The sequence below is a fragment of the Novosphingobium sp. GW835-FHT14H07 genome (assembly GCF_058793515.1).
Genome location: NZ_JBXAFX010000018.1, coordinates 1 through 57671, shown reverse-complemented (window position 1 = coordinate 57671; position 57671 = coordinate 1). Strand labels below are relative to the sequence as shown.

Here is a 57671-nt window from a genome sequence, read left to right as displayed (position 1 = left end):
TTACACGTTGCAGGGCGGCATCGACCGGCGATGGCTCGGCAAGGATCATGAAGGTTCCGTTCATGGCAAAGACGCAATGTCCATGGACAGTCGCCAGCAGCGAGCGCGTGAGGTGTTCCGCCAGATCCTTCCTGTCGGGAGTTAATGCGGCGCGCACTTCCTGAACGACGACGTCGAAAATAGCGCGCACTTCGGCTTGGTATTCTGGAGGAGGCGTGCAGTCTTCCGGCAGCCGGAAATCATAGATTGCCGCCCAAGCGTGTCGGTGGTCTTTTGCAAATTCGAAGTAGGCCGTAATAGCTGCCGCGAGCCTTTCGTGAGGGGGGCTCGGTTCTCCCACGGCTGCCAGACGCCGCCGAAGGTGGTCGCGCCACAGCGCCAAGGTTCGCCCGTTGATGGCAAGGATCAGCGCGTCATAGCTGCCGAAGACGTTGTAGAGCGTGCCGATCGAATAGCCGATGCGTTTGGCTACTTCGCGCGCCGAGAAGTGTGCAAATCCCACTTCCTCCATGTGCCTATGCCCAGCGGCAACGATGATTTCGCGCAACTCCTCGCGGCTATGATCCGATCTGCGTCCCATGGCCTATAGCTATGGCATAAATTGAACACTGTCTATTATTTTAATTGAACAATGTATAATTTGCGACTAGTCCTGCGAGTCGTGAAGGGGAGAGGGTCTGGATTGGCCTGGTTTTCTGCCCTTAACCCGTCCGGAACACTTGTTCCGGTAATGGCAGCTTTGAATTGCAAAGGGTTCCAGATGTCCGCACCCGATTTCAGCCTGCTTGCCAAGCGCCGTTTCGGCCCGATCTTCTCGGTCCAGTTCCTCGGCGCCTTCAACGACAACCTCCTGAAGTTCGCGCTGCTGTTCCTCGCCAATTTCGGCATCCTTTCGACCGATCCCGAAAAGGCAAAGTTGCTGGCAGCAGTGGCTACGGGCCTGTTCATCCTGCCCTACTTCCTGTTCTCCTCGCTTGCCGGACAGCTTGCCGATGCGATGGACAAGGCGCGCCTCATCCGTTGGATCAAGGCTGCCGAAGTGGCAATCATGGCCATAGCGCTGGCCGGTTTCTGGTACCTGTCCCTTCCGCTGCTTCTTGCCAGCCTGTTCCTCATGGGAGTGCACTCGACGCTGTTCGGGCCGGTCAAGTATTCGATCCTGCCCCAGCACCTTCATGCTGGCGAAGTGATGGGCGGCACCGGATTGATCGAAGGAGGCACTTTCCTTGCAATTCTTGGCGGACAGTTGCTGGCGGGCGTCATCCCTCCTTGGGAAGCGGGGCTTGCCGCCTTTGGATTTGCGCTGCTTGGCTTTGTGATGAGCCTTGCCGTGCCCGCTGCCCCGCCAAGCGGCAACGGCCACGCGATCGATCGCAACCTGTGGCGTGGAACCCGGGCCATTCTCGCCACAGCCCGTGAAGGTCGCGGTGTGTGGCTTTCGATTCTCGGGATCAGTTGGTTCTTCGCTGCGGGCGCGGTCCTGGTGAGCGAGTTCGCGCCGCTCGTCTCGGGTACGCTGGCGGCACGGCAGGAAGTGGCGACGCTGTTTCTGGTAATTTTCTCGGTTGCCATTGCGGTCGGCTCCCTGATCGTGAATCGTTTGCTGAAGGGTGAGGTCTCGGCCCGCTACGTGCCGATCTCGGCCCTTGTCCTTGCCGCGGGTCTGATCGATCTGTGGATCGCCACAAGCGGGTTCGAGGTGCGGACCGCCGGAGCATCGGTGCCGCAATTCCTCGGCACGCCGGGCGCCTGGCATATTCTTTTTGATCTTGCAGTGATCGCAGTCTCCGGCGGCATGTTCATCGTTCCGCTCTATGCCATCCTTCAGGTAGCCAGCCCCGAGGACAAGCGCTCGCAGATCATCGCTGCCAACAATGTCGTGAATGCCGGACTCACGGTACTCGCGGTGCTTGCCATCACGGGCTTGCTGGCCGCCGGTGTGGACATACCTGGTCTGATCGGCGCTCTCGGCTTTGCCACGTTGTTCGTCGCGCTTGCCTCTGTCTGGCTGCTGCCAGAGACGCTGTTCAAGGACGTGATCCGTCTCACCTTGCGCATACTCTATCGCGTGGAGGTTTCTGGCATGGAACACATGCCCCGGGCGGGCGAACGTGCTGTAGTGGTCGTAAACCACGTGAGCTTCCTTGATGGGGTGCTGCTGGGGGCATTTCTGCCCGGGAAGCCCACTTTCGCGGTTAATACCCAAATAGCGCGATCGGTCTGGATCAAGCCTTTCCTGAAGCTGTTCCGGGCCTTTCCGGTCGATCCCACCAACCCGATGGCGGCCAAGGCGATGGTCAAGGCAGTGAAGGAGGGACGAACCCTGGTGATCTTTCCGGAGGGCCGGATCACCCGCACCGGCGCGCTGATGAAAGTTTTCGATGGCCCTGGCATGGTTGCCGACAAGGCCGAAGCGCCTATCATTCCGGTGCGCCTCGACGGACCACAATATACGCGGTTCTCGAGGATGCAGGGCAAGGTGCGCCTGCGTTGGTTTCCGAAGATCACGCTTACGGTCCTGCCGCCGCGCCACTTCGCCATCGAAGGAGAAATGACCGCGCGCCAGCGTCGCGCGATTGCCGGACGACGGCTTTACGACGAGATGAGCGCGATGATGTTCGCGACCTCGGACACCGATCGCACCTTGTTCAGCGCTCTGGCCGAGGCCCGCGCCATCCATGGCGGCAAGGCACTTGTCGTGGAGGACGTGAAGCGCGAACCGATGAGCTACGACAAGCTGTTCGCCGCAGCTACCCTTCTCGGCAAACGACTGGCCCGCGATACGGCGCTGGGCGAGGCGGTTGGCCTGCTGATGCCCAATGTGAATGGCGCGATAGCAGCCTTCTTCGCATTGCAAGCTATCGGTCGCGTTCCGGCCATGCTCAATTTCACCGTCGGCGCGGCCAACATGCGTTCGGCATGCGCCACTGCGGCCATCCGTACTGTTGTCACCGCCCGTGCCTTTGTCGATCAGGCCAAATTGCATGACGTGGTTGCAGCGCTCGAGGCTGACGGGCTGCGCATCGTGTGGCTCGAAGACATCGGCGCAACCATCGGGACATTCGAAAAGCTGCGCGCCCTGCTGGGTGCGAGCAGTGCCGAACACCGGCATCTCAAGTTGGGAATCTCGCCCGATGCACCTGCGGTCATTCTCTTCACAAGCGGCTCGGAGGGCGTACCGAAAGGCGTCGTGCTGACGCACCGCAACCTCCTGTCGAACTGCGGACAGCTTGCTGCCCGCATCGATTTCAACGCCTCGGACATCGTGCTGAATGCGCTGCCGGTGTTCCACTCCTTCGGCCTGACCGGGGGAACGTTGCTGCCTCTGTTGAGCGGGATCCGGGTGGTCCTCTATCCGAGCCCGCTGCACTATCGCATTGTGCCGGCACTGGCCTATGACGCCAATGCCACCATCATGTTCGGCACCGATACCTTCCTTTCCGGCTATGCCCGCATGGCCCACAGCTACGATTTCTATTCACTGCGCTACATCTTTGCCGGGGCCGAGAAAGTGCGTGACGAGACGCGAAGGACCTATGCCGACAAGTTCGGCCTGCGCATCTTCGAGGGCTATGGCGCGACTGAGGCGGCGCCGGTCATCGCGGTCAACACGCCGATGCATTTCATGGCGGGCAGTGTCGGCCGCCCCTTGCCCGCAATCGAAACCCGCCTGGAAACCGTGCCCGGGATCGAGGAAGGCGGACGCCTTTACATTCGCGGCCCCAACGTCATGGCAGGTTACTATCTCGCCTCCGATCCGGGCAAGCTCCAGCCGCCACTGGAAGGCTGGCACGATACCGGCGATATCGTCACCATTGACGAGGCAGGCTTCATAACCATTCGTGGCCGGGCCAAGCGTTTCGCCAAGATCGGCGGCGAGATGGTCTCGCTCCCTGCCGTCGAGGGCTACGCTGCCAGATGCTGGCCCGGTTTCGACCATGCCGTTGTGACCCGGCCAGATCCGAAGAAGGGTGAACAACTCGTGCTCTTCACCACTGCAACTGCGGCAGAGCACAAGGCGCTGCAAGGCTGGGCCAAGGCCAATGGCGTGACCGAACTGATGGTGCCGCGTGACATCCGTGTGGTGGAAGCACTGCCCGTGCTGGGAACCGGCAAGCTCGACTACGTTACCATGAGCGACATGGCCCTGCTTGTGCCTGGTAACCCTGTGGCGAACGAGCCGGACGATATGACAGAAGGATTCGCGACCGCGGACGACGCCTGATCGCAAGGCGTATGTCGGCCGAATTTCATGTGCTTGAGGCCGGTGCAGGGAGTGCTGCGCTGTTGCGGGGCACTCCGGCCAGCTCAGCGCAACTGTATCAGTGCTGCGACTGCACATCCGCGGGTTGCATCGCCGCCCTTTATTCTGGTGCGATCCGGCGGACGCCTAGGGCAGGGCCTATCCAGCAGGGAAACTTGGAAGCGCAAAACTGCCTAACCCTATTGGGTTATGCGCGATGGTGTCAGGTGCGATAGTTTTCGATCCGGAACGTCAACACGCCCAGGAACAGGCCAAAGAGCCGCGGGCTGCCCGGAGAGATGCCCCATGAAATTCTCGATCATCTATGAAGCGCAGATGGTGGATGCCAGTCGCGAAAACGAGCGCGCGGTGTTCCTCCAGATCGTCGAGCAGGCCAAGTTCGCCGAGGAGATGGGCTTCGACTGCATCTGGTGCGTCGAGCATACCGCGCTGACGCAGTACGCACACATGTCTGCTCCCGAGACGGTGCTGGCGTTCATCGCCGGGGCGACGAGCCGCATACACATCGGGCACGGCGTTGTCTGCCTACCGCCGGCGATGAACCATCCGATCAAGGTGGCCGAGCGCATCGCCACGCTCGACATTCTTTCGAAAGGGCGCCTGCACTTCGGCGTGGGCAAGGGCGGCACGCAGCAGGAGGCCGGGACCTTCGGTTATGACCTGGACGAACTGCAGCCGATGATCGATGAATCGATGTACCTGATCCCCAAGATCATGGTGCAGGACGAGATCGAGCACGACGGCACCTACATCAAGATCCCCAAGCGTCCGATCCACCCGAGCCCGTGGCAGGACCCTCATCCGCCGATGTACATGGCCTGCACGCGCGAGAACACGCTGGTGGCGGCCGGCAGCCGCGGCATCGGCGCGCTGGTGCTGGGCTTTTCCGGGCCGGACGAGATTGCCAAGAAGAACGCGATCTATCGCGAGGCTTTCCGCACCCGCAAGGCCGAGGATCAGGTGGGCTTCCGCCCGACCGAACACCTTGCCGCGCTCTGCGCCGCGACCGTGCTGGATGACCGCGAGAAGGCGCGCAAGATCGGCCTGCGCGGCCAGCGCTTCTTCGCCGAGTCCATCGCCTACTGGTATCAAGGCGGAGCCAAGCCCACGGTCGACGAGGACCTCGACGCCGAGGATCACGCGAAGGTGCTGGAGCAGGGCAAGCAGGCGACCATCGCCTACCTGTCTGAGGAGGCGATCCCCGTGGGGGACGAGCACCTATCCAACTACACCGTGGCGCAGGACGCCTATGGCACGCCCGACGATTGCATCCGCTATGTCCAGCGGCTGAAGGACGCCGGCGCCGACGAGATCCTCTTCATCTTCCAGATGGGCGGCATCCCGCACGAGGTGATCATGGAAACCATCCGCAACATCGGCGAAAAGGTGATCCCGCACTTCAGGGCGCTCGAAGTGGCCGAAGCGGGAGAGATGGAAGCGGCGGAATAAGCCCTGTCAGTCCGCGCGCGCGCCGCCTATGCTGTTTGGATGGGCGGCGCTGTCGATGAAGGGTTTTCGGATCTGCTGGCCCGGCTTTATGCCGGGGTCGGCCCGGTGGGGGACGGGGAGGCGGAGCCGTGGCGCGGGTTTCTGGAAGCGCTGGCGCGGTGGATGGAGGCGAGCTTTGCCACGCTGATCATCACCGCGCCCGGCAAGCGTCAGCCCGCGACGTTCCTGACACCGGGATCGGATGCGGCGTTCGATGCCGCCTATACCGAGACGCTGTTTGCCGAGGACCCGTTCCAGGGACTGAGCGACGGGGTGGTGACATCCTATGCGGAGTTCATGGCGCAGCTTCCGGACAGCGCATTTGCCACCTATCGCCAGGCGATGGCGAGCAGCGGGTTCGACCAGGTGCTGGGGATCGACCTGCACTTTGGCGGCGGCCATTCGGCCGGAAGCAGGGGAGGGCGGCCGGACGAGGGGCGATATGAAGCGCGCTTCCGCGTCAGCCGGCACAATTCGCTGCCCGATTTCACGCGGGAGGAGCGGGCGCGGCTGCAGGCGCTGGCGCAGCATTTGCGTATTGCCGTTTCGCTGTTCGAGAAGCTGCAGTTCGCCGGGGCCGAACACGGCATGTTCCACGCCACCGCGCAAGGACTGGGCCTTGCGCTGCTGGTGCTGGATCGCAACCGGCGCATCGTCAGCAGCAACGCCCTGGCCGAGGCGCTGTTGGCCGAGGACGAAGGCTTGCGCCGGCGGGGCGACGAGCTGGTCCTTGCCGATGCGGCGCAGCACAAGCTGGTGGGCGAGCTGCTGGCGCAAGGGGGCGAGCGCGGACTTACCCGCTTCCGCATCGAGCGGCCAGGGCGGGGCGATCTGGTGGTAACGGCGCGGCCGGTAGAGCTTAACGCGATCCACGGCGGGGCCGGGGCGCTGGCGCTGTTCCTTGCCCGCCCGCACCGGCAGGCGGGGCCGGAAAAGGGCCTGGAGAACGGCAATGATCCTCAGGTGCTGCGCGACCTGCTTGGCCTGACCATGGCCGAGGCGCGTCTCGCCGCAGTGCTGGGCGAGGGGCTGAGCCTGGTCGAGGCGGCGCGGCGACTGGGAATCGCCCACAACACGGCGAAAGTGCAGCTGCGATCGGTCTTTGCCAAGACCGGGGTGCATCGCCAGGCGCAGCTAGTCGCGCTGCTGGCCTCCATCGGCGGATAGGCGACTCGCGCAATTCCGCCAGTTTGCGCGGGGCGGCTCTTATGTGTGGCCTTGAAAGGCATATGCGCAAATAAAAGACGCTTGAAATACGCAAATTGCGCGATACATAGGAGGCAGACAAGGCGATACGAGGTTTGGGAGAGCGATGTCCGACATGTTGCGCGATAGCACTCGCCCGCAGGAGGTCGCCTCTGCCGATGCCGTGGTGGCGCGTGTGACCGGGCCGGGATCGCCGTTCGAGATCGGCGAGCGTGACGGCTTGCGCCAGTTCATTGCCGCGCCGCCCGATCTCAACCTTCTGATCGAATCCGCGCGTCGGTTTGGAGACCGCACTTGCGTGGTCGATTTCGACAGTGCGGGCGCCGAACGGCGCATGTCCTACGATCAGGTATTTTCCTGGCGCGACCAGCTGGTGCCGATCCTGCACATCGCCCGCGGGGACCGCGTGGCCATTGCCATGCGCAACCGCGCCGAATGGCTGGTGGCGTTCCTTGCCGTGATGAAGGCGGGCGGGGTGGCGGTACTAGTCAACAGCCGTGGCTCCGGTCCGGAAGTGCTGGCGATGCTCGAGGATGTCGACCCGGCAGTGGTGCTGGCCGACAGCGAGCGCACTGCCGCGATCCGCGAGGCCGGGTTCAAGGGCCGGGTGCTCGACCTGACCAAGCCATTCAACGCCGACGAGCTGGCGCGCCGCACTGCCGATACCAGTCCTGATGCCAGTGTGGCAAAGGCTACCGACCCCTGCGCGATCCTGTTCACCTCGGGCACCACGGGCCGGGTCAAGGGCGCGGTGCTTTCGCATCGTAATGTCATCACCGGGCTGATGTCGACGCAGATGTCGGGCATGATCGTGCTGGGAAACATGGCGGCGCAGATGGGCACCACGCCCGAGGCGCTGATGGCGCAGATGCCGCAGCAGGCCTCGCTGCTGGTCTATCCGCTGTTCCACGTTTCGGGGCTCGGCTCGGGCTTCCTTTCGCCCTTCCTGGGTGGGGGCAAGGTGGTGATCATGCGCCGCTGGGATGCCGACGAAGCGGCGCGGCTGATTGCTGCCGAACAGATCAGCATGTTCAGCGCCGTGCCGACGATGCTGTGGGATATCCTGCACCGCGCGCGGATCGACGGGACCAGCCTTTCATCCTTGCGCAACATCGGCTGTGGCGGACAGGCGCTGCCGGTCAACCTCGTCGAGGAAGTCCACGCACTGTGCCCGCATGCGCAGATCGGCACCGGCTACGGCATGACCGAGTGCTCGGGCGCGATCGCGCAGGCTGTGGGGCCGGAGTTCATGGCGCGACCGGCGGCGGCCGGGCGCAAGCTCGCCATGGTGGAAGTGCGCATCGAAGGGCCGGACGGGCAGGTGCTGGGCGAAGGTGAGACCGGCGAGATCGTGGTGCGCGGCGCGCAGGTCATGCAGGGCTACTGGAACCGCCCGGAGGAGACCGCTGCCGTGCTGACCGAGGATGGCTGGCTGCGCACCGGCGATGTGGGGATGGTCGATAGCGATGGCTATGTCTTCATCGTCGACCGCAAGAAGGACATGGTCATCTCGGGCGGCGAGAACATCTACTGCGCCGAGGTCGAGCGCGTGCTGGGCACGATCCCCGGCCTGACCGAGTGTGCTGCCTTCGGCCTGCCTGACGAGCGGCTGGGCGAGCGGCTGGTCGCCGTGGTCATCGCGCCGAACATAGACGAGGCGGGGGTGATCGAATGGGTCGCCAGCCGCCTTGCCCGCTACAAGGCGCCCACCCGGGTCGCCGTCACCACCACGCCACTGCCGCGCAACGCGCTGGGAAAGGTCGACAAGATCGCCTTGCGCAAGTTGTGGCCTGCCCTTTCCGGAGAACAATGACATGGCCATGCCAGACAACATCGGCATCATCGACTGCATGCTGGGCATTCCCGATGCCGAGGACCGCGCCGAATGGTTCGCGCCGTTCCGCCCGCTGATCAAGGACAAGCAGACGCTGGGCCAGTTCGCCATGCCCGCGCAGTACATGTTCAAGGACATCCCGCAGTCGGGCAAGCAGGACGATTACCTCGCCTGGACCGTGGCGCAGATGGACAAGCACAACGTCGAGAAGGCGCTCGTCGGCTGGAACGAGAACGAAACCTCGTACCGCGCCAAGGAGCTCTACCCCGACCGCTTCTTCTTCGACCTGCCGGTCAACCCGAACAACGGCACCGAGGAAGTCCGCCGGATCAAGCGCATCCACGCCGAAGTCGGCCTCTCCGCCGTCTCGGTGTTCCCCTCGGGCACGCTCCCGCAGGTGGCGATCAACCACAAGTATATGTGGCCGATCTATTCCGCGTGCGAGGAACTGGGCCTGCCGATCCTGTTGAACGTCGGCATTCCCGGCCCGCGCATCCCGATGGAGACGCAGAAGGTCGAGCATCTCGACGAGGTCTGCTGGTTCTTCCCGGAACTGAAGGTGGTCATGCGCCACGGAGCCGAGCCGTGGGAGGCGCTGGCGGTGAAGCTGATGCTGAAATGGCCGAACCTCTATTATTCGACCAGCGCCTTTGCGCCCAAGCACTACCCCAAGGCGATCATCGACTATGCCAACACGCGTGGCGCCGACAAGGTGATCTACGCCGGCTACTTCCCGATGGGCCTCAGCCTCGATCGCATCATGTCCGACATGCAGAACGTGCCATTCAAGGACGAGGTGTGGCCCAAGTTCCTGCGCGAAAACGCGATGAAGGTGTTCGGGCTCTAAGCAATCCCAGGGAGCCGGGAAGTCTGCTCCCCCCAGTGATCGCCGGCATGCGGAGACAACCCCCGCCCCGGCAATTCAGGAGTGAAACCATGGCGGATCCAGTGGCAACAGATGCCCGCACCGCTCCAGTGGCGGTGTGGCAGATCCTCGAGAAGCTGAAAGGCAAGGACCTGACCGACTGGCGCACCGCGCCGGTACCGGGCCGTGCTTCGGTGGCAGAACGCAATCTCGACATCGGCTTCCCGCTCGGCTGGTATCCCATCGACCTTTCGGCAAACCTTGCCGTGGGGGAGGTTAAGCCGCTGCGCTATTTTTCGCAGGACCTGGCGATGTGGCGTGGCGAGGACGGCAAGGTCCGCGTCCTCGATGCCTATTGCAAGCATCTCGGCGCGCACATGGGCCATGGCGGCAAGGTTCATGGCAACCTGCTCGAGTGCCCGTTCCATGCATGGCGCTATGACGGGGAAGAGGGGACCGTGAAGGAAATCCCCTATTCGAAGTCGATCCCGCCGCAGGTGAAGCGCAAGTGTACGCGGACCTGGCATGTCACCGAGGCGAACCGCTGGGTCTGGGTGTGGTATCATCCCGAGGACGCCGCGCCGCTTTTCGACGTGGTCCACCTGCCCGAGGCAACCGATCCTGAGTGGACCGACTACGACATCTACGAATGGAACGTCTACGGTTCGATCCAGAACATGGCCGAGAACGGCGTGGACGTGGCCCACTTCAAGTACATCCACGGCACCGCCAACGTGCCGCTGGGCGATCTGCGCTGGGGCGAATGGGGCCGCGGGGCCGACGTCAAGGCCAAGATGGGTACGCCGTGGGGCGAGGTCGACGGCCAGATCAGCTATGACACGATGGGTCCGGGGCAAAGCTGGACGCGCTTTACCGGCATTTCCGAGACGCTGCTGGTGGCCTGCATCACCCCGGTCGAACTGGACCATGTCCACGTGCGCTTCTGCTTTACCCAGCCCCGGGCTCAAGCCGAGGGTGAGCGGGCCGGCGTTGCCCGCGCCATCATCCGCGACATCTGCAAGCAGTTCGATCAGGACAAGGTGATCTGGGATCGCCAGAAGTTTGAGCCCAATGCCCTGATCTGCGAAGGCGACGGCCCGATCGCGCAATTCCGCAAGTACTATTCGCGGTACTACGTGAAGTGAAGACGACCAGACGGGAAGCCCTTGCCGGCGGAATTGCGCTTGCCGCAACCGCCGGCCTGCCGGGGAATGCGCACGCGATGAACGACGTCCTCGATACCCACGATTCTCTCGGGCTTGCCGAGCTGGTGAGAATGCGCAAGGTTTCGGCCAGCGAGCTGCTCGAAGCGGCGATTGCGCGGGCCGAGGCCCTGAACCCGCAGCTGAACTTCATGGCGCAGAAGCACTACGACTACGCGCGCAAGGCGATTGCGGCAGGCCTGCCGCAAGGGCCGTTCAGCGGCGTGCCGTGGCTGCTGAAAGACCTCAACACTTATATTGCCGGCGAAGTCACCGAGAACGGCAGCCGCCTCTACAAGGGCCAGCGCGCCAGCGTGACCTCCGAACTGGTGCGCCGCATCGAGCGCGCCGGATTCGTGATTTTCGGCAAGACGACCACGCCCGAGTTCGGCCTGACCGGCACGACCGAAAGCGTGCTCATGGGGCCGACGCGCAATCCCTGGAATCGGGAGCGGATCGCGGGCGGATCGTCGGGCGGCGCGGCGGCAGCGGTGGCGGCGGGTGTGATTCCGGCGGCGCACGCCACCGACGGCGGCGGTTCTATCCGCATTCCGGCTTCGGCCTGCGGGCTGTTCGGCCTCAAGCCCTCGCGCGGCCGGGTGCCGATGGGGCCGCTCAGGACCGAAGGCTGGGGCGGCATGTCGGTCCACCACGCAGTCAGCCGCACGGTGCGCGATTCCGCCGCGATCCTTGATGCGACGCACGGGGTGGAGCCGGGCTCGCGCTATAGCGCACCGACGCCGGAACGGCCGTTCCTTAGGGAGGTCGGGCGCGATCCGGGCAAGTTACGCATCGCGCTGATGCTTAGCCCGTATTCTGGCGCGCCGGTCGATCCGCAAGTGGTGGAGGCCACGAAGGCGGCAGCCAGGCTGCTCGAAAGCCTTGGCCACCATGTCGAGGAGGCAGCGCCGAAGATCGACATGGCGGCGATCGGGGCGAGCAGCTTTGCGCTGATGGCGTCGTCGGTCGCGGCCGATTGCGTGGACCGGGCCAAGGCGCTGGGCATCGAACTTGGCCCCGACGTGCTGGAGCGCACGACGCTCGATTTCGTGGCGATGGGCAAGAGCTACACCGGCATGGACTTTGCGCGCGGCAACAACGCCTACCAGGCGGCTGCCGTGACGATCGCGCAGTTCATGGAACGCTGGGACGTGATTCTCTCGCCTACGCTATCGGCGCCGCCGCTGCCGCTGGGCCGGATCGGCCTGGATACCGGCCGTTCGATGATGGACTGGGGCCGCGAGGTCGGCACGTTCACCGCGTTTACCGGCATCTATAACGGCACCGGGCAGCCGAGCATGTCACTGCCACTGGCACTGTCGCAAGATGGGCTGCCGATCGGCATCATGGTAACTGGCCGCTTTGGCGAAGAAGGGTTGCTCTTCCAGCTGGCTGGGCAGGTGGAACGCGCCGCGCCGTGGGCAGGGCGGCGAGCGAAGGTCTGAAGATGTAAGCCATCTTTTCGAGCCCCGGGTCAAGCCCGGGGGACGAAGAATCAAGGCTGGTCTTCGGCACTCGCATCCATCCCGCGCAAGTCCTCCACTGTGGCGATGGGTCCGATGGCGGCATTGTATTTTACCGTCTGGAGAACCAGCTCGGTTTCGGCTTCGCGGATGCCTTCCAGCGCCAGCACCCGGTTGGTGACGGCAGCTGCGTCTTCAAGGCTGGGCAGGACGCAGATGGCGATCAGGCGCAGCGCGGCGTTGGCGTCATAGAGCGCGCGGACCTCGGGCAGGGCGAGCAGGCTTTCGCGCACGGCATCGAGCTTGCCGCTGGCGCATTTCACCGTCACGAACATCATATGTTGGCCGGCGTTGGTAGCGTCCAGTCCGCGCGCGATATCGACGATGGGGACGAGCTTGAGCAGCCCCGCGGTCTGCAGCCGCTTGACCCGCCCGCGCACCGTGCCTTCGGTGACGCCGAGGTCTGCGGCAATCTTGCGGAAAGAAAGACGCGCATCGTCGGCCAAGGCTTCGGCGATCTGTCGGTCTAGCTCGTCGGTCTGCGGGAACTGGTCGATCATGCGGCGATGGGGCCAACGGCGGTGTTGTAGCGGTAGACGGTGTTAAGCAGTTCGACGTCGACGTCCTCGACGCCTGCGATCCCGGCCGAAACGTCACGCGCCGCCTCGATCATCTCGCGCGCGGCGTGGAAGGCATAGAGGCAGCTGACCGGGTAACGGCCCGAGGTAAGGTGTACTGACAGCACATGTTCGCGCTGTGCCAGTTCATGCGCAACCTCGAGCGGGGCGCGGCCGCTCACCTGAAGGCGGATGCGGGCGAGCAGACGATAGCCGTGGACGCGAAAGTCCGCCAGGGCAACGACGCGCATCAGCCCGGCGGCATCCATCGCCCGGATGCGGTTGGCTACCAGATTACCGGTCAGCCCCAGTTCCTCGCCGATCACCGTGGATTGCGCGCGTCCATCTCGCTGCAGCACTTCGATGATGCGCAGGTCGATATCGTCAAGCGTTGCGCCTTTGGCGCGGCGTGTCGGCTTTTCTTCAGACAAGGCGTTCCCCCCGTTTGCGTAAGGTAGCCTAGAGCGCGCTACGCAGCGGGGCAAGGGCAAGCGGGCGGGCCGTGGCGATCAGCCGCGCGGTTCGCGAGGAAGACCAAGGCCGCGTTCGGCAATCAGGTTGCGCTGGATCTGGTTGGTGCCGCCGTAGATCGTGTCGGCGCGGCTGAACAGGAACAGGTTGGGCAGGACGTCCCATTCGTAAGATCCGCCGGCGGCCACTTCGCCCGCCTGGCCCAGTACGTCCATCGCCAGTTCGCCAAGGCGGCGGCGCCATGATGCCCACTGGATCTTATAGGTGAGGGCAGCGCCGTCGATGCTGGAATGATCGCTGTTCGAAAGCATCCGCAGCGCGCCGTAGCGCATCAGCCGCAGGCCGATTTCGGCGCTGGCGATGCGCTGGCGGATTACCGGATCGCGGTCCTTGCCGGTGGCCTTGGCCGCGGCGATGATTTCGTCCAGTTCGTTGCGGAATCCCATCTGCTGGCCAAGCGTGGACACGCCACGCTCGAACGCAAGCAGGCCCATGGCGATCTTCCAGCCATCTCCTGGTGCGCCGATCAGGCTGTCGGCGGGGCAGCGCGCTTCGGTGAAGAAGGTCTCGTTGAACTCGGCATCGCCATTGATCTGGCGGATTGGACGGACCTCGATGCCCGGCTGATCCAGCGGCATCATCAGGAAGGTCAGGCCCTTTGGCCCTTGCGATCCTTCTTGGGTGCGGGTGACGACGAAGATCCAGTCGGAGATATGGGCAAGGCTGGTCCATATCTTCTGGCCATCCACGATCCATTCGCCATCTTCCAGGCGCCCCTTGGTGCGCACGCTGCCAAGGTCCGACCCGGCATTTGGTTCGGAAAAGCCCTGGCAGAAGATGGTCTTGCCGGCGGCGATATCCGGAAGAAAGCGGCGCTTCTGCTCGTCGGTCCCGAATGTGAGGATGGTGGGGCCGGCAAGCTCCACTCCGATGTGGTTGATGCGTCCCGGAACCCCGGCCCGGGCATATTCCTCGGCGAAGATCACCTGCTGCGCCAGCGTAGCATCGCGCCCGCCCCATTGCGTCGGCCAGCCGATGCAGCCCCAGCGGTGTTCGCCGAGCTGCTGCTCCCATTCGCGCCGCCGTTCGGGCATGGCGGTAAGCTGGGTCACGCCCCTGATATCGCGGAATTCGCCTGCCATCTGGCCCTGCAGCCACTCGGCGCATTCGGCGCGGAAGTCTTCGTCGGCGGCGGAAAATCCAAGCTTCATGTCGCTGCGCCTCAACCCGGCATGTAGAGCTGTGCGGCTTTGCCGCCATCGACGGGCAGGGCAGTGCCGGTGATGTAGCTGGCTGCGCTGGAGAGCATGAACACTATCGCCTCGGCCAGTTCGTCGGGTTCGCCGCCGCGCTGCATCGGGATGGCGCGGGTGGTTGCGGCCGCAAAATCAGGCGCGCGGCTTTCATAGTCCTGCGTCGCGGCGGTCTGCACCTGCCCCGGCACGATGGCGTTGATCCGGATGCCGAGCGGGGCACCTTCCATCGCCGCAGCTGCGGTGAAGTGGACCAGTGCGGCCTTCGAGGCCGAATAGCTTGCCATGTTGGCCAACGCCTTGATCCCGCAGGTGGAGGCGATGTTGACGATAGAGCCGCGCTGGCGACCATCAATATCCTGCTTCGCCATCACCGCCATTGCCGCCTTGGTGCCGACGAACACGGCATCGGCATTGACTGCGAAATCCTTGCGCCAGTGTTCCAGCGTCAGCTTTGAAATCGGCGCATAGTGGACCGACATGGCGTTGTTCACCAGCATGTCGAGCCGTCCATGCCGCGCGGCGACGTCTTCGATCACCGCAGTAAAGGCGGCATCATCGGAAACGTCGAGACGGACTGCTTCGACCTTCCCGACTTGCGCGATCTCGGCCCGGGCCGCTTCAAGCTTGTCCTCGCGGCGGGCGCAGATCACGACCGTGGCCCCGCGCGCCGCGAGAAGCTTCGCGGTGGCAAGCCCTATGCCATCGCTTCCGCCGGTGACCACGGCAATCTTGCCGGTCATGTCATGAGCCATTGCTTTGCTTCTCCCGATTCCTTGATCTCAACGCAAATGCACCCATTAGTGCACGAGTGTCAACATAATGCGTAAAATATGAGGTTCGGAAGTTTGTATATGGGCAGAACTAGCCGCTGCTCACCGCTTCTTGCGGCATTTTGGCGGACTTTGATCATGCATTGGAAGCGGCACAAGTCGATGTGCATCCCATACCTTAAAATCTTCCTCGGAAACCAATGGCTTCTTGCGTAAAATGTCGCCTCGAGATGTCTCTAATCGTGTAGGTGGCTCATGGTCCTGAAGCGAAAGACGCGGAGCCCCGAGGCGGTCGGCCCGACTGGCTTTACCGCCGCGGATGAGCGGTTACTGATCGCATTCGAACTGGCCGTCGTGATCAACGTCCTGGCCTGCATCGTCATCCTGCCAACCGTTGTCATGGAAAACGTGGCGCATAGCGCCGAAAGATCCGCGTCTTATCGCTGAATTTCATCAATGGCGCAGCTGCACGTTGACCAGGTTCGAAGGCGTCGTCAGCCCTCGCTTAGCTGAACCAGGCGCCACCGTTGACATTTATCGTGCTGCCGGTGGCAAAGCTGGCATCCTCGCTGGCGAGATAAGCCACTGCGCCTGCGACTTCCTCTGGCCGCGCAAGGCGCTTCATTACGCTATCCGCGGCGACGGCGGCTTTCACCTCTTCGGGCAGGGGCGCGTAGATCGGAGTCTCGGTCGCACCGGGGTTGACCGCGTTTACGCGAATGCCGCGCGGGGCAAGCTCGCGCGCCATGGCGCGTGTCATGCCGAGGACGGCGGCCTTGGCGGTGACATAGGGCACCGGTCCATTGCCGGCGAGCGCAGCGGTTGAGCCGATGTTGATGATCGAACCGCCTGCGCCTTGTGAAGCCATCATCCGCACTGCGGCGCGGCTGCAGCGGAAGGCGCCGTCGAGCGTGATGGACAGGACCTTTGACCAGCCTTCGTCAGCACAGTGGATGGTCTGGTCGGCGAAGGCGGTTTCATCGCCTCCCGCGCGGGCAGCCTGGCCTGCATAGAATTCGGCCATGCCATCGCCCGGCGCGCTTCCGATCCCGGCGTTGTTGACGAGAATGTCGATCCCGCCAAGCTGGTCAGCCACTTGCGCAAAGGCGGCGTCCACCGAGGCGGTGTCCGACACGTCGCAGGCCACGCCGATGTGGGGCGCGGGCAGGACTGCGCCAGCCTTCTGCGCCGAAAGGTCCAGAATGGCGACCAGCGCGCCTTCATCCGCCAGCCGCCGGGCGATGGCTGCGCCGATGCCCTGCGCTCCGCCGGTGACAACGGCGCGTTTGCCTTGAAGTCTGTTCATGGTGTCCTCGCTCAACCCGCGCGCGGGTAGTCAGTGTAGCCGCGCGCATCGTCGCCGTGGCCGGTGTAGAATGTGGCGCGGTCCCCCTTCGCGAGCGGGGCGCCGGAACGGAAGCGCTCCACGAGATCGGGGTTGGCGATATAGGCGTAGCCGAATGAAACGGCCTCGGCCTTGCCTTGCGCAATCACCGCGTTGGCCTTGTCGAGCGTGAGCCCGCAGTTCTCGATCACCGCGCCCCGCCAGTTGGCGCGGACGAGTTCGAGGCTGTCGAACCCGGCGTTGGGAATGTGGATCAGGTGGCAATATGCGAGGCCCATGCCGTCCACAGCCTTCAGCAGGGTCGTATAGGTCTCGGCTGGATCGGCGTCGGCCATGCCGTTGAAGGTAACGCCTGGGCAGATGCGGAAGCCGACGCGGCCCGCGCCAATGGCGGCGGCAATTGCGGAGAGCGTTTCCACCACGAAGCGGACGCGGCTCTCTGCGTTGCCGCCATAGGCGTCGCTGCGCTGGTTTGAATTGGACGAGAGGAACTGCATCGGCAGGTAGCCGGAGGCACAGTGCAGTTCGACCGCGTCGATGCCGGCGGCGCGGGCGTTGCGCGCAGCTGCGACATATTCGGCGATCACGCCGGGAATCTCGTGCGCTGCCAATGCGCGAGGCATTTCGGTGGCGACGGGGACGCCATCGGGGCCGGGGATCGGATCGGGGCAGGGGATCGCGCTGGGGGCGACGGTTTCTGCCTCCGGGTCCTTGTTGGCGCGAACGGCGGCGCGGCCAACGTGCATCAGTTGCATCGCGATGAGGCCACCTTCGGCATGAACCGCATCGGCCACCTTGCGCCAGCCGGCGACCTGTTCCGGCGAATGAATGCCCGGCGTGCGCCAGTAGCCCTTGCCGGTTGGCGACGGCTGAGTGCCTTCGGTGACGATCAGCCCGGCCGAGGCGCGCTGGCGGTAATATTCGACCATGAGTTCGGTAGGTTCGTCGCACGGTCCGGCGCGGTCGCGGGTCATCGGTGCCATGACTACGCGGTTGCGCAAGGCAAGATCGCCGATTTTCACGGGCGAGAATACATCGGCCATGGCGCTCAGCTCCGCACGCGAGGCTTGGGCAGTGGCGCGCCACGCCGCATCGTCTCGATGAACTTCTCGAGCGGAGCGGGCGGCTCTACAGGTCCATCGTGCGGCTGTCCCTGTCGGGCCCAGTAGGTCTTCCAGCTCGGGAACAGATCATGAAAGCTGCCGTGATAGGGTGGCACTCCGGGCCAGCGCATCTTGCGATCACCCACCGGTGCCTTGTTGATGTCGCTGGCGTACCAATAGAGCGGCAGGCGGCGGCGGAAGTACCAGCGGCCGTCGATGCGTTCATACTGGTCGAAGTACATCATCTGCATCAGCACCCACTCGGCGCCGCATTCGTGCTCGTTCTTGGAATAGACCACGCCTTGCGCATGATCGGGATCGTCGAAGTCTATGATGTGACCGCCGATATGGTGGCTGGTACCGTCGAACTGCATAGAGTGCGTTTCGTCGAACCAATCGCGCAGGGCTTTGCGTCCGGTCTTGCCGCCGCCGACACGCACGTCTTCGGGGAATAGGTTTACCCAGGCATCGCCGTCGCGCATGTCCAGAGCGAGCGAATACTTGGCAGGCAACTGGCGGATCGCGTCGAGGGACTCCAGCCGATCGATGCGGGCGAGGAGGGATGCTTCTGTCATGATGGTCGTGCCTTCAGCAAATGGGAGTGGGCCGATAGAGCGAGCCGTTGGCCCAACCGACGATATCGTCACTGCCCGAAGTGATTAGATCGTCGACCTCGCCGACCAGCAGGTCGTGCGTGCCAAATCTAACATTCTCGCGGATTGTGCAGAAGATCGCGGCGGGAGCTTTGTCGATGTACCAGAGGCCCTCATGCGCATGGTGGACGTGTTGGCGCCAATCATCCTGGCGAAACCGCATTTCGCGCGCAGCGGGATCGGCGAAGGGGCGGACGTGGCCGTCCTGCCCAGCCTGCAGCAGGTTGATGCAGAAACGTCCGGCCCGCATCATTGCATCGTGTGCCGAACCCGAGCGGTTTACACAGATCGCCATGGCTGGAGGATCCAGGCATACCGGCATCAATGCCGACATGGCGAGGCCCACCGGCGCGCCATTTTCGGGATCGAAGCTCGTAACAATTCCCAGCGGCGCTGGCATGAAGCGCAGTACGCGCTTGAGGCGGGCATCGAGCGCAGTTTGGTCGTTCGGCATCAGGGCCTTGCCTCCTGACTCCGGCTTTCGATCGGGGCCTCGTCAAACTTGTACTTGATGATGTCGACCACGATGGCCGGTGTCAGGGTACGGATGCCGCGGACCGTGGAGAGCTTGTCCAGCAGGAAATCGGACAGGCTGTCGAAATCGCGCAGGGCGACGAGCATGTCGATGTCGTAGCGCCCGGTGACCATATGCGCGGCGAAGACTTCGGGCAGGGCGCCAAGCTCCGCCGCGACTTCCGACGCTGGACGCCCGTCCACCTCGACTGAGATGCGCAGCAAGACGTTGAAGCCGTGGGCGGAGAAATCGGACACCGCGACGACGCGCAACTGGTTCGCGTCTTCCATCCGGCGGATGCGGGTGGAGACTGTCGTCGCTGTAAGGCCGAGGCGTTCGGCGATCTGCTGGTTGTTGGCGCGGCCGTTGCTGCGCAACTCGCGGATGATCGCCTGATCGGTAGCGTCAAAGCTGAACACGCGGGCGGCGAGGCTGCTGGCGCTTCGCGTTCCGTTTGCCGGACGCGCCATCAGGCCACCTCGCAGATGGCGCGCACCGCTGCTCGCGCGCCGTGCATTGCGCCCTCGATATAGCTAACACCGTTGGCATCGCCGATGGCGTGGACATCGAAACCGGCGATACGGAGGGAATCCGCCAGCGTCAGGTCGCCTCGCGCGCCCTTGGCGACGATGACGTTGCCGGCGGGAACGGTCTGCGGTTGGCCCGCAGCGTCGGTGAAGGTTACGCTGTCCTTGCCGATGGCGATGGTGGTTGCGCCCGCGTGGAGGCCGACGCCATGTTCGGCGAGTTCGGCCATCAGGCGCATGCGGCGCACCAGAGTGAGGCCCTTGCCCATGCGCGGGGCTTCCTCGATCACGTTGACGATGCGGCCACGCTCGCTGAGGAATTCGGCAAGTTCGAGGCCGACGAGTTCGCCGCCGATGATGGTGACGGTATCCGCAAGCGGCATCCAGGCGTGCGTAGCCTTGCGCACCAGCGCGAGATTGGCGGTGGCACCCGTCGCAGCGCCGACCTTGGTGGCGAGACGGGTGAACAGGCCGGTCTTGCGCTTCAGTTCGTCAGAGCTTTCGCCCAGCATCATGCGGCGCATATCATCGCCCGAGTAGACGTGGTCCTGATCGTTGCCGGGGATGGGCGGCATGTCGCGGATCGCGCCAGTGGCCACGATGACGGTCTTTACGCCGAGTTCGCGCAGCAGTTCGGGGGTCGCGACGGTCGAGAGGCGGACGTCGATGCCGGCCTCCTTCACCTCACGGCGCAGCCATTCGAGCAGGCGCTCGTTCGGTTCATAGGCGAGGCTGGCAAAGCGCAGGGTGCCGCCCAGGCGGTCCGACTTCTCGATCAGCGTGACCTTGTGGCCGAGGGCCGAAAGCCTGCGGGCCGATTCCATGCCGCCGGGTCCACCACCGATCACGGCGACGTGACTAGCATTGCCGTTTGCGGCAGGCGCATCGCCTTCGAACTCGTGAGCAAGGTTGGCGTTGACCGCGCAGCGCGTGGGCTGGCCCATGTAGATCGCCGAGACGCAAGTGTAGCAATAGACGCAGGGGCGGACCTTTTCGGTCTCGCCCGTGGTCAGCTTGCGCGGCAGATGCGGATCGGCCAGCAGCTTGCGGCCCATCGCAACGAAATCGGTCTCGCCCTTAGCGATGGCACTTTCGGCGCTGTCCACCTCGATCCGGCCTGAGCCGATCACCGGGATCGACACGACTTTGCGGATTTCGGCCGTGGCGGGGAGGTTCCAGTTTTCCAGATGCGGAATGTTAGACTGCGAGTGCAGCTTTCCGACAGAGGTATCGTGGTACGAAGTAATGGTGATCGCATCGACGCCGGCGGCTTCGACAAGGCGGGCGTGCTCCTTGGCCATTTCCAGCGTGATGCCGCCGGGCTTGCCCACTTCCTGTGAATCGAGCTTGATCCACAGCGGATAATCGCGGCCGACTTCGGCGCGGATCGCGGCGATGACCTCAAGCGTCAGGCGCAGGCGGTTCTCCACGCTGCCGCCGTACTGGTCGGTGCGGGTGTTGGTATAGGGCGAGGTGAACGAGGACAGGAGGTAGCCGTGGCCGCCGTGGATCTCGATCCCGTCGAATCCGGCTTCCTTGGCGCGCCGCGCGCCTTGTGCGAACTGCTGCACGGCAAGGTCGATGTCGGCCTGTTCGAGCACCTTGAGCTCGGGCATCTTCATGCCGGCCAGCGCCTGCAGTTCCTCCATGAGGAAGTAGTCGATGAAGCTGCCCTTGGGCGCGGGCGGAACGGCCGGTCCCCACAGCTTATGGCCCCAGCGGTTGAAGCTGTATCCGGCAACGAAGCCGCCGTGGTGCAATTGCGTGGCGATCTTCGCGCCGTGAGCATGGACACGGTCCGTCAGTGCCCTAAGGCCGGGGATGAAACGATCGTCCGAGATCGCGGTCTGCTGCATTGCCACTGCGCCGACCGGCCAGGCAACGCCGGCCACGCCACAGATGATCAGGCCAGCCCCACCGCGCGCCTGCTCTTCATGGTAGGCGATCAGTTGTTCGCCTACCGTGCCGTCATCTTCCGACAAGCTTACACCCATCGCGGTGACGGCAATGCGGTTCTTGGTCTCCATAGTGCCGATGCGGCCGAGCGAGAGCAGGTGGGGGTAGAGGTTGGAAGACAACTTTGCGGTTCCTCGTCCGAGCGGCTACGACGCGCAGGATTCTGCCTTGCAGCGTCATATTGTCCATTATTGCGTAATCCATGGCTCATTGCCCTACGATAATCAAGGCGGAAAGCGGAGGCTTTTGGCATCTTGCGGAATATCTGGGCCAAATTTCCCCATGGAGACGCGCATTTCGCGCGTTTCTCTCGAATATTCGTAAAAACATGTCTTCACGGCTACGCATGGTGTTGACATTGGGAGATCTGTGGCGGCATCTGCGTTACCTGATAGCAAGGGCTTCCGCCAAGGAATCCGGGACAGGATCGAGATGGGCATGGAGTGGCAGAGCGAGGTCGACGTTGTCGTCGTCGGATCGGGCGCAGGCGGGATGCTCGCCGCGCTGGTGGCGGCAAAGAACCGTGCGGAAGTCGTGGTGGTTGAGAAGGACAAGCTGTGGGGTGGAACAAGCGCCACCTCTGGCGGCGGCATCTGGATTCCGGGCAGCGACCAGGCCAAGGCAATGGGCTTTGAGGACAATCTGGACGATGCTTTCAAATATGTCCGCGCGCTTTCGGCTGACAACGTGCCCGACGAGAACATCCGCGCTTATGTCGAGAACGCCGCGCCGATGCTGCGCTGGGTGACCGCAAACACCGGCGTCGTCTACACCTCGCAGCCCTATCCCGATTATCATGCCGAGAACCCCGGGGGATCGGTCACCGGATACCGCACCCACCTGCCCGAGATGTTCGACGGCACGCTGCTGGGCGAGGACCTCAAGACGCAGCGGTTGCCATCGCCTGCGGCGAGCCTCTTCGGCTATCTCAACTGGACGTTCGCCGAGACCTACCAGTTGCTCTATCGCGGTCCCGGCTGGCTGACGGGGCTGGCGAAGAACATGGCGAAGTACTGGTTGGACTGGCCGCTGCGCTTCACTTCGCGCAAAGATCGGCGGCTGACGCTGGGCAATGCGCTGACCGGCGCCTTGCGGGTCGCGCTGAACGAGGCAGGCGTGCCGGTGTGGCTCAAGACACCGATGAAGGAGCTGGTGACCGAGAACGGGCGTGTCGCCGGGCTGGTGGTGGAAAAGGACGGCAAGCCCTTTGCCATCCGCGCGCGCAAGGGCGTTGTGCTGGCGGCGGGCGGGTTCGACAAGAACCAGCAGATGCGTGATGCGAACGCGCCGCTCTACAACAAGGCCTGGGCATCGGGCGGGGTGACGAGCAACACCGGCGATGCGATCCGGGCAGGGCAGGCCGTGGGCGCGGGCACGATGAACATGCATTCGGCCTGGGCCGCGCCGGTGTTTCATGTTCCCGGCGAGGACCGCGGGCGGCTGTGCACGATCGAGCGCGCGTTGCCGGGGTGCATCATGGTCAACCAGAAGGCCCAGCGTTACCTCAACGAGGCGGCTTCGTACCACATCGTCGGCCAGCAGATGGCCCGGCGGCAGCGCGATTTCGGCGATGCCAGCCCGAGCTGGATGGTGTTCGACCGCAAGTATCGCCACCAGTTCCCGATGGGGCCGCTGCTGCCACTGGTGCCGGACTGGCTCCAATCGGGTGCAGTCAAGTCGATCCTCAAGAAGGGGCGTACGATTGCAGAACTGGCGCGGGACATGGGCGTCGATCCGGCAGCGCTGGAGCTGCAGATCGCACGGTTCAATGCAGGCGCGGCCAAGGGCGAGGACCCCGAATTTCATCGCGGCGAGGCGGCCTATGACAAGATGTATGGCGACTATCGCCACCAGCCCAATCCCTGCCTGAGACCGCTGACCGAGGGGCCGTTCTACGCCATGCCGATCTATCCCGGCGACATCGGCACAAACGGAGGCCTGCGCACCAATGCCAAGGCTCAGGTGGTTGACGATGCAGGGCAGCCGATTGCCGGGCTCTATGCCGTTGGCAACAACGCGGCATCGGCGATGGGCGAAAGCTATCCGGGTGCGGGCGTGACCATCGGGCCGGCAATGACCTTTGGCTATGTCGCGGCGCGGGACCTGACCGGGGCCAATGACTGAAGCGGGCAAGGTCGTCCGCATCGGCGGGGCGAGCGGGGCGCTGAATGACAGCGCGATTGCCGTGCCGGGGCTGCTCAAGGTCGAGGGGCTGAACTACCTTGCCTTCGACTACCTGGGCGAAGGGGCGATGGGCATCTTCCGGCGGATGAAGCAGGCCGATCCGCGCTCAGGCTTCCTGCCGGATTTCGTCGACATCCACATCGGGCCATATCTCACGGAACTGAAGGCGCGCTGCATCCGCGTTACTGCCAACGCCGGGGGGATGAACCCGGAAGGCCTGGCCGAGATGATCCGCCAACGCGGTCGCGAGCAGGGGCTGACCTTGCGCGTGGCGACAGTGACTGGCGACGACGTCGAACATCTAGTGCCGCAGCTGCGCGCCGAGGGTTTGCGGGATATGTACAGCGGCGCGCCCCTGCCCGAGGGCGAGATCGGGATGCACGCCTATATCGGCGCGTTCGGGATCGCGCGTGCGTTGGATGCCGGGGCAGACGTGGTGATTACCGGGCGCGTGGTCGATTCCGCGCTGATCCTCGGGCCCTTGATCCATGAGTTTGGCTGGGGACCGGACGATCTGGATCTGCTCGCAGCGGGCACGGTGGCGGGGCACCTGCTGGAATGCGGCGCGCAGGCGACGGGCGGGACGTTCACCGACTGGCAGGATGTGCCGGACTGGGCGAACATCGGCTTTCCGGTTGGCGAATGCCATGCCGATGGCAGCGTTGTGATGACCAAGACCGATGGCACGGGCGGCCTCGTTTCAGTGGGCACGATTGCCGAGCAGCTGCTTTATGAAGTGGGCGATCCGCGCGCCTACATCGTGCCCGATGTGGTGTGCGACTTTACCGGGATCATGCTGGAGCAAGTTGGGCCGGACCGGGTGCTGGTGCGCGGTGCCAAGGGCTATCCAGCGCCCGAAACGCTCAAGCTGTGCGGGACTCATGAAGATGGCTGGCGCTCGGTTGCGCTCATTCCAGTCAGCGGGATTGATGCTGTGGCCAAGGCGCGGCGGACGGCAGAGGCCTTGCTCGAGAGGGTTTCCGCCATGCTGGAGGAGCGCGGCTGGGGGCCGTGGCGGCACAGCCATGTCGAGGTGATCGGCACGGAGACGGCGTGGGGACCGAGGGCGCAGGCGCTGGAGCCCCGCGAGGTGCTGCTCAAGATCGTGGTCGATCATGCCAATCCGGCAGCCTGCATGCTGTTCGGGCGCGAACAGACCACAGCGATCATGAACATGGCGGTCGGCACCTCGATCGCGCCGATCATCGCCGCGCCGCGCGCCTTTCCGCTGACGGGCATGTTCTTCGGCCTGATCGACCGGCGCCGCGTGACGCAAGCGGTGGCGCTTGATGGAGTGGCGCTGGACTTTGCCGACCCGGTGGTGCCGGGGTTCGATCCGGCGGCATTGCCGCAGATCGAGGGCGAAGCGGCGGTGATGGATGGCGAACTCGTCGAAGTGCCGCTGATCCGGCTGGCGTGGGCACGCAGTGGCGACAAGGGGCGGCTGTTCAACGTCGCGGTCATTGCCCGCGATCCGGCATTTCTGCCGTGGATCCGGGCGAGCCTGACCGTGGCAGCGGTGACGGACTGGTATCGCCACCTGTTCGACGCTCCCGCGCATGCGCGGGTCGAGCGGTTCGAAGTGCCGGGCGTCCATGCGATCAACTTCCTGGCGCATGACGCACAAGGCGGCGGGATCAACCTATCGCCGCGCTTCGATGCCGCGGCCAAGAGCATGGCGCAGCACCTGCTGGAGATGCCGGTGCGCGTGCCGGCGTCGCTGATCTGAAAGAGGACAAGCTGATGGCCGACGACCTGCCCTACCTTGCGCGCGGTGCGAAGCCTGTGGCGACCGACAGCACCGTGCTGGTCAGCAATTCCGATTACCTCAACGAGCCGCGCCTGCGCGACTGGCTGGCCACGGCCTATTTGCGCAAGAGCGGCAAGGATTCGCCCACAACGCTTGATGCGCACAAGCTCTATGGCATCCTTGCTGACATTTTCGACGTGCCGCGCATCGAGGAACTGTTCACCGCCGAGCGCAAACGCTGGCCTGAGCTTGATGCGTGGTTCGCGGCGGGCTTTTCGTCGAACTTCACCGTGGAGGAGCTGCTGGCCAATCCGGATGGCTCGCTTGGCCACACCTTCGGGCGCTACTTGCGCGACAACGGTTTCGAGATCGACATCGTGCCGCGCTTCACTCCCCGCAACCAGTTCGAGTATTTCTCGCTCCGCAGCGGCCAGACGCATGACCTGGAGCATATCGTCTGCGGCGGCGGGTTCGATATCATCGGCGAGCTGGTGCCCTACTTCGCTCGGCTGTCGAACCTGCCGCGTTTCCTCGATCCTGAACTGGTCGGCCTTATCAATGCCGGGCAGTTGCTGGGCGCATTGAGGCTCGTTTCGCGCACCGGGCTGCATTACCAGGCCGCGTTCCCGACCGCGCTCAAGGCCATGCGCCGCGGCATGGACGTGGGCGAGCAGTCCGGCCCCTACTGGATGGCGAAGTACGAGGACGTATTCCACTTGCCGATCGAAGAGGCGCGAGCAGCGTTGGGCATTGTCGGCGCGGTCGATCTGGACAGCCGTGAGGCCTCGCTGCTGTGGCCTGAATACAGCTGAGCCCCGAGACAACCGAGGGGCTGGCGCTTTCGCGCCGGCCCCTCTCCCCTGTTGTAATGCGATCAGACTTTGGCAGATCAGAAGTTGACGCCCAGCTCCACGCCATACGTGCGTCCGCGTTCGTAGCTGCCGGTGAACAGCAGTACCGGGGCGCCGAAGCTGATGTAGCGCTTGTTGAAGATGTTGTCCCCGAACACCGAGAGCGAGACCTTGGCGCCGCCGAGGCCCACGTCGGCAACGCCCAAGCGACCGTTGACCAGCCAGTAGGCGGGTTGGCGGTTGCGGTCCTCCAGTACTGGCTGGTTGGTGAGAAGATCACGCAGCGGAGTGGAGGTGAGGTAGTATGTGCTGCGGTAACGGCCCTCGATCAGCGCAGTGACATGACCGCCGCTGCTGGAAAAATCGGGTGAGTTGTAGCTGGCGGCGGCGCGGCCGGTCCACTTCGAGAAGTATGTCGGGCGTGCGAAGGCAGCGACGTCCTGCCCGTTCAGGATGAACTGCTTGTAGTCGAAGTCGGTGTAGGACACGCTGCCTGAAAGGTTCAGGCCCGCGACCGGCACGACATCCAGTTCGGCTTCGAAGCCCTTGATCTTCGCCTTGCCTGCGTTGTCGAAGAACTGTCGCCCGTTGATGAAATTCTGGGTCTGCAGGTCCTTGTAGTCGTTGTAGTAGGCCGCCACGTTCAGCCGCACCTTGTTGTCGAGGAACTGGGTCTTGGCGCCCAGTTCATAGCTGGTCAGGTTTTCCGGACGATAGGGGATGCCCGAAAGGATGCCGCCGGAAACGTAGCCGGTGGCGACTTTCGCAAAGAGCGTGGTCTGTTCGGTCGGGCGCCAGGTCGCGATGCCGGTCCAGGTCAGCTTCTTGTAGGTTGCCTTGTAGTCACCAACGCCCAGCGAGCCACCTTGCGCGCCCGAGATCACGAAGATCTTTAGTTCGCGGTCGTCGATCGTGCCGCGCAGGCCGCCGGTCAGGTCGAGAGTATCCGAGAGGTGCCAGGTCAGCTGGGCATAGCCGGCCATGGAGTCGTTGATGCCTTCGGTGCGGGTGATGCCGCTGCCGAAGATGTTGTCGAGCGGGCTTGGCACGATGGTGGCAGACGGCGTGGGCGAAAGGATGCCGAGCACTTCGGTGCCGGGCGACTTTTCGTGGAAATAGAACAGGCCGGCGGTCAACTGGTAACTGTCGTTGGAAAGCTGGAACTGCAGCTCCTGGCTGAATTGCTCCTGACGAGTGGCGCGGGCGGAGAGCAGCGGGAAAAAGTAGTCGTTCGGTCCGGGTGCATTGGCCGGGTTGAACAGGATCGCCTGGATCTGCTGCGGGGTCAGTCCGGGGGTAAGGAATGCACCCAACTGCTGGAAAGTGAAGCGCATGCCGCCGGCCGAGCCGAGATCGAAGATCACCGGGTCCTGCCGGAACTTGCGGTAGGCGCTGATCGACTTGACGGTGAAGTTGTCGCTGGCCTCGAGCGTCAACGTCAGGCTGTGGCCCTGGGTGACGACATGCTCCTCGCTGGTGGCAGCTGCGACCGAGGACAAGGGACCATTCAGCCCCTCGTTGGTAGTGCCGCCAAAGAACGGCTGAAGCGCCACGATGGGGCCGAGCAACTGCCCCGAGGCGTCGGGGATCACGCCAAGGCTCTGCATCGCGCGGCCCGAGGCACGGGTGTCGGTATAGTCGAAGCGGTAATCGGCGATAAGCGCGCCGAACTCGCCGCGCACCGCGATTTGCCCGCCATCGACGTTGCGATAGCCGAGCTTGTTGACGAAGCGCTGCGTGCCGAATTCGGGCGCGCGCAGGGCGATATTGAGACCCTTGCCGCCCATCGTGTTGGTCACGTCCCCATCGATCTGGTCATGCAGGTAGGACAGGCGGATCGAAAACGGGCCAATCTGCGGCAGGTCGAGCGAGACCTTGCCGCGGAAGGCATCGTAGTTGCCATAGGAGCCGGTGGCGCGCACGCCCCACTCGCCCTTGGGGGCGGCGGTGACGATGCTGATTGCGCCGGATGTGGCATTCCGGCCGAACAGCGTGCCCTGCGGCCCGCGCAGCACCTCGACCCGCTGGATGTCGGAGAAGTCGAGCAGCGATCCCACGGCACGGCCGATGTACACGCCATCGATATACATGCCGACCTTGGGATCGACCGAGTTCGACGAGGTTCCGGAAGCGACGCCGCGAATGATGATGGTGGGGTTGGATTGCTGGCCCTGCGCGTTGAACTGCAGGCTGGGCGCGAGGCCGGCGAGGTTGCGCACGCTGGTGACGCGCAACGCTTCCAGTTGTTCGGTGCCAATCGCAGTAACTGCCACGGGAACCTTCTGCAGGCTTTCCTCGCGGCGCTGGGCAGTGACGATGATTTCCTGGACCGAGGCTGACTGGCCGGTGGTTTCGGCCTGCTCTTCAGCTGCGTTTTCCTCGGCGTGGGCCAGAGGTGCGAAGGCCAGCGCGCCAGCCGCAAGTATCGTGCCGCGCAGGAGCATGCTGTGGGTATGCCGTGCTTTCATGATGTCTCTCCCTCCGTTGTTTTCTGACGCCAGAGCTTGTTGCCGGGCGCGATGCAAAAGGAGCGGCAAAGCGCGCTGCGCTCGCCGCCCCTGTCATTCAGCAAGGTGGTCCGGTGATGATCGGACTGGCCTTCATTCGGCAGCTTCCATCATCGGGACGCCATAGTTGGGGTCGTCCTCGTTGCAGAGGCGGTTGGTATCGTCCCAGCGGCTGTCGATCACGGGCGTGATGTTCAGTTCGCGACGGATGTCCTCGATCTGGACGTCGGCATATTCGCGCCAGTCGACCAGCATCAGCGGGTACTTCCAGTTGCGGCCCTGCTGCGCGCCGATGAACTCCGCTTCGAGATTCACGACCATCGCTTCGGGATAGAACAGCGCGTCCTTCATCGTCGTCTTGGCCTTGAGGTAATAGGCGATGCGGCTGAAGAAGTTGCTGAGCTCGGGGTGGAAGTAGAGCGCCTTGGCGTGCATGTTGGCTGAAAGCAGCGCTATTTCGCCGCCATGGTTCGGGCCGAAGCCGGTGATCATGTGCTCGATATCGTGCGAAAGCGCGGTCTGGCGCAGGTAATAGGTGAAGTCGTTGACGACCTGAATTTCCTGGAAGAACAGATCGAGCTGGTAGCCCGAATTGACCATGAAATCGTGGATCTTCGCGCCCAGCGTGCCGGGGGCGCAGTCCTTGGTCTCGTCGATCGTGAAGTTGGACAGGCTCTTGCGCTCGAGCCAGCGCTTGAACAGCGGCAGGCGGGCCTTTTCCATCTCGAACAGTTCAATGATGCGGGGCATGTCTTCCAGATCGTGGAGGATCTGCGCCACTTCCGGGATGTATGCCGTGTTGGGAAGGTCAGGCCCGTTGCGGCGCAGCATCTCCTGCGAGATCAGTGCGCGCAGGCCCGCATGGTTGAGGTACTTGGAAGAGCTTACGAGGACCGAGCTTTCAGTCTCGATCTTCTGGATCCGGCCGTTGAAGTAGGCCCGGTCGGCATCGCCGATCTTTGCTTCGCTCATGTCGGCATCCTTTCCTGATATTCTGCAAAGGGTTAGGGGGCGTCCGGGAGGGAGTGGACGCCCCCAGTGCGAGGGTTCATCTTGGGGATTTGGCCCTCGCTAAGACGGTCATTCCGCAGCCTCTGCCAGCGCAGCATCGTCGTTGGCGGGGGACAGGAACTCACCCGGCATCGCGCCGGTGAATGCGCCGTTCTCGAAAGTCGGAACGCCGTTCACAAGGGTGAGGCGGGTGGGCATCGCGGCGCGGGTGAAACGCCAGGTGGTGCCGCCCTTGCCGTCGGGCACGTCGTGCGCCTTGACCATTTCGCGGCGCTGGATCTCGTCCATGTTGAACACGGCGATGTCGGCGCGCTTGCCTACCGCGATCACGCCGCGATCATGCAGGTTGAAGTGGCCGGCGAGCTTGCCGGTCATGATGTGGATGGCCTGCTCCAGCGTCAGCTTCTTCTGTTCGCGGACATACTGGGTGAGCAGGAGCGCGTTCTCGCCCCCACCGCACAGCATCTGCAGGTGCGCGCCAGCGTCGGAGATGTTGCCGACGGTCTTGGGGTCCTTCATCAGCTCCAGCGTCAGGTCCTCGTCCTTGGGGAAGGGGGCCATGTGGACGGTGGAGCGGGTGCCGTTCTTGAGGATCCAGTCGGCCATAGCGTCGGAGCGGTGCAGGCCCAGGCTGTCGGCGTATTCCTTCAGCGTGATGTTCAAGGGCCCGGTACCGTTCTCGCTGTCGAGCAGGAACAGTTCCTGAGGGTTCTTGAGCGGCGAATGATCCCAGGCCTGCGTGTCCCAGCTTTCACGGGCACGGGCACGCCAAGCCGGATCGGCGAGAAGCTGCGCCTTCTTGTGGTGGTCGTCCTCAAGCACGACTTCATGCCAGACATAATCGTTCGACTGCGCGAAGATCAGCGACTTCACCAGGCTGAGGGTCGAGGTGGGAGAGACGTGGGCATAGCCCGGCCAAACGTCGACACCGGCTTCGCGCATCTTGCGCACCGATTCCTGCATGGCGGGCAGGATGCCCTTCTGGAATTCGAGCGTCGGGATGGCCCCTGCAATCTGGCACTTGATGTTGCGGCCGCCGAGAAGCTTCGCGAGACGCTCCAGATTGGCCGGGCCGGTCATGCGCATGAAGGTGTCGACAATGACCTGGTAGCAGCAGCCGGGATAGCGCTCCATCACGTCGAACAGGGCTTCGAACTCGGCGTCGTTCGCCATCAGTGTCGGGACGGGGCGGTTCTGACCATCATGGTCGTGCATGTTGTCTGACATGCCGAGCGCACCCGCGGCGAGCGCGTCGTCGAGGAGTTCGGCCATCTTCGCGATTTCTTCAGGGGTCGCCTCACGCTCCCAGGCCTCGACGCCCATTGCTGCCAGGCGGATGGCGATGTGGCCGACATAGGCGGCGTAGTTCAGCGGTGCCTTGACGTTGCGTTCGACCGATGCGCGGTACTCGCTCCACTTGTTCCAGTCCCACGGCAGGTTCTGCATGAACGGGCCTTCGGGAATGTCCTCGAAGAACGAGAAGATGCCGATCATCTCGCGCTGGGCGGGCATGTATTTATGCAGCGGTGCTGCAGAGAAGCCGCAGTTGCCAAGGATCATCGTCGTCGCGCCATAGCCCGGCAGGGGATCGAGATCGGGCTGCCACCACATCGTCCCATCGTAGTGGGTGTGGCTCTCGATGAAGCCGGGGGTGACGTGGCAACCGCTGGCGTCAAACACGCGTTCTCCAGCCGGTGCGAGCCCTTCGCCCACCTCGGCAATCACGCCGTTCTTCACGCGCACGTCAGCCTTGAAGGCGGGTGCGCCGGTGCCGTCCACGACGGTGCCGTTCTTGATGAGGATATCGGTCATTTCATTCTCCCGTTGGGTTCGCGAGGTCGCTGCATGTTGCGCAGCTTCGTCCGCAGAATCTTGTTCGTTGGGGTGCAGCATATGCATGGGTGCGGTTGTGCGAAGACGGGCTCTTGCCAAACGGATCATCCTGTCATCTAATTCGGATCATGACGCGATACGAACCTACGGCATCGGCGATGATTTCTGCTCTGCGCCGTCATTTGCGCAAAGATGGATGGACAGTTCTACGACTTTCGCGGGAACTGGGCGTCGGTGAGGCCACCGTGAAACGGTGGCTGGCGGGCAAGGGACTCACGATCGACCGGCTTGAGCGCATGGCGCAGTTGTGCGGGCTGGTGCTGGGTGACCTGGCAAGGGAGGCAGAGGAGTGCCCGGGCGATCTCGCGCATGAGCTGACGCTGGCGCAGGAGAAAGCCCTGTCGACCAACATCTTCCTCTCGTTCCTGTTCATGGCCCTGCTGGGCGGAGTGCCGGCAGAGGAAGTGGCGGCTGACTTCAATGTGCCGGCTGCGGCGATGGATGCTGCGCTCGAACGGCTTGAACGTCTGGCGCTGATTGACCGGTTGCGCAGCGGGCGCGTGCGGCCGCTGGTTGACCGCGCTTTGGTCTTTCGGAAGCAACCTTTGCGCTCCTTGTTCGAGGTTCACATGAAGCGCACGTTCTTCGAACTTGATTATTCGCAGCCTGAGACCGTCTACAGTGCAGAGACCGTCAAGCTCTCACCTGCCGGTGCTGCGCAATTGGCCGAACTCATCGAGCGCCATCACGTGGAAGTGCAGGTGCTTGCCGAACGTGACCGCGAGTCTCATGCGGGTGTGGCAGGTAGCGGTTGGTACGGCATGCTGAGCGTGATGCGCCCCCTCGACATGGAACCAATGCGTGTGGAAGGGATCACGGCATGGACGGATGCACTAGGTGCGGGTGGTGCAAAGGGGCCGGTGTGAACGTCTTTGCGCAACCAGCACCTGCTCTTGGCATCAGGCAGAAACCTGAAAAATGTAACGCTAGCGTCCAGACTTGCTCAGGGTCATAAGGCTATGGCTGCTTCGAGGCGAGCGGCTGGCAGGCGGTTTACGACTTGGCGGACGGGCGATGAGCCTCGACATCACTGACTTCGCATGGGGCTGCCGCGACTTCATCAGTCAGGAAGTGGTTGCAGGTGCCTTTACGCAGACACCGTGCGATCTTCCGCAGATCTCGCGGCCCCCTGCACGGCACGAAGAGAATGCGGCCGCTAGCTCGAGGCCTCCACCAGGGCCTTCCGAAGGGATCGCAGAAAGAGATCCACATGCTCCTCTTGGCAAACCAGAGGCGGCCTGATTTTCAGGGTATCCTCGTTTGCGGAGGTCGTGCTGATCAGAACGCCGTCATCCCGCATGAGATTGACCACGTCCAGCGCCCGACCACGCCGCTGGTGGGTCGAATCCGAATCCAGACCGATATCGACGCCGAAGAAGAGCCCCGCATTGCGGATGGCACGGATTCCGGGGGTTTCGCTCGCAATCTGTTCGAGCCCGGCATGCAGTCGTGCGGAAGCGGCCAGTACGCTTTCCATTATGCAGTCCCGCTGCAAAATGGTTAGCACTGCATCGGCAGCAGCGATGCCGACCGTATTGCCGGCAAAGGTGTTCGAATAGCGTGCTGTGTTGCCAAACTTCTCCATCGGAGACCGTCGACCGACCACGCCGCCGATCGGAAAGCCGTTACCCATCGGCTTGCCCAAGGTGACCAGATCAGGAACGATGCCGTGGCGTTCGAAGCCCCACATATGGGCGCCGGTGCGGCCAAAGCCGGGTTGCACTTCGTCCGATATGACCAACCCGCCAACCTCGCGCACTGCCTCGACCGCGCCCGCAATGAAGCCCGGGGGATCGATCCAGACGCCGTCGCTGGAAAAAATGCTGTCGAACAGCAGCGCGGCGACGCCGATGCCACGACGCTGCAAGTCGGCGATCGCCGCACGAACTTCAGCTTCGAAGAAGCCGGAGGCGTCTGCATCGGACACACCCGCAGGGCCAGGAAGGCGCGCGATTCTTGCGTAGGGACTCAGGTTCACAGCAGCGCCCAGGTTCGGAGAGACCGCGGCTACAGCAGCACTGGTGCCGTGATAGGCGTAAGACGTAACGATGATCCCTTCGCCACCGCTCGCGAGACGCGCGATGCGCAGGGCAAGGTCGTTGGATTCGCTGCCGGTGCAGGTGAAAACCACGCGGTCCAGCTCGGGCGGAAATGTTGATGTGAGCCGCTCGGCATATTCCACCAGCCTCGGCTCGAGATATCGCGTGTTGGCGTTGAGCCGCGCGGCCTGCTCGGCCATCGCCGCATTCACTTCGGGGTGGCAGTGGCCGAGCGAAGGCACATTGTTGTAGAAATCAAGGTAGGGCCGATCGTCCGGATCGTAGAGCCACATGCCTTCGCCCCGGACAAAGTGTACAGGCTTGCGGTATTGTAGCCGATAGGATGCGCCGAGCACAGCATCCCGCCGTGCGATCAACTCGGCCTCGCGCTCCGACAGTTCCGCATCGCCGGGGCGGTAACGATTGGGCATGAGATCTACAGACATCGATTCTCGCCTCATGTTCGGGTATCAGGTTGTCGTCAGGAACGTGACTTTTGCGCCTCAGGCTGCTGCAGTTTCGCTTCGGCTCAGGAGCGCCAACCCTCTCTCGGCCCTGTGGACGTTCTTCATGATGTAGCAAGCCGCATCGGGGAAAAGATGCGCTCGCCAATGATTGATAAGGATGAGCGCACCTTGGCGCGCACGCATCAGGCCAGGCAGCAACTCGAGCTCGAGCGCCGAGAGGGGCAGGATGGAGGCATAGCCTGCGATCAGATGCTCGGCTCCCCCCAATGGCAATGCAGGATCGCTAACGAAGTGTCCCGCAGCAATGGCGAGGTCCTGCAAGCGCGGGTTCCAGCCGCCGTCGCCGAAGTCGATGAAGGCCACGCCTTGCGGCGTTGCGATCATGTTGAAAGGGCTCGGATCGTTGTGAGTGGCCTGCCAGTCCAGTTCGCCAAGTCGGGGCGCGATTGCTTCGGAATAGTCCGCCATGGCCTGCCGCACATGGCAGGCGGTGGGTCCTTCGGGGACGTAACGCTGCAGGCGGGCCAAGCCATTCCAGCATTGGAGGTTCCACAGGACCGGCCGCCGGGCGCCGGGCAGTTCAAGGGTGGCCATGGCACGGTTTAGCCGCGCCAACCCCGCGCCTACATCGTGCAGCAAGGCGGGTGAATGCACGAGCGTGTGCAGGGCTGGCCCATCGACACAGGTCTGGAGGTATCCGCCCGTATCCTCATGCTCGAATAGCAAGCCGCCTTGATCTGTGCGGATCACACGCGGGACAATGACGTCGGCGGCATTCTCGAGTTCGGCGAGAACGGCGCTTTGGAAGCGAAAGCTATCACACGCGGACACCCTGTTTGAGGTCTTGAGGATCAGGCGCTGGCCATCGGCAAGCGTCGCCACACAAGTGCGCTCGACCTCGGACGACAGCGTTGTGAGGGCAGCCTTGATCCCGTAGTATGCATGCAGCAGGAACTCGCCGGTTTCTGGCTCGGCTGTGTCCGGAAGCTGCGCGAGGCTTTCGGCGGCAGCGCGCAGGAATGCGGGGCCATCACCAAAATGTGCTGCAATGGGTGCGGTGGGCGCCATGGCATTCACCTCGGCGAACCGAGACTCACAGCCCGAATACTGCGGGCAGGCGTGTGATGTCTGGAATTTCGCTATATTCGTAGAATGGATTGGCTGGCTCGTGGCCACGGTTGACCCAGACCTTGCTTTTGATGCCGATGTCATAGGCCGACATCAGATCGTGTCGGAACGAGGAGGAGACGTGAGTGATGTCCTCCGGTCCGCATCCAAGTGTGTCGAACATGTACTCGAACGCCTGCAGATGCGGTTTGTAGGCTCCGGCATCCTCAGCGGTCAGAACGGCGTGAAAGGGTGCGCCCAGCTTCGCCACATTCTTCGGTATCTGTGCGTTCATCGAATTGGTCAGGATTACCAGGGGGATATGCCGTGCCAGTTTTGCGAGACCCTCTGGTACATCTGCATGGGGCCCCCAAGTGGGCACCCGGTTGTAGATTTCCTCGGCCTGTTCCGGCCTGAACGAGACGTTGTTGCGCTTGCAGGTGCGTTCCAGGGCCTTGTACACCACTTCGCTATACGGCTTCCAATCGCGCAGCACTTCATCGAGACGATATGCCTGGAAGTTGCGGATGAACTCGACCATGCGCGGCTCGTCTAGCAAATGACCAAAATGATCGCGTGCGGCATCTGCCATCTGGAAATTGATCAGCGTACCGTGACAATCGAAAGTCACATACTTGGGGCGAAAGTGGCTCATGGCGGCTTCCTCATCCTTGCGGTGCCGCCGTTAGTAATCGCCGCGATGAAATGGGTTTTGCCGAATGTGTGAGGCTTTCGGCAGAATTTGCCGAGATTTTCGGTTCCCGGCCGCTCAAGACCAACGATTGCGCGCGTATATGAGTATTTCCTCAAATAAGCTTGTAGATTTACATAATGTATATTATCAGTTTTGCGTATAAGGAGTTGCGCAAGTTATGATATGCTTCTTCTGCCATGCAGAAGCGCTGGCAATGGGGCCTTGCTTCGGTTGCCTTCCTAAGCGAGGGGCGACGTCGCGCTCGTGGCGCCAGAGTCTGGACATTGCTGGACTATCGGCCCTGACCGAGGAAATCGAATTAGCTCGATTTCAATTCCGTCCGCCACCGGCCGAGCCGGTCCACCGCTTCGTCGAGCATCGCGGCGTTCTTGCAATGGCACAGCCTGACGATGTGATCGGGACGTCCTTCCCCTTCCCACAGCGCCGAGATGGGGATCGAGGCAACGCCCGCTTCGCGCACGGCCCTCTCGCTGAACGTCCGGTCGTCCAGCGCAATGCCGGAAGCAGGCAGGTCGATGCAGGTGAACCACGTTGCCACGTTGTCCAACACGCAAAAGCCCTGCTGCTTCAGCCCGGCAATCAGCCGCTCGCGCGTGACAGACCATTGCGCATGGCAGCCTGGTGCAATCGCCGGATCGTCAAGCGCTTCGGCCACGGCCCATTGTAGCATCGGCGGGGTGGTGAAGGTGAGGAACTGATGCGCTCGGCCAACCACCGCGGCCACTTCTGGGGCGCCTACGATCCAGCCAACCTTCCACCCGGTTGCGCCAAAGATCTTGCCCGCTGAGCCGATCTTGACCGCCCGCTGCGCCATCCCCGGCTGCGCCAGCAGCGATGCATGCGCCCGGCCGTCGAAGCGCACGTTTTCCCAAACTTCATCACAGATCGCGAAAAGATCATGCGCAACGCACAGTCCCGCCAGCATGGCGAGGTCGGCTGGCGACGCTACCGTCCCTGTGGGATTGAGCGGATCGTTGAGGACAAGCGCCCGCGTCCGGGGCGTGATCGCCCCGGCGATGGTGGCAGCGTCGAACGCCCAGCCTGGCGGCTTGAGCGCGACGAACACCGGCTTGCCGCCTGCCCGGCGGACCAGCGGCGCATAGGCATCATAGGCAGGCGCGAACAGCAGGACTTCGTCACCCGGCGCAACCACCGCCAGGATGGCCGAAGCCACCGCCTCGGTCGCGCCCGATGTCACCACGACGCTTTCCGGCGCAAGATCGAGACCTTGGATGCGAGCGTAGAAGCCTGCGACAGCCCTTCGCAGTTCGGGCAATCCGGCCATCGGCGGATACTGGTGCGATTGCTCCATCGCAGCGCAGGTCAACGCGCGCAGCAATTCGGCAGGAGGAGGGCCATCGGGAAACCCCTGTCCCAGATTGATCGCGCCCAGATCGCGGGCAAGGCCGGACATGTGCTCGAAGATTGTCACCGGCATTTCGGCATAGATCGGGTGCAGGTGCGAGAGCGGCATGGTCATCACTTGCCAACCTAGCCAGCAGCGGGGCCTGCTTGCAATGTTTCCCCACAATCAGATGCGCGTGGCCATTTGGGTGGTTGAAGTGAACTGATTTCAGGTGCAATCACCCGCCGCACAGGGAGCGCATTCGGAGAGCACGCAATGGCAGGCATGGTACCGTTCGATTGGGAAGACGCACTGGGGCTGGACGGCCTGCTTACCGATGATGAACGGATGATCCGTGATGCCGCACGCAGCTTCGCGCAGGATCGCCTTGCCCCCCGCGTGATCGATGCTTTCGCCAACGAGCATACCGACCCTGAAATCTTCCGGGAGATGGGCAGCCAGGGCCTGCTTGGCGTGACGTTGCCCGAGGACTACGGCTGTGCCAACGCCGGTTACGTATCCTACGGCGTTGTCGCGCGCGAGGTGGAGCGGATCGATTCCGGTTACCGCTCGATGATGAGCGTGCAGTCCAGCCTCGTGATGTTCCCGATCTACGAGTACGGCTCGGAAGAGCAACGGCGCAAGTATCTGCCCAGGCTGGCCACCGGCGAATGGATCGGCTGCTTCGGCCTGACCGAGCCTGACGCGGGGTCGGACCCGGGCGGGATGCGCACGGTGGCCCGGAAGGTCGATAGCGGTTATGTGCTCAACGGCGCCAAGACCTGGATTTCCAACGCACCGATTGCCGATGTCTTCGTCGTCTGGGCCAAGAGCGAGGCGCATGGCGGCGGCATTCGCGGCTTCGTGCTGGAAAAGGGCATGAAAGGCCTGTCCGCGCCCAAGATCGAGAACAAGGTTAGCCTGCGCGCCTCGATCACGGGCATGATCGTGATGGACGATGTCTTCGTTCCGGACGATGCGTTGCTGCCGAACGTGCAGGGCCTGAAAGGTCCGTTCGGCTGCCTCAACCGCGCGCGCTACGGCATCTCATGGGGCGCACTGGGAGCGGCGGAGTTCTGCTACCACGCGGCGCGGCAATATGGGCTGGATCGTCATCAGTTCGGCCGCCCGCTGGCGGGCACGCAGCTTTACCAGAAGAAACTGGCCGACATGCTGACCGAAATCACGCTGGGCCTTCACGCCTCACTGCAAGTCGGCCGTCTGATGGACGCCGGCAGGTTCGCGCCCGAAATGATCTCCATCGTCAAGCGCAACAACGTCGGCAAGGCGCTCGACATTGCTCGCATGGCGCGCGACATGCACGGCGGGAATGGCATTTCCGGCGAATATCAGGTGATCCGCCACATGGTGAACCTCGAGACGGTCAATACCTACGAGGGCACGCACGATGTCCACGCGCTGATCCTCGGCCGCGCCATCACCGGCATCGCTGCGTTCTGATCAGGAGTTGACCATGAACGCGGCGCTGCTTGTGGCGGTCACGCCATCGCGCCGCGCCATGGCCTGACCGATCAGCAACAGCGCCGGGCCATCGCCCAGCGCCGTGCGCGCGACAAGCGGCAGCAAGTCGAGGCGCGTATGGAACTGGCGCTCTTCCGGAAGGCTCGCCGCCTCGACCAGGGCAACCGGCGTGTCGGCGGGCAGCCCGGCCTCGATCAGCCCGCGTGACACCGCGCCCGCCGACGACTTGCCCATGTAGACGGCCAGCGTCGCTTCGGGATCGGCCAGCGATGCCCAATCGAGCGAGAGCGTTTCGCCCGCACGGACATGCGCCGTCACGAAGGTCAGCTTGCGAGCGAGGCCGCGCAGGGTGAGCGAGGCGCCGAGGCTGGCTGCGGCGCCACTGGCGGCTGTCACGCCGGGACAGATCCGCACCGCCACGCCTGCCGCGCGGCAGGCGTCCAGCTCTTCGGTGGCGCGGCCGAAGATCGCAGGGTCTCCACCCTTTAGACGCACCACGCGATGCCCCGCTAGCGCAGCTTCAACAATCAGGCTGTCGATCGTCTCCTGCGCCTTGGAATGCCGCCCGGAACGCTTGCCAACATGGACCAGCCTTGCACTCGGCGCGGCCAGCGCCAGAACGCCGGGGGCAACCAGCGCATCGTGGAAGATCACACTGGCCGATGCAATCAGCCGCTCCGCCTTGCGGGTCAGCAATTCCGGATCGCCCGGCCCTGCCCCGACCAGCCAGACCATGCCCTGCGGAAAGTCGTTCATTGCGCAGCCTCTTCGCATGTCTCGTTCCATTCGCGCAGCAGCCGGGCAATCGCCGGGCGGCACGAACCGCAATTGGTCCCCGCGCCACACGCCCTGCCCACTTCCGCCACGGTCCGCGCGCCCTGCTCGGCATGGGCAAGAATCTGGTTGGTGCCGATGCCGTGGCAGACGCAGACCACCGGCCCGCGATGCGGCGCAGGAGCGCTGGGCCGCGCGGCCAGCAGTTCGATAAGGTGCGCGCCACTCGCCCCCAGTTGCGCCGCGATCCACTCACGCGGTGGCAATTGCCCGATGCGGGTGATGAATAGCGCTCCGGCCATCGCGCCGCTGCCATCGACCACGGCGAGACGGCGCATGCCACGCGCCAGATCGACCGCCTCGCTGCGATTGCCTGCGGGCAGCAAGGCATCGGCATCGACAGCGCCGTTGCCAGCGAGCTCATAAAGCCAACCGCCAGCTATCGCGGATCGGCTCCACCAGACAACGCCCTGCGGGCTGACCGGTTCACGGCGGACAAGGAAGCCGCGCCATTCGCTGCCGACCGGCTCGATCCGGCAGGCGTTGTTCTTGAAACCAGGCTGGCCGGACACCGGATCGACCGACTGATCGGGCAGAAGGTTGCCGCGCCCGCCACTCGCCATGGCATCAGTCCAGTGCATCGGCACGAAGACCTGGCCGCGGCCTTGCGCATCGGTCACGCTCGCGCGGAACACCGAACTGCCCGCTGCCGAGACGACGCGGGCAAGCGCGCCATCGGCAATACCTGCCTCAGCGGCATCGGCAGGATGCACCTCGAGCAGCGGTTCGCGCCGGTGCTGGGCAAGCGTGGGCGAAAGGCCGGTGCGGGTCATCGTGTGCCATTGATCGCGGTAACGGCCGGTGTTGAGGCGCAAGGGAAAATCCGGGTCGACCGGGCGGGTGCGGGGCTCGACGGGCACGATCTTCATCTCGCGGCCCTGCAGCGGATGGCGTCCTCCCCAAACGAACGGGTCAAGCGCTTCGTAATCCGCGTCGGAAATCCCGGCATGGGCGGTCAGGTCAAGAACCTTGCCGTGCTTTACCGAAAGCGCGGTCATTGCCGCATATTCGCGGAACACGGCGGCGGCGTTGGTCCAATCGAACCCTGCAAAGCCCATCGTCTTTGCAACGTCGGCGATGATTGCCCAATCCGCCCTTGCCTCTCCCGGCGCAGCAAACAGAGCGCGCTGGCGGCTCACGCGGCGTTCGGAGTTGGTGACGGTGCCGTCCTTCTCGCCCCAGGCCAGCGCGGGCAGGCGGATGTGGGCGAGCCGTGCGGTGTCTGTATCGGCGATCACGTCCGATACGACCAGCGTTTCGCACTTGGCCAGGGCCTCGCGCACGAAACCGACATCGGGCATCGAAACGGCGGGGTTGGTAGCCATCACCCACAGGAATTTGACGCGGCCATCGTGCACGGCGCGGAACAGGTCCACCGCCTTGAGGCCGGGGGCGCTGCACATGCGCGGGGCCTGCCAGAACGCGGCGACATCGGACAGTTCGCTTTCGGAAAAGCCGAGATGGCAGGCCAGCATATTGGCAAGCCCGCCGACTTCGCGCCCGCCCATGGCGTTGGGCTGTCCGGTCATCGAAAACGGCCCCATGCCCGGCGCGTTGATGCGGCCCATGGCAAGGTGCAGGTTGATGATCGCGTTGCCCTTGTCCGTTCCCGCAATCGACTGGTTCGCGCCCATCGAGAACACGGTGACCATGCGCGGGTGCGTGGCGACGAGATCGGCCAGCGCGGCAAAGGTATCGGGCGAAAGGCCGTGTTCGCCCATCGCCGGGACCGTATCGGCAAGCCCCCGCCGGACCATCTCTGCCAGCAGCGTATTGAACAGCGCCACATCTCCATCTGGCTGGACGGGCACGTGAAGGTCAGCCTGTTCCGCCGTTTCGGTGCGGCGCGGATCGATCACCACGATCTTCGTACCCCGCGCCTCGCGCGCCGCCTCGATCCGCTGCCAGATCACCGGGTGGCACCAAGCCGTGTTCGAGCCCACAAACAGGATCAGGTCCGCCTCGTCGAGATCATCGTAGGTGACCGGCACTACGTCCTCGCCGAACGCCCGATTGTGCGCGGCGACGGCGCTGGCCATGCACAGGCGCGAATTGGTGTCGATGTTGGCGCTGCCGACAAAGCCCTTCATCAGCTTGTTGGCGGCATAGTAGTCCTCGGACAGAAGCTGGCCCGAGACATAGAGCGCAACACTGTCCGGACCGTGCTGCTCTATGCAGTCGCGCATCTTGCCGGCAACGAGGTGGAGCGCCTCATCCCACCCGGCGCGGGCGTTGCCGATCATGGGGTGGAGCAGGCGGCCTTCCAGCCCCACCGTTTCGCCCAGATGCGTGCCCTTCGAGCACAGCTTGCCCAGGTTCGCCGGGTGCTGCGCATCGCCCCGGATGACGACCGCGCGCTCTCCCGTCACCTCGGCGCGAATGCCGCAACCGACGCCGCAATAGGCGCACGTGGTGCGAACCGCCCTCAAGCGGCACGCCTCCCGACAACGGCCGAGCGCAAAAGGTACATGCGGCCTGCGTCAACCTTCATCGGGACGGTAGGGACGCACCCATTGTCCTCCCCAAGCGCCTCGCCCGTCTTGAGCGAGATGTTCCAGTTGTGCAGCGGGCATGTGACGACATTGCCGTGAACGATGCCCTGCGAAAGCGGCCCCTGCTTGTGCGGGCACTTGTTCACAAGCGCATAGAACTCGTTCTTGAGCGTGCGGAACACCGCAATCTCGTCCGATCCCACGACCGGGAGCGTACGCGCAGTGCCGGGGGTGATCTGGTCTACGTGACCGATGTCGAGCCAGTCTCCGATCATTACAGGGCCTCCAGCTGAAGGGGACGCACCTCGGCAAGGTGCTGGTGCAGGTCCGCGTCCTTGCCGGCCACGCGCTCGGCCCAGGGATCGTCCTGACAGAACGTCTGGGAATAGCGGAACCGCGCGGCGAGGCGGCGCACGCTGTCGGGATCGTCGAACAGGCCTGCCTTCACGTGATCGAGACCCACCCGTTCGATCCACGGCGCGGTGCGTTCAAGATAATGCGCCTGTTCGCGATAGAGCTGGATGAACGCCGCGCAGACATCCATCGCCTCTGCCTCGGTCGCAACCTTGCACAATAGGTCAGTGGCGCGGACCTTGATGCCGCCGTTGCCGCCGACGTGGAGTTCGTAGCCCGAATCCACACAGACGACGCCAAAGTCCTTGATCGTCGCCTCGGCACAGTTTCTCGGGCAGCCCGACACCGCGATCTTGAACTTGTGGGGCATCCACGAACCCCAGGTCATCCGCTCCAGCTTCACGCCGAGGCCGGTCGAATCCTGCGTGCCGAAGCGGCACCATTCGGACCCGACGCAGGTCTTCACGGTGCGCAGGCTCTTGCCATAGGCATGGCCCGAAACCATCCCTGCGGCATTGAGGTCGGCCCAGACAGCAGGCAGGTCCTCCTTCCTGATCCCGAAGATGTCCAGCCTCTGGCCGCCGGTCACTTTGACCATCGGCGCGTTGTACTTCTCCACCACGTCTGCAATCGCGCGCAGTTCCCGCGGGTTGGTAAGCCCGCCCCACATGCGCGGCACCACCGAATAGGTGCCGTCCTTCTGGATATTGGCGTGAAGGCGTTCGTTGACGAAGCGGCTCTTCTGATCGTCCTCATACTCGCCCGGCCAAGCGCAGAGCAGATAGTAGTTCAGCGCCGGGCGGCATGAGGAGCAGCCATCAGGGGTGGTCCAGTGCAGCTCCTGCATCACCTGCGGGATGGCCTTGAGGCTCTTGTCGACAATCAGGCGGCGAACATCATCGTGGCTGAAGCTGGTGCACTTGCACAACGTCTTCGGACCCGACTGCACCTCGCCGCCCAATGTGAGCGCCAGCAGGCTTTCGACCAGACCGGTGCACGATCCGCAGGAGGCCGAAGCCTTGCAGGTGCTGCGCACCGCATCGAGGCTGCAGGCACCCGCGTTGATCGTCTCGATCACCTTGCCCTTGGAAACGCCGTTGCAGCCGCAGATTTCTGCGTCGTCCGAAAGAGCTGCAACGGCGGCATTAGGGTCCAGCAGGGCGCCTCCGCTGGCGAAGGCCTGGCCGAAAATCAGCGCCTCCCGGATGTCGGAGATATCCTCGCCCTTCTTCAGCAGGTCGAAGTACCAGTTGCCATCGGCGGTATCGCCATAGAGCACCGCGCCGACGAGCTTGTTGTCCCTTACGACAACGCGCTTGTAGAGCCCGCGCGCGGCGTCTCGCATGACGATGTCCTCCGCGCCATCGCCGCCCGAAAAATCACCGGCAGAGAACAGGTCGATGCCCGAGACCTTGAGCTTGGTCGAGGTGACCGAACCTTCATAACCAGATGGGTCCGAGCAAGCCGCATCGGCCAGCGCGCGGCACATGTCCCACAAGGGGGCAACCAGACCGTAGCAGGCACCGCGGTGTTGCACGCATTCACCCACCGCCATGATCGCCGGGTCGCTGGTGACCATGTGGTCGTCAACGACAACACCGCGCTCGACTGCGAGGCCTGCCGCCTTGGCAAGGCCGGTGGCTGGGCGGATGCCGACGGCCATGACCACGATGTCGGCAGCAAATTCGCGCCCGTCCTTGAGCCTTACACCGGCCACGTGGCCATCCCGACCGATGATTTCGGCGGTGTCGGCACCGGTCACGATGGTCTGGCCGCGCCGTTCAAGCTCGGTCTTGAGCAGGTATCCCGCCGCTTCATCGAGCTGACGCTCCATCAGCGTCGGCATGAGATGAACGACGGTGACCTTCATGCCGCGAAGCGAAAGGCCATGCGCTGCCTCCAGCCCGAGCAGGCCACCGCCGATCACCACGGCGCAGCCGCCCTTTTCGGCGGCGCTCAGCATCTTGTCGACGTCATCCAGATCGCGGAAGGTGACGACGCCCGCCAGGTCCTTGCCCGGGACCGGGATGATGAACGGATCGGAGCCGGTGGCGATCAGCAGCCTGTCATAAGGTTCGACCCGGCCCGACTTTGCCACCACCGTCTGCGTTTCTCGGTCGATCGAGACGACCGGATCGCCCGAGACCAGCGTGATGCCGTTGTCGGCGTACCAGTCCTCGCCATTGATGACGATGTCCTCGAACGCCTTTTCGCCCGCGAGCACTGGCGAAAGCATGATGCGGTTGTAATTCACCCGCGGTTCCGCGCCGAAGATCATCACGTCGAAACGCGCAGGATCGCGGGCAAGGATTTCCTCGACGGCGCGGCACCCGGCCATGCCGTTGCCGATCACCACCAACCGCTCCTTCACGGGCGCGGTCTGGTCCTTTTCCATCAGGGTAGCAGGGGCGTTCACGCAAACGTTCCTTCGCAGACGCGTGAACACAAAAAAGCCGCCCGAACGCATCCCGATTGGGAAGGTCTGGGCGGCGACGTTGCCACGCGATGTTGATCTTTCAGGCCTTGCGATTGATCCACCCGACTTTGGGCGGCGCTTGGCCTTCGTTCACTTGGCTAACCGATTCGGGGGCTGCACTGCAAGGGTTATTTTGCAGTGCAGCACGTCACTATCAGAACGCCACCTCGGCCTGCAACCACAGGATCTGGCGATCGACGCCGAACTTGTCGGCGTTGTAGTTGGCGTACTTGACCAGCCAGCCCACCTTCTTCGTCTTGAAGCCAAGGCTGGCATCCCATTCCGTGCCGAATTTCACGTTGCCCACATCGCTGCGGAATTCGTGATAGGTGACGTTCGCGTTGAGGCCCTGCACCGCCTTCACCTTCGGGAAGACCTTGGCCAACGTGACGTAATAGTCCTCCAGCCCATTGCCGGGCGTGGTCAGGAACAGGTCGGCCCAGCCGTTGAACTTGTGCAGCGTTGCCAGCGGCGTCTGGAACGACTTGCCCGCCGCCTTGTCCGCGCCCAGCTTTTCATAGCCGCCGGTCAGGGTGAAGCCCTGGTACGCCAAGCCAAGCTCGCCCACCACGAAATCTGCCTCGTAGTTCACCGGGTTGCGGCCGATGTCCATCTGCCGCGCATAGCTGGCCAGCACATTGAGCTTCACCGCCTTCGACAGCGGGATGCTGCCCGACACGCGCCCGCCATAGGTCTGCGAGGAATTTGCGAACGCGAAGGCCTCGTCATAGTCGATGATGTAGGAAAAGCCCTTCACCTGCAGGGGACCAGCCTTTACCACAGCCTGTGCGAACGCGAAGTCCCCGTCCATCGCGCGGCGCGGCCCTGCCTCGGACCCGAAGATCGAATCCTGCTGGATCGCATAAGTGGCATCAATGCTGACAGGCCCGACCGTCGCTTCGGCGCGCACTGCATCGAAGGTCTGCTCGTTCTGACGCCAGCCGACCGAGCCAACGAAGCGCTGATCGTCAAGGTTGATCCGCTGCCGCCCGACGGTCAGGGCGAAGTCCTTCACCTTGTACATGATCTGCGCGCGGTTGAGGTCGATGCTCTCGTCATCGGCGACCACTGCGTACTGTGGGCGGCGCTGCGAGCTGCCGGGCAGCGCGAAGGGAAAGGCGTTGTAGTCGTTGACTAGGCCCAGTGTGCCTTCGGCCTCGACCAGCACCGAGAGGTGCGACAGCGCGTGCTTCAGTTCAACGCCTGTGCGCAGCCGCACGGTCAGCGCATCGGCATCGACCGTTGGCTGGTCCACGCCTTCATAGCGAATGCGCGCATCGATGATCGGATCGAGCGTCAGCCCGTGCCCAGCCGGTATGGGATCGCCAAACGCCGGCTTGCCAGCGGCAAACGCCGGATGTGCGAAGGCGATCGACGACGCGAGCAGCGTCGCCGTGATTGCAGTCTTTTTCATGTTTCCCTCCTGAACCCCTCAAAGAAGGCCGTTCAGGCATCCCCTCAATTTCAAGTCACCGCTCAGGCGGCGTGGGCCTTCGGCCCGTGATCGTATTCGGCCAGGAAGCGCAGGACTTCCTGACGGTAGGCGTAGAAATCCGGGTGCTTGAGCAGCGTCTTGCGATCGCGCGGGCGCGGCAGGTCAACCTTCAACACCTTGCCGATGGTGGCATTGGGGCCGTTGGTCATCATCACCACGCGGTCAGCCAGCAGGATCGCCTCGTCAACGTCATGCGTCACCATGATCGCGGTCACCTTGGTGCGGTTCCAAACCTCGACCAGCACGTCCTGCAAGTCCCAGCGCGTCAGGCTGTCGAGCATGCCGAAGGGCTCGTCCAACAGCAGCAGGCGCGGGGAGAGCGCGAAGGCGCGGGCGATGCCGACACGCTGGCGCATGCCGTTCGACATTTCCGCCGCCATCTTGTCCTTGGCATCGGCCAGGCCCACGCGGTCGAGGTAATAATCGATGATCTCGCGCCGTTCTGATCGCGTCGCGTGCGGATAGACGCGCTCCACCCCCAGTGCCACATTCTGCCGCGCGGTCAGCCACGGCATCAGGCTGGGCGCCTGGAACACCACCGCCTTGTCCGGTCCCGCCACGTCGATCTCGCGGTTGTCGAGGATGATGCCGCCCTTGCTGATCTCGTTGAGGCCTGCCGCCATCGTCAGCACGGTAGACTTGCCGCAACCCGAATGGCCGATCAGCGAGATGAACTCACCCTTGTCCATCATCAGGTTGAAATCCTCGACCACGGTCAGCGGACCCGTAGGCGTGGGGTAGACTTTGTGGAGCTTCCAGAACTCCATGTAGCGCCGCGTCGCGCCCTTCCTCGCCGCGTCCTGATAAGCCTTGGGCGGAGGCGCCAGATCGAGCGGGGTGACGTTGGGCAAATGCCCGAAATCGCTGCCCTGCGCCGCTTTCTCGCCCGCCAGCTCGCCAAGGTAATTGACGATCTCGGTGCGCAGCTTCTGGAATTCGACGCTGTCGTTCACCGCCTCGCGATCACGCGGGCGCGGCAGGGTCACCGGGAAGATCCGGCCGATCCTTGCCGCGGGTGCCGGCGTCAACACCGCCACCCGGTCTGCCAGCAGCAACGCCTCGTCCACGTCGTTGGTGACAAGGATGATCGTGCGCTTCTCTTCCTCGCGGATGCGATCGATTTCGTCCTGGAGCTTTGCGCGGGTCAGGGCGTCCAGTGCCGAAAGCGGCTCGTCCAGCAGCAGGATTTCCGGCTCCATCGCCAGCGCACGCGCCACCGAAACCCGTTGACGCATCCCGCCGGAAAGCTGCGCGGGCTTGCGCTCCATCGCATGGCCAAGGCCAACGAGTTCGACCTTCTGGCGGACCAGCGCGGCGCGCGCTTCGCTGGTGCGATCCTTGTGAACCGAGTCCACGGCGAGCGCCACGTTCTGTTCCACCGTCAGCCACGGGAACAGCGAGTAGGACTGGAACACCAGCCCGCGATCCTTGTCCGGCCCGTCAATCGCCTTGCCGCGAAGCAGGATCTCTCCGGCATCGGGTTCGACCAGGCCTGCGATGGCCGAGATCAGCGTGGTCTTGCCCGCTCCGGAGAATCCGAGAATCGCAATGAACTCGCCTTCCTCGACATCGAGGTCGATGCCGCCAAGGACTTCGGTCACGCCACCGGACTTGCCCTCGTAGGACTTGCGGAGATCTTTCAGGGAAAGGATCGTAGCCATCGGACAATCTCCTCAGACGGTGCGGTTGCGGCTGACGAAGGACTGCAGCGCCATCATCACCCGGTCGAGGCCGAAGCCGATCAGGCCAATCACCACCACGGCAACCATGATGCGAGCGAGCGACTTTTCCGAACCATTCTGGAATTCGTCCCACACGAACTTGCCGAGGCCCGGATTCTGCGCGAGCATTTCCGCGGCGATCAGCACCATCCAGCCGGTGCCGAGCGAAAGGCGCATGCCCGTGAAGATATAGGGCAGCGAGGAAGGCAGGACGAGCCGGGTCAGCTTGGCGAACCAGCCAAGGCGCAGCACGCGGCCCACCGCGATCAAGTCCTTGTCGATGCTGGCCGTGCCGATCGCGGTGTTAATCAGCGTCGGCCAGAGCGAGCAGAGCATAACGACAACGGCAGAGATCACGAAGCTCTTGGGCAGGGTCGGATCATCGCTGCTGACCGAGGCGGAAACCACCATCGTCACGATCGGCAGCCAGGCCAGCGGGCTGACCGGGCGCATCACCTGCACCAGCGGATTGATCGCGGCATTGACGCGCTTCGACATGCCGGCAACCAGACCGAGCGGCACAGCGAACAAGGTCGCCAGCACAAAGCCCGCCGCCACCGTCTCGAGGCTGGTGAAGATCTGGTCGATGAAAGTCGGCGGGCCGGTGTAGGCGTACCCTGCGGCCACCGCTTCGGCCGCGGCAACGCGCGAGGCATCGGCTTCGTCCAGCAGGCCTCCAAAGGCTGACCAGACATCGCCCGGCCCAGGGAGCGTACCGAGCGATGTCTGTACCAGCGGCGCCAGCAGCGCCCACAGCGCCAGGAACCCGCCGATCCCTGCCAGCGGTGGCCAGAGCGCGTCGAACGCGGCGCGGCCCGCGGGCAGCTTGATGCCGAACGGCAGCGCTCTTTCGGGTTTCGCAGCGTTCTCCGCGTTCGTCTCCGCCTCTGTTTCGGGGAGGAGGGACCCGCCCCCCTCCATGACGTCCGCTTCGGTGCCGACGAATTCGTCCTTGCGCAATGCAACCGCGTTCATCGTAATCGCTCCTGTCTTACTTCACGCCTGCCGGTGTCACCTTCTGGCCGGCCTTCAGACCGATCGAGAAGCTGGCGACATAGGCAGCGGGTTTCTTGGCATCGAAGGGCACGCCGTCGATCGCCTTGCGGGCATAGACGCGGAAGCCGTCGGTGGCGGGGAACTGGTCGGCACTGGCCTTGCCATCGGCGACGAGCGACTTGGCCGCATCCTCATAGATGTCCGGACGATAGACCGACTTGACCGTGTCGAGATACCACTGATCACCCTTGTCCTCGGCGATCTGCCCCCAGCGACGCATCTGCGTGAGGTACCAGATGCCATCCGAATAGAACGGGTAGCTGGCCTGTTGATCGAAGAAGAGGTTGAATTCGGGCGTATCCCGTGTGTCGCCCGCGCCGAAGGTGAACTTGCCGGTCATCGACGCCATCAGCACCTTTTCATCGGCGCCGACGTACTTCGGGCTGGCGAGCATCTTGACCGCTTCGGGCCGGTTCTTGCCGCCTTCGGCATCAAGCCACATCGAAGCGCGGATCAGCGCGCGGGTCAGCGCCTTGACCGTGTTGGGATTCTTCTTCGCGAAGTCTGCCGTCAGGCCGAAAACCTTGTCGCCCGTGGTGCCCGCAATATCGGGATCGACAATGATCGGCACGCCGATCTTCTTAGCGACCGATGCCTGGTTCCACGGCTCGCCCACCGAATAGCCGTTGATCGTGCCGGCTTCCATCGTGGCGGGCATCTGTGGCGGCGGGGTGACCGAAAGCTGCACGTCGGCTCCTGTCACGCCAGCGGTATCGCCCGGCAGGTAGAAGCCGGGGTTCAGACCGCCTGCCGCCAGCCAGTAGCGCAGGATGTAGTTGTGGGTCGAGACCGGGAAGACCATGCCCATCTTGAAAGGCTTGCCCTCGGCCTTGAACTTGGCAACGACCGGGGCGAGCGCCGAGGCCGAGATCGGCATCTGCACCTTGCCATCCGGCCCCTTGGGCAGGCTGGGCGCGATCATGTCCCACACCTGGTTGGAAACCGTCACGCCCTTGCCATTGATGTCCAGCGAGAACGGCGTGACCAGCGGCACCTTGCTGCCGATCCCCGCGCCCGAGGCCAGCACCTGTCCAGCCAGCATGTGTGCGCCATCCAGCTGCCCGCCGGTCACCCCATCGAGCAGGACCTTCCAGTTCGCCTGGGGCTCGAGCGTCACGGTCAGCCCTTCCTCACGGAAGAAGCCTTTCTCTTGGGCCACGACCAGAGGGGCGATGTCAGTCAGCTTGATGAAGCCGAGCTTCAGCACCGGCTTCTCAATGCCATTGGCCGAAGCAGCAGGCTTTTCTGGCGCATCCCCGCCTTTGCCGCAGCTTGCCACGGCCACGCCCGCCAGCAATGCCGCAATCATGCCCCGCCGATTGAAACCGCCCAGTCCGACCATACTCGACCACCCCTCGAATGCGGCGTGGCAAACACGAAAAAGCCGCCCGAACGCATCCCGATGAGGGAGGTCTGGGCGGCGACGTTGCCACGCGATGTAAACCTGAGACCGTCCGGATCACCGCCGCCCGTCCTTGGGTGGCACCGTGTCGGCCTGAATGCAAAGCTATGTGATTCGCCTGCTATTCGGCAAGCTTTTTTTGCACCGCAGCGAAACTTTAGCTCCGACGCTGACTTTCGATGTAGGATTCGAGCAGTTCGGGATCGAACGGCCGACCATCAAAGAAACTGTTGTTTTCCAATGTTATGACGCCCTGCTGCATGCTGACTGAAGTGGGCTTGTGCAGGCTGCCTTCGACCTTGGAACTGGCCCCCGGCAAGGGTTCGCCGGTGCCCAATAGTGCGCTGCGATAAACATCCGGGCGGAATACGCGCGCCGCCTTGGCCGCGTCAGCCGGATCGAAGGTCAGTCCATCCCACCGCACCATCTGGCTGTAGAGCCATTCGGCTTGGCTCACCCACGGGAAGTTCGCCGCCTCGCGATGCTGGAACATGAAGTCGGGGTAGTGCAGCACCTGCCCCCCTTGCGCAAGGAGCAGCCGATCGGAGATCGCGCGGCCGATCAGCGTGGCATCGCCATCGAGATACTCGGGCCGTGCCAGAATCGCCGCATTGCCTTCAAGGTTGGCCGGATCCACGAAGTGCTCGCCCGCCTTGCGCAAGGCGCGGACCAGTGCCTCCGCCTGGCCACGGCGCTCCTCCATGACCCGCTCACGGAAAGCCAGAACCTTCTCCACACCGCGCCGCCAGATCTGCGCCGTGACCAGCACGATCTCGCCGGCGCCGCGTTCCACGGCGACGCTGTTCCATGGCTCGCCCACGCAGATCGCGTCGACCTCGCCATGCTCCAGCGCGTCCGCGCAGAACGGGGGGGCGACGGTGGTGATTTCAACATCCAAGTCGGGCTGTACACCGCAGGCCGCCAGCCAGTACCGCAGCATGTAATTGTGGCTGGAATAGCGGTGAACCACGCCGAAACGCAGCTTGCGCCCCGCCGCCTCGACATGCGCTTTCAATGCCGCGCCCACGGTTGCCGGGTCACCCAATCCTCCACCGGGGTTCACTGCTTTGGCAAGATCGGGCCGCATCGTGATGGCGTTGCCGTTCAGCCCCAGCACGAAGGGCACCGACAGCGGCTGCGCCGGCCGGCCCCGTCCGAGCGTGGTGGCGATTGCCAGCGGGGCGACCATGTGTGCGGCATCGCTGTGGCCATAGAGCAGCCGGTCGAGCACCGTGGCCCAACTCATGTCCCGTACCAGCCGCAGCGACAGGCCTTCCTCCTCGGCAAATCCATGCTCGCGCGCAAGGATCGGCAGGCAGGCGTCCACCAGCGGCAGGAAGCCGATGGTCAGTTCGCCCGATGCGGCTTCCCCCGATGCGGCTTCGCCTGCCATCACTTCCCTCCCATCAACTGGTGCGCCGTGACCACGGCTTCGGCAATGTCGGCAATGCGCTTGCCCTGGTTCATCGCCGTCTTGCGCAACTCGCTATAGGCCTGCGGTTCGGAAAAGCCGCGGCTGTCCATCAGGATGCGCTTGGCCTTGTCGACCAGTTCGCGTTCGGCCAGCTTGCCCTTGGCTTCGGCAAGGTCAGCCTCCAGCCGCGCGAAGGCGTTGAAGCGGCGCACGGCAAGATCGAGGATCGGCCTGATGCGGTGCGCCGAAAGGCCGTCAACGACATAGGACGAAACCCCGGCATCGACCGAGGCAGCGATCGATTCCTCGTCGCTTTCATCGACAAACATCGCGATTGGGCGGCCAAGCACCCGGCTGACGGCGAAGTATTCCTCCAGCACGTCGCGCGAGGGGTTTCCAAGGTCCATCAGCACGATGTCGGGCGCGATCTCGCCGATGCTGGCTACCAGCCCTCGCCTTTCGGTGACCACGAAGATCTCGCAGTCTTCCAGCGTCGCAAGCCCTTCGCGGATCACTGCGGCACGGCTGGCGCTTTCATCGACGATGGCAATCCGCATGGGCACGCCTAGTGCGCGGAGGACAGTCGAGTTTCAAGGCATTTCTGGAACGGCGTGAACCTCGTCCGCGCAAGGCCGATCTCCGAATCGAGCGCGGACACGCCGTGCATGATCGCTCTGAAGGTTCCTCAGATGCACCCTTGCGGGCTATGTCTTTTGACACGATCCGTCGCCTATGTTGCACCGCACAACGCTGGAGGAATGCCGACGCGAACCCACGGCGCGACGAGGTGAAAGGTTCGTAAAAACAATTAATTAGGCATTAATCGTCAAGGCTCGACCGTTCCCTCGCCCCATGCAGAAACGCTGCCAGGGCGAGCGAGAGTCATCACTACAGGACACGCATCGTCCGGTTGCCGCAAGTGTCGCGGCCGCCGTCGGCTCTCGCTGTCCCAAGTCCACGCAAAGACGGAAGTCCAAGGAGGTCGACATGCGAAAGACCGGAACGATATCCACGATCCTGACCGCTGGCGCAGGAGCATTGCTGCTGGCGGCGCCGGCATTTGCCGGCACACGGCCAGACAATGGCAAGGCTTACGCCAGCACCGCCGCCAAGCCGCAATTGAGAACCGACGTCGGCCCGAAAAAGGGTTTCCCCGACACGCCCGGCCTCTCCCGCGCCCGTGACCGGGCAAGCGAGAATGCTGCCTTCAATCGCTACAAGAGCGGAGGCGCTGCCTGAACACGACCAACCGAAGCAGAAAAGAGGCCCCCGCCCGGTCCGGCGGGGGCCTTATCGAGCTATAATGGCCAGAACCACAGGATCAGCGGCGTGCCGATCAGCACCACCAGCAGCGATAGGGGCGCGCCAAGCCGGGCATAATCGCCAAACCGGTATCCCCCCGGCCCCAGCACAAGCGTATTGCACTGGTGTCCGATGGGCGTGAGAAAATCACAGCCCGCGCCGACCGCAGTCGCGATCAGGAAGGCCTCGGGGCGGTAGTGGAGCTGCTGGGCGAATACCCCGGCAATCGGCGCCATGACCAGCACGGTCGCCGCGTTGTTGAGGAACGGGGTCACCGCCATGGCTGCGACAAGGATCAGCGCAACCGCCCCCCATGCAGGAAGCTTCACGGCGAAATCGGCAAGCAACGTGGCGATAACGTCGGAGGCCCCGGTCGTCTGCAATGACGCGCTGACGGGAATCAATGCGGCCAGCATGATGAGGATCGGCCATTCGATGGCCTTGTACGCCTCATCCGCAGGAAGCGCGCCGGTGATCACGGTCAGCCCCGCAGCGGCAAAGAACGCCAATGCAGCGGGCATGAAGCCGGTCCCCGCTGCCACCATCGCGGCGGCCAGGATCGCGAGTGACAACCACCGGGTCCGCTTCGAGCCCAGCCCGATCTTGCGTTCGGCCAGCGGCAGCGCCCCCATTTCGGCAAGCCGCGCCGGCAGGGTATCGAGCGGGCCTTGCAGAACGATCACATCGCCTGCCTGCAGCACCGTGTTGCCGGGCTTGTTGGCGATCGTCTCGCCCTCGCGCGAAATGGCAAGAAGGTTGATGCCAAGCCGCTCGCGCATCTGCAAACGCCCGGCAGTGCGCCCGATCAGCCCGGAATCGGCATGTACCACGGCTTCGATAACGCCGATACCGTCGGGCTTGTGGCCACTGCCATCTTCGTCGTCACCTGCCAGCGCCAGCCGGTCGGCGCCGATGACCTGTTCGAGCAGGTTGGGCTCGCCGCTCAGGATCAGGACATCGCCTTCGCCGATATGGGTTTCCGGCGTAACCTCGCCGCGCATGTCGCCGCGCAGCAGGCCTGCAACCTCCACCTCACCCTCATGCCGTTCGACAAACTCGGCAACGCTCAAGCCTGCGATGGGCGATCCCGTCGTCACGGTAGCCTCGATCACATAGGCAGAGATGTTGATCGCTTCGGACATGCCCTGTGCTGCATGCCGATCGGTGGGAAGCAGGCGCCAGCCCACCGAAAGGAACACCAGGCCGACCGCCAGCAACGCCAGGCCCGTTGGCAAGTAGTCGAACATGCGAAACGGCTCGCCCGTCATCTCCTCGCGCACGCGGCTGACGATGATGTTTGGCGAGGTGCCGATAAGAGTGGTCAGCCCGCCCAGAAGCGACGCAAACGCCATCGGCATGAGATAGAGCGACGGCGATGCCTTGTTGCGACGCGCCATCTGCACGGCTCCCGGCATCAACATGGCCAGCGCACCGACGTTTTTAATAAAGCCCGATGACAGTCCCACCGCCGCCGAAAGAACCAGCATTTGCCGCTGCGGCTTGCGGATGCGCTGGGCCAGGGATTGCAGCAACCGCTCGATCATGCCCGATCGTTGTACTGCGGCGGAAAGAACCAGCGCCGAGCCGACGATCACCACGATGTCATCGGAAAAACCGGTGAACGCGGCATCGGGCGAGACCACGCCGATCGCCACAGCGAACAACAGCGCGATGACGGCGGTCACGTCGTATCGGAAGCGCCCCCACAAAAACAGGGCCATCATCCCGCCAAGGGTGGCCAGTGAAAGCCATTGGGGCTGCGTCATTGCAGCACCTAACGCTTAACCGATATTCAGGTTCCGGCTCGGGCCTAGAACCGCAGTTCGCCCTGCACCGCCACGCCGCGCCGCGGGGCCTGCACAGGGCGGACTTGCGGCAGCAGGCAACGCGCTTTCCCCTGCAGGACATAGACCGCGTGGCGCTGTCCGCCGCGATTTTCGTGGTCGATGGCATAGCCCTTGTAATAGCGGCGCAGCAGGCCCGCCCCGACGAGTTCCGAAACCGCGCGGCTGAGGTTGCTCTTGCCCGAAGCCCGCACACGCGCGCGGACTTCATCCTCGATCACTTGCGCCGCTTCTCCCGGGTCTTCGGGCATGCGGCCTTCAAGGATCAGGTCAGAGCGTACCCGTTCGGTCAGGGCCACACGACGAGGATCGCGCCCGCCCATCGGGGCAAGGCTGTCGCACAGCCAGTCCCGCAAGGTGAAGGCCTGCCTCCCGCGCCGGACGAATGGCCCCGCCTCACCCTTCTCGTCGGCAACCTCGGCGATCAGGCTCAGCACCATGAACGCATAGCGCGGCCTGGAACTCGCCTGCGAAAGGCAGTTCAGCAAGGAGGACATCGCGCCATGGGAAGACGGGCCGGAAAGAATGGCAGTCTGGAACATTCAGGGATTCAACAAAGCACATAAGGTGACTCCTGTGAATCCCCGGCGAGTCGGGGCGACGTTGAAATCCAACTTTTGTCCCCTGTGACACTTTGCCCGAAGGCAAAGTGTCACAAGCTAACCTTTAATGACCGGCGGTGACGTCTTCTGGCTTGTTTTCGCTCAGCGCGGTTCCGTTATGCACATAGGCCGGTGCTTCGATCAGAATGAACGCGATCCGGCAGATCTCATCAGTGGTGTTCCGCCACAGATGGACAGTGCCACGCTGGACGATGACCCCGCCTTCTCGGATGGTCTTCTTCACACCATTTTCCAGCTCCAGCTCCACTTCGCCCTTCATGACGATCCCATAGTCAATGGAATTGGTGCGGTGCATCGGACTTTCCTGGTGCGGCAGCATGTCGCAGATGCGGATGACCGACCCGCCGTTTAGCGTAAGGCCGGTCTCGCGATCCCGGCCATCGGTCTCGTCGTTGTTGTCTGCCGGAACCGTGGCTGTCGACCAGATGGTCAGCATGGCAGCATCGCCCGTGGGAATCAGCTCCAGTGGCGTGACGTCCTCGGACTTGAATATCGCGCGACCATCGCTGTCATGCCCCGTCACCACCCGCTGAACAGGCGGCAAGCCGAAATCGTAAACTCTGCTGGTCATGCTCTCGTCACCTTCTGCTCAAGCTCGCCAAACGGGGCGCGCCCATTTTCATCTGTCGCATACATGCGAACGCGGTCGCCAAACTTCATGAACTCCGTCTTCGGCTGCCCGAGGTCGATCACCTCGATCCCGCGACGTTCTGCAATGCACGACGAGCCGATATCGCGGAAGTTGGCATTCGACACCGTGCCCGATCCGATCACCGTGCCGGCGACAAGATCGCGGGTCCTCGCCGCGTGGGCAACCAGTTCGTGGAAGCCATAGCCCATGGGCTCTCCCTGCGCGGCCCCGAACTGCTTGCCGTTCCATTCCACGTTCAGGGTCAGGCAGACCCGGCCATGCCGCCAAGCATCACCGAGCTCGTCGGGAGTGACAGCGAACGGTGCCATACCGCACGGCGGCTTTGCCTGAATCCAACCGAAGCCGGTCTTCATTTCAGGTCCTGCGAGAGTGCGCAACGACCAGTCGTTGATCTGCACGATCAGCCGGATATGCTTAAAGGCATCGGCCGGAGTCGTGCCCATGGGCACGGCGTCAACAACGACCCCGAATTCGCCCTCAAAGTCGATGCCCAGCGATTCGTCGGAAAACGGCACGTTGTCATACGGCCCGTAGAACCTGTCTGAGACACCTTGGTACATCAGCGGCAGATCGGTCTTCGGTTTTGAAATGCCCAGCACGGCATCCATCAGGTCGCCGTGGCTTTGATAGGCAGATCCGTCGAGCCACTGCCAGGCACGAGGCAACGGGGCACAAAGATCGGTCTTGACGAGCTCGTCCGGGAATTCCCCGACACCGGCGAGCAACTTCAGGGCAAGATCCCAGTTCTCGAGCGCATCCTGCAAGGTCGGAATGGGCGCGAATGCATATCGCAATCCGTCCGGAGATATGACGACGAGCCGCCCGTCCTTCGATCCATCTCGCAATGTTGCCAACCGCATTGGCATCCCTTCCCTTTATCTTCCCTACGCTCAAGTCGTCTATTTCCTGGCAAATCCCGAAGCAAAGGCGTTGGATCGATATGATGGCATCGAAAGAATGCGATGGTGTGGGTCTGGCGGGTCCTGCAGTTGGTGCGCGTTGGAAGCACTTGAGGGGAGATTCATGGCCATATGGCTGAAGCGCGGCGCTGCTGCGGAGAGCAAGGCGGAGGCGGATCGCAAGGTTCGTGACGTTGTCGAGGCGGCGCTGGCGGACATCGA

Annotated in this window: 46 protein-coding genes (1 of these 46 running past the window's edge); 14 read left to right on the top strand and 32 right to left on the bottom strand. The window is 63.6% G+C overall.

What is annotated here, in order from left to right:
* Window positions 1-580, bottom strand: partial view of a TetR/AcrR family transcriptional regulator gene (locus tag AC1Q5P_RS15470; RefSeq protein WP_492519409.1) — the 5' portion only. 26 nt of this gene lie to the left of the window's left edge; only the first 580 of its 606 coding nucleotides appear in the window; it begins with the start codon at window positions 578-580; its stop codon lies beyond the left edge, outside the window.
* Between the two features lie 180 nt (window positions 581-760).
* Between AC1Q5P_RS15470 and AC1Q5P_RS15465 the strand changes: the two genes are divergently transcribed.
* The 7 genes from AC1Q5P_RS15465 (at window position 761) to AC1Q5P_RS15435 (ending at window position 12304) form a co-directional block, all read left to right on the top strand.
* On the top strand, window positions 761-4225 hold the full coding sequence (locus AC1Q5P_RS15465; protein WP_492519408.1) for an acyl-[ACP]--phospholipid O-acyltransferase: 3465 nt from the start codon (window positions 761-763) through the stop codon (window positions 4223-4225).
* Window positions 4226-4549: 324 nt separating this feature from the next.
* Window positions 4550-5713 (top strand): LLM class flavin-dependent oxidoreductase, encoded by a 1164-nt coding sequence (locus AC1Q5P_RS15460; RefSeq protein ID WP_492519407.1) that lies wholly within the window; start codon window positions 4550-4552, stop codon window positions 5711-5713.
* A 39-nt stretch (window positions 5714-5752) separates the two neighbouring features.
* The gene (locus AC1Q5P_RS15455; RefSeq protein WP_492519406.1) at window positions 5753-6919 is read left to right on the top strand and encodes a helix-turn-helix transcriptional regulator; all 1167 of its coding nucleotides are present in this window, start codon (window positions 5753-5755) and stop codon (window positions 6917-6919) included.
* 145 nt (window positions 6920-7064) lie between these two features.
* Complete coding sequence (locus AC1Q5P_RS15450) at window positions 7065-8771, top strand: class I adenylate-forming enzyme family protein (protein ID WP_492519405.1); 1707 nt, start codon at window positions 7065-7067, stop codon at window positions 8769-8771.
* A gap of 1 nt (window position 8772) precedes the next feature.
* Window positions 8773-9639 carry an amidohydrolase family protein gene (locus tag AC1Q5P_RS15445; RefSeq protein ID WP_492519404.1) on the top strand — a complete coding sequence of 289 codons (867 nt, stop codon included), beginning with the start codon at window positions 8773-8775 and terminating at the stop codon, window positions 9637-9639.
* Window positions 9640-9728: 89 nt separating this feature from the next.
* Window positions 9729-10802 carry a Rieske 2Fe-2S domain-containing protein gene (locus AC1Q5P_RS15440; protein WP_492519403.1) on the top strand — a complete coding sequence of 358 codons (1074 nt, stop codon included), beginning with the start codon at window positions 9729-9731 and terminating at the stop codon, window positions 10800-10802.
* The gene (locus AC1Q5P_RS15435; protein WP_492519402.1) at window positions 10799-12304 is read left to right on the top strand and encodes an amidase; all 1506 of its coding nucleotides are present in this window, start codon (window positions 10799-10801) and stop codon (window positions 12302-12304) included. The genes AC1Q5P_RS15440 and AC1Q5P_RS15435 overlap by 4 nt, the downstream gene beginning before the upstream one ends.
* Window positions 12305-12354: 50 nt before the next feature.
* Here the strand turns inward: AC1Q5P_RS15435 and AC1Q5P_RS15430 are convergent, their stop codons facing one another.
* The 4 genes from AC1Q5P_RS15430 to AC1Q5P_RS15415 all read right to left on the bottom strand — a co-directional run bounded on the left by AC1Q5P_RS15430 (window position 12355) and on the right by AC1Q5P_RS15415 (window position 15418).
* A complete protein-coding gene (locus tag AC1Q5P_RS15430; protein ID WP_492519401.1) occupies window positions 12355-12882 on the bottom strand; it encodes an Lrp/AsnC family transcriptional regulator in 528 nt (175 codons plus the stop codon).
* Window positions 12879-13370: an Lrp/AsnC family transcriptional regulator gene (locus tag AC1Q5P_RS15425; protein WP_052242557.1), complete on the bottom strand. Its 492-nt coding sequence runs from the start codon at window positions 13368-13370 to the stop codon at window positions 12879-12881. Before AC1Q5P_RS15425 ends, AC1Q5P_RS15430 begins: the two co-directional genes overlap by 4 nt.
* 78 nt (window positions 13371-13448) lie before the next feature.
* The gene (locus AC1Q5P_RS15420) at window positions 13449-14621 is read right to left on the bottom strand and encodes an acyl-CoA dehydrogenase family protein (protein ID WP_193828807.1); all 1173 of its coding nucleotides are present in this window, start codon (window positions 14619-14621) and stop codon (window positions 13449-13451) included.
* Between the two features lie 11 nt (window positions 14622-14632).
* A complete protein-coding gene (locus AC1Q5P_RS15415; protein ID WP_492519400.1) occupies window positions 14633-15418 on the bottom strand; it encodes an SDR family NAD(P)-dependent oxidoreductase in 786 nt (261 codons plus the stop codon).
* Window positions 15419-15691: 273 nt separating this feature from the next.
* Between AC1Q5P_RS15415 and AC1Q5P_RS15410 the strand changes: the two genes are divergently transcribed.
* On the top strand, window positions 15692-15883 hold the full coding sequence (locus AC1Q5P_RS15410) for a hypothetical protein (RefSeq protein ID WP_062345238.1): 192 nt from the start codon (window positions 15692-15694) through the stop codon (window positions 15881-15883).
* A 58-nt stretch (window positions 15884-15941) separates the two neighbouring features.
* Here the strand turns inward: AC1Q5P_RS15410 and AC1Q5P_RS15405 are convergent, their stop codons facing one another.
* Genes AC1Q5P_RS15405 through AC1Q5P_RS15380 form a run of 6 tightly spaced genes read right to left on the bottom strand, consistent with a single transcriptional unit; the run spans window position 15942 to window position 21656 of the window.
* Complete coding sequence (locus tag AC1Q5P_RS15405) at window positions 15942-16742, bottom strand: SDR family NAD(P)-dependent oxidoreductase (RefSeq protein ID WP_492519399.1); 801 nt, start codon at window positions 16740-16742, stop codon at window positions 15942-15944.
* Between the two features lie 11 nt (window positions 16743-16753).
* Complete coding sequence (locus AC1Q5P_RS15400) at window positions 16754-17824, bottom strand: alkene reductase (RefSeq protein ID WP_492519398.1); 1071 nt, start codon at window positions 17822-17824, stop codon at window positions 16754-16756.
* A 5-nt stretch (window positions 17825-17829) separates the two neighbouring features.
* The gene (locus tag AC1Q5P_RS15395; protein ID WP_039336058.1) at window positions 17830-18459 is read right to left on the bottom strand and encodes a nuclear transport factor 2 family protein; all 630 of its coding nucleotides are present in this window, start codon (window positions 18457-18459) and stop codon (window positions 17830-17832) included.
* Window positions 18460-18472: 13 nt separating this feature from the next.
* Window positions 18473-18991, bottom strand: a complete 519-nt coding sequence (locus tag AC1Q5P_RS15390) for a flavin reductase family protein (RefSeq protein WP_492519397.1) — start codon at window positions 18989-18991, stop codon at window positions 18473-18475.
* On the bottom strand, window positions 18991-19521 hold the full coding sequence (locus AC1Q5P_RS15385; RefSeq protein WP_062344497.1) for an Lrp/AsnC family transcriptional regulator: 531 nt from the start codon (window positions 19519-19521) through the stop codon (window positions 18991-18993). Before AC1Q5P_RS15385 ends, AC1Q5P_RS15390 begins: the two co-directional genes overlap by 1 nt.
* Window positions 19521-21656 (bottom strand): oxidoreductase, encoded by a 2136-nt coding sequence (locus tag AC1Q5P_RS15380; RefSeq protein WP_492519396.1) that lies wholly within the window; start codon window positions 21654-21656, stop codon window positions 19521-19523. The genes AC1Q5P_RS15385 and AC1Q5P_RS15380 overlap by 1 nt, the downstream gene beginning before the upstream one ends.
* 316 nt (window positions 21657-21972) lie before the next feature.
* Here AC1Q5P_RS15380 and AC1Q5P_RS15375 point away from each other — a divergent pair, with 316 nt between their 5' ends.
* From AC1Q5P_RS15375 to AC1Q5P_RS15365, 3 genes are read left to right on the top strand one after another with little or no spacing between them, the layout of a single operon-like run.
* On the top strand, window positions 21973-23658 hold the full coding sequence (locus tag AC1Q5P_RS15375; RefSeq protein WP_492519395.1) for an FAD-dependent oxidoreductase: 1686 nt from the start codon (window positions 21973-21975) through the stop codon (window positions 23656-23658).
* The gene (locus AC1Q5P_RS15370) at window positions 23651-25447 is read left to right on the top strand and encodes an acyclic terpene utilization AtuA family protein (protein ID WP_492519394.1); all 1797 of its coding nucleotides are present in this window, start codon (window positions 23651-23653) and stop codon (window positions 25445-25447) included. The genes AC1Q5P_RS15375 and AC1Q5P_RS15370 overlap by 8 nt, the downstream gene beginning before the upstream one ends.
* 14 nt (window positions 25448-25461) lie before the next feature.
* Window positions 25462-26280: a Coq4 family protein gene (locus AC1Q5P_RS15365; RefSeq protein WP_193828812.1), complete on the top strand. Its 819-nt coding sequence runs from the start codon at window positions 25462-25464 to the stop codon at window positions 26278-26280.
* 77 nt (window positions 26281-26357) lie between these two features.
* On the opposite strand, the gene AC1Q5P_RS15360 is transcribed toward AC1Q5P_RS15365, so the two are convergent.
* The 3 genes from AC1Q5P_RS15360 to AC1Q5P_RS15350 form a co-directional block, all read right to left on the bottom strand.
* Window positions 26358-28787 (bottom strand): TonB-dependent receptor, encoded by a 2430-nt coding sequence (locus AC1Q5P_RS15360; RefSeq protein ID WP_492519393.1) that lies wholly within the window; start codon window positions 28785-28787, stop codon window positions 26358-26360.
* Window positions 28788-28919: 132 nt separating this feature from the next.
* Window positions 28920-29798: a Coq4 family protein gene (locus AC1Q5P_RS15355; RefSeq protein ID WP_492519392.1), complete on the bottom strand. Its 879-nt coding sequence runs from the start codon at window positions 29796-29798 to the stop codon at window positions 28920-28922.
* Between the two features lie 108 nt (window positions 29799-29906).
* Complete coding sequence (locus AC1Q5P_RS15350; protein ID WP_062344507.1) at window positions 29907-31649, bottom strand: D-aminoacylase; 1743 nt, start codon at window positions 31647-31649, stop codon at window positions 29907-29909.
* 149 nt (window positions 31650-31798) lie between these two features.
* Between AC1Q5P_RS15350 and AC1Q5P_RS15345 the strand changes: the two genes are divergently transcribed.
* Window positions 31799-32596 carry a helix-turn-helix domain-containing protein gene (locus tag AC1Q5P_RS15345; protein WP_492519391.1) on the top strand — a complete coding sequence of 266 codons (798 nt, stop codon included), beginning with the start codon at window positions 31799-31801 and terminating at the stop codon, window positions 32594-32596.
* 290 nt (window positions 32597-32886) lie between these two features.
* On the opposite strand, the gene AC1Q5P_RS15340 is transcribed toward AC1Q5P_RS15345, so the two are convergent.
* The 4 genes from AC1Q5P_RS15340 to AC1Q5P_RS15325 form a co-directional block, all read right to left on the bottom strand.
* The gene (locus AC1Q5P_RS15340; protein ID WP_492519390.1) at window positions 32887-34215 is read right to left on the bottom strand and encodes an aspartate aminotransferase family protein; all 1329 of its coding nucleotides are present in this window, start codon (window positions 34213-34215) and stop codon (window positions 32887-32889) included.
* 57 nt (window positions 34216-34272) lie between these two features.
* A complete protein-coding gene (locus AC1Q5P_RS15335; protein WP_492519389.1) occupies window positions 34273-35304 on the bottom strand; it encodes a phosphotransferase enzyme family protein in 1032 nt (343 codons plus the stop codon).
* Window positions 35305-35329: 25 nt separating this feature from the next.
* Window positions 35330-35998 carry a haloacid dehalogenase type II gene (locus AC1Q5P_RS15330; protein WP_039336005.1) on the bottom strand — a complete coding sequence of 223 codons (669 nt, stop codon included), beginning with the start codon at window positions 35996-35998 and terminating at the stop codon, window positions 35330-35332.
* Window positions 35999-36356: 358 nt separating this feature from the next.
* Complete coding sequence (locus AC1Q5P_RS15325) at window positions 36357-37538, bottom strand: aminotransferase (protein ID WP_492519388.1); 1182 nt, start codon at window positions 37536-37538, stop codon at window positions 36357-36359.
* 141 nt (window positions 37539-37679) lie between these two features.
* On the opposite strand from AC1Q5P_RS15325, the gene AC1Q5P_RS15320 reads away from it, so the two are divergent.
* Window positions 37680-38864, top strand: a complete 1185-nt coding sequence (locus AC1Q5P_RS15320; RefSeq protein WP_492519387.1) for an acyl-CoA dehydrogenase — start codon at window positions 37680-37682, stop codon at window positions 38862-38864.
* Here the strand turns inward: AC1Q5P_RS15320 and cobA are convergent, their stop codons facing one another.
* The 10 genes from cobA to AC1Q5P_RS15270 form a co-directional block, all read right to left on the bottom strand.
* Complete coding sequence (gene cobA, locus AC1Q5P_RS15315; protein WP_039338537.1) at window positions 38865-39641, bottom strand: uroporphyrinogen-III C-methyltransferase; 777 nt, start codon at window positions 39639-39641, stop codon at window positions 38865-38867. It lies immediately after the preceding gene.
* Window positions 39638-42148 (bottom strand): nitrate reductase, encoded by a 2511-nt coding sequence (locus tag AC1Q5P_RS15310; protein ID WP_492519386.1) that lies wholly within the window; start codon window positions 42146-42148, stop codon window positions 39638-39640. The genes cobA and AC1Q5P_RS15310 overlap by 4 nt, the downstream gene beginning before the upstream one ends.
* Window positions 42145-42486: a nitrite reductase small subunit NirD gene (gene nirD, locus AC1Q5P_RS15305; protein WP_039338533.1), complete on the bottom strand. Its 342-nt coding sequence runs from the start codon at window positions 42484-42486 to the stop codon at window positions 42145-42147. The genes AC1Q5P_RS15310 and nirD overlap by 4 nt, the downstream gene beginning before the upstream one ends.
* Window positions 42486-44960, bottom strand: coding sequence for a nitrite reductase large subunit NirB (gene nirB / locus AC1Q5P_RS15300; RefSeq protein WP_492519424.1), 2475 nt, complete (start codon window positions 44958-44960; stop codon window positions 42486-42488). Before nirB ends, nirD begins: the two co-directional genes overlap by 1 nt.
* Window positions 44961-45195: 235 nt before the next feature.
* A complete protein-coding gene (locus tag AC1Q5P_RS15295; RefSeq protein ID WP_492519385.1) occupies window positions 45196-46455 on the bottom strand; it encodes an alginate export family protein in 1260 nt (419 codons plus the stop codon).
* 62 nt (window positions 46456-46517) lie between these two features.
* On the bottom strand, window positions 46518-48197 hold the full coding sequence (locus AC1Q5P_RS15290) for an ABC transporter ATP-binding protein (protein WP_492519384.1): 1680 nt from the start codon (window positions 48195-48197) through the stop codon (window positions 46518-46520).
* Window positions 48198-48209: 12 nt separating this feature from the next.
* The gene (locus AC1Q5P_RS15285) at window positions 48210-49232 is read right to left on the bottom strand and encodes an ABC transporter permease (protein ID WP_492519383.1); all 1023 of its coding nucleotides are present in this window, start codon (window positions 49230-49232) and stop codon (window positions 48210-48212) included.
* Between the two features lie 16 nt (window positions 49233-49248).
* A complete protein-coding gene (locus AC1Q5P_RS15280) occupies window positions 49249-50655 on the bottom strand; it encodes a CmpA/NrtA family ABC transporter substrate-binding protein (protein WP_492519382.1) in 1407 nt (468 codons plus the stop codon).
* Between the two features lie 217 nt (window positions 50656-50872).
* On the bottom strand, window positions 50873-52108 hold the full coding sequence (locus AC1Q5P_RS15275) for an ABC transporter substrate-binding protein (RefSeq protein WP_492519381.1): 1236 nt from the start codon (window positions 52106-52108) through the stop codon (window positions 50873-50875).
* Window positions 52108-52686 carry an ANTAR domain-containing response regulator gene (locus tag AC1Q5P_RS15270; protein ID WP_039338523.1) on the bottom strand — a complete coding sequence of 193 codons (579 nt, stop codon included), beginning with the start codon at window positions 52684-52686 and terminating at the stop codon, window positions 52108-52110. The genes AC1Q5P_RS15275 and AC1Q5P_RS15270 overlap by 1 nt, the downstream gene beginning before the upstream one ends.
* Before the next feature lie 430 nt (window positions 52687-53116).
* Here AC1Q5P_RS15270 and AC1Q5P_RS15265 point away from each other — a divergent pair, with 430 nt between their 5' ends.
* The gene (locus AC1Q5P_RS15265; RefSeq protein ID WP_082013549.1) at window positions 53117-53368 is read left to right on the top strand and encodes a hypothetical protein; all 252 of its coding nucleotides are present in this window, start codon (window positions 53117-53119) and stop codon (window positions 53366-53368) included.
* Between the two features lie 59 nt (window positions 53369-53427).
* Here AC1Q5P_RS15265 and AC1Q5P_RS15260 read toward each other — a convergent pair whose 3' ends face one another.
* The 4 genes from AC1Q5P_RS15260 to AC1Q5P_RS15245 form a co-directional block, all read right to left on the bottom strand.
* Entirely contained in the window at window positions 53428-55197 is a 1770-nt protein-coding gene (locus AC1Q5P_RS15260) for an SLC13 family permease (RefSeq protein ID WP_039338520.1), read from the bottom strand.
* Window positions 55198-55241: 44 nt separating this feature from the next.
* Window positions 55242-55817 carry a hypothetical protein gene (locus tag AC1Q5P_RS15255; RefSeq protein WP_039338518.1) on the bottom strand — a complete coding sequence of 192 codons (576 nt, stop codon included), beginning with the start codon at window positions 55815-55817 and terminating at the stop codon, window positions 55242-55244.
* Window positions 55818-55941: 124 nt separating this feature from the next.
* The gene (locus tag AC1Q5P_RS15250) at window positions 55942-56469 is read right to left on the bottom strand and encodes a cupin domain-containing protein (RefSeq protein WP_039338517.1); all 528 of its coding nucleotides are present in this window, start codon (window positions 56467-56469) and stop codon (window positions 55942-55944) included.
* Window positions 56466-57410 carry a fumarylacetoacetate hydrolase family protein gene (locus AC1Q5P_RS15245; protein WP_492519380.1) on the bottom strand — a complete coding sequence of 315 codons (945 nt, stop codon included), beginning with the start codon at window positions 57408-57410 and terminating at the stop codon, window positions 56466-56468. Before AC1Q5P_RS15245 ends, AC1Q5P_RS15250 begins: the two co-directional genes overlap by 4 nt.
* Window positions 57411-57671 lie beyond the last annotated feature (261 nt).

Bases quoted from the DNA above. Each gene is read 5' to 3' on its own strand.
- cobA (WP_039338537.1), bottom strand. From the start codon at position 39,641: ATGAACGACTTTCCGCAGGGCATGGTCTGGCTGGTCGGGGCAGGGCCG.
- AC1Q5P_RS15250 (WP_039338517.1), bottom strand. From the start codon at position 56,469: ATGACCAGCAGAGTTTACGATTTCGGCTTGCCGCCTGTTCAGCGGGTG.
- AC1Q5P_RS15340 (WP_492519390.1), bottom strand. From the start codon at position 34,215: ATGTCTGTAGATCTCATGCCCAATCGTTACCGCCCCGGCGATGCGGAA.
- AC1Q5P_RS15255 (WP_039338518.1), bottom strand. From the start codon at position 55,817: ATGTTCCAGACTGCCATTCTTTCCGGCCCGTCTTCCCATGGCGCGATG.
- AC1Q5P_RS15265 (WP_082013549.1), top strand. From the start codon at position 53,117: ATGCGAAAGACCGGAACGATATCCACGATCCTGACCGCTGGCGCAGGA.
- AC1Q5P_RS15260 (WP_039338520.1), bottom strand. From the start codon at position 55,197: ATGACGCAGCCCCAATGGCTTTCACTGGCCACCCTTGGCGGGATGATG.
- AC1Q5P_RS15365 (WP_193828812.1), top strand. From the start codon at position 25,462: ATGGCCGACGACCTGCCCTACCTTGCGCGCGGTGCGAAGCCTGTGGCG.
- AC1Q5P_RS15390 (WP_492519397.1), bottom strand. From the start codon at position 18,991: ATGCCGAACGACCAAACTGCGCTCGATGCCCGCCTCAAGCGCGTACTG.
- AC1Q5P_RS15290 (WP_492519384.1), bottom strand. From the start codon at position 48,197: ATGGCTACGATCCTTTCCCTGAAAGATCTCCGCAAGTCCTACGAGGGC.
- AC1Q5P_RS15320 (WP_492519387.1), top strand. From the start codon at position 37,680: ATGGCAGGCATGGTACCGTTCGATTGGGAAGACGCACTGGGGCTGGAC.
- AC1Q5P_RS15270 (WP_039338523.1), bottom strand. From the start codon at position 52,686: ATGCGGATTGCCATCGTCGATGAAAGCGCCAGCCGTGCCGCAGTGATC.
- AC1Q5P_RS15410 (WP_062345238.1), top strand. From the start codon at position 15,692: ATGGTCCTGAAGCGAAAGACGCGGAGCCCCGAGGCGGTCGGCCCGACT.
- AC1Q5P_RS15415 (WP_492519400.1), bottom strand. From the start codon at position 15,418: ATGGCTCATGACATGACCGGCAAGATTGCCGTGGTCACCGGCGGAAGC.
- AC1Q5P_RS15345 (WP_492519391.1), top strand. From the start codon at position 31,799: ATGACGCGATACGAACCTACGGCATCGGCGATGATTTCTGCTCTGCGC.
- AC1Q5P_RS15465 (WP_492519408.1), top strand. From the start codon at position 761: ATGTCCGCACCCGATTTCAGCCTGCTTGCCAAGCGCCGTTTCGGCCCG.
- AC1Q5P_RS15385 (WP_062344497.1), bottom strand. From the start codon at position 19,521: ATGGCGCGTCCGGCAAACGGAACGCGAAGCGCCAGCAGCCTCGCCGCC.
- AC1Q5P_RS15440 (WP_492519403.1), top strand. From the start codon at position 9,729: ATGGCGGATCCAGTGGCAACAGATGCCCGCACCGCTCCAGTGGCGGTG.
- AC1Q5P_RS15375 (WP_492519395.1), top strand. From the start codon at position 21,973: ATGGAGTGGCAGAGCGAGGTCGACGTTGTCGTCGTCGGATCGGGCGCA.
- AC1Q5P_RS15350 (WP_062344507.1), bottom strand. From the start codon at position 31,649: ATGACCGATATCCTCATCAAGAACGGCACCGTCGTGGACGGCACCGGC.
- AC1Q5P_RS15330 (WP_039336005.1), bottom strand. From the start codon at position 35,998: ATGAGCCACTTTCGCCCCAAGTATGTGACTTTCGATTGTCACGGTACG.
- AC1Q5P_RS15450 (WP_492519405.1), top strand. From the start codon at position 7,065: ATGTCCGACATGTTGCGCGATAGCACTCGCCCGCAGGAGGTCGCCTCT.
- nirB (WP_492519424.1), bottom strand. From the start codon at position 44,960: ATGGAAAAGGACCAGACCGCGCCCGTGAAGGAGCGGTTGGTGGTGATC.
- AC1Q5P_RS15405 (WP_492519399.1), bottom strand. From the start codon at position 16,742: ATGAACAGACTTCAAGGCAAACGCGCCGTTGTCACCGGCGGAGCGCAG.
- AC1Q5P_RS15430 (WP_492519401.1), bottom strand. From the start codon at position 12,882: ATGATCGACCAGTTCCCGCAGACCGACGAGCTAGACCGACAGATCGCC.
- AC1Q5P_RS15455 (WP_492519406.1), top strand. From the start codon at position 5,753: ATGGGCGGCGCTGTCGATGAAGGGTTTTCGGATCTGCTGGCCCGGCTT.
- AC1Q5P_RS15445 (WP_492519404.1), top strand. From the start codon at position 8,773: ATGGCCATGCCAGACAACATCGGCATCATCGACTGCATGCTGGGCATT.
- AC1Q5P_RS15400 (WP_492519398.1), bottom strand. From the start codon at position 17,824: ATGGCCGATGTATTCTCGCCCGTGAAAATCGGCGATCTTGCCTTGCGC.
- nirD (WP_039338533.1), bottom strand. From the start codon at position 42,486: ATGATCGGAGACTGGCTCGACATCGGTCACGTAGACCAGATCACCCCC.
- AC1Q5P_RS15335 (WP_492519389.1), bottom strand. From the start codon at position 35,304: ATGGCGCCCACCGCACCCATTGCAGCACATTTTGGTGATGGCCCCGCA.
- AC1Q5P_RS15460 (WP_492519407.1), top strand. From the start codon at position 4,550: ATGAAATTCTCGATCATCTATGAAGCGCAGATGGTGGATGCCAGTCGC.
- AC1Q5P_RS15245 (WP_492519380.1), bottom strand. From the start codon at position 57,410: ATGCGGTTGGCAACATTGCGAGATGGATCGAAGGACGGGCGGCTCGTC.
- AC1Q5P_RS15295 (WP_492519385.1), bottom strand. From the start codon at position 46,455: ATGAAAAAGACTGCAATCACGGCGACGCTGCTCGCGTCGTCGATCGCC.
- AC1Q5P_RS15280 (WP_492519382.1), bottom strand. From the start codon at position 50,655: ATGGTCGGACTGGGCGGTTTCAATCGGCGGGGCATGATTGCGGCATTG.
- AC1Q5P_RS15355 (WP_492519392.1), bottom strand. From the start codon at position 29,798: ATGAGCGAAGCAAAGATCGGCGATGCCGACCGGGCCTACTTCAACGGC.
- AC1Q5P_RS15275 (WP_492519381.1), bottom strand. From the start codon at position 52,108: ATGGCAGGCGAAGCCGCATCGGGGGAAGCCGCATCGGGCGAACTGACC.
- AC1Q5P_RS15395 (WP_039336058.1), bottom strand. From the start codon at position 18,459: ATGACAGAAGCATCCCTCCTCGCCCGCATCGATCGGCTGGAGTCCCTC.
- AC1Q5P_RS15370 (WP_492519394.1), top strand. From the start codon at position 23,651: ATGACTGAAGCGGGCAAGGTCGTCCGCATCGGCGGGGCGAGCGGGGCG.
- AC1Q5P_RS15360 (WP_492519393.1), bottom strand. From the start codon at position 28,787: ATGAAAGCACGGCATACCCACAGCATGCTCCTGCGCGGCACGATACTT.
- AC1Q5P_RS15285 (WP_492519383.1), bottom strand. From the start codon at position 49,232: ATGAACGCGGTTGCATTGCGCAAGGACGAATTCGTCGGCACCGAAGCG.
- AC1Q5P_RS15325 (WP_492519388.1), bottom strand. From the start codon at position 37,538: ATGACCATGCCGCTCTCGCACCTGCACCCGATCTATGCCGAAATGCCG.
- AC1Q5P_RS15420 (WP_193828807.1), bottom strand. From the start codon at position 14,621: ATGAAGCTTGGATTTTCCGCCGCCGACGAAGACTTCCGCGCCGAATGC.